Source organism: Agrobacterium sp. CGMCC 11546 (assembly GCF_013365515.1).
In the GTDB taxonomy this organism is placed as follows: Bacteria; Pseudomonadota; Alphaproteobacteria; order Rhizobiales; family Rhizobiaceae; genus Agrobacterium; species Agrobacterium fabrum.
Genome location: NZ_CP047387.1, coordinates 1,300,165 through 1,356,510, shown reverse-complemented (window position 1 = coordinate 1,356,510; position 56,346 = coordinate 1,300,165). Strand labels below are relative to the sequence as shown.

General features: G+C 53.2%; 57 protein-coding genes and 2 pseudogenes (2 of these 59 cut by a window edge). 14 read left to right on the top strand and 45 right to left on the bottom strand.

The window, feature by feature from the left end:
- On the bottom strand, nucleotides 1-1,352 hold the 5' portion of the coding sequence (gene parE, locus GSF67_RS06815; RefSeq protein WP_006315425.1) for a DNA topoisomerase IV subunit B. The gene continues 781 nt to the left of window position 1, outside the view; the window shows 1,352 of its 2,133 coding nt (coding positions 1-1,352); it begins with the start codon at nucleotides 1,350-1,352; its stop codon lies beyond the left edge, outside the window.
- A 226-nt stretch (nucleotides 1,353-1,578) separates the two neighbouring features.
- Between parE and GSF67_RS06810 the strand changes: the two genes are divergently transcribed.
- The 4 genes from GSF67_RS06810 (at nucleotide 1,579) to GSF67_RS06795 (ending at nucleotide 5,820) form a co-directional block, all read left to right on the top strand.
- A complete protein-coding gene (locus GSF67_RS06810) occupies nucleotides 1,579-2,460 on the top strand; it encodes an alpha/beta fold hydrolase (RefSeq protein WP_006315427.1) in 882 nt (293 codons plus the stop codon).
- 212 nt (nucleotides 2,461-2,672) lie between these two features.
- Nucleotides 2,673-3,443, top strand: a complete 771-nt coding sequence (gene tpiA / locus GSF67_RS06805) for a triose-phosphate isomerase (RefSeq protein WP_006315428.1) — start codon at nucleotides 2,673-2,675, stop codon at nucleotides 3,441-3,443.
- A 115-nt stretch (nucleotides 3,444-3,558) separates the two neighbouring features.
- Nucleotides 3,559-4,032: a preprotein translocase subunit SecG gene (secG, locus tag GSF67_RS06800; protein WP_010971746.1), complete on the top strand. Its 474-nt coding sequence runs from the start codon at nucleotides 3,559-3,561 to the stop codon at nucleotides 4,030-4,032.
- Between the two features lie 150 nt (nucleotides 4,033-4,182).
- On the top strand, nucleotides 4,183-5,820 hold the full coding sequence (locus GSF67_RS06795; RefSeq protein ID WP_006315432.1) for a CTP synthase: 1,638 nt from the start codon (nucleotides 4,183-4,185) through the stop codon (nucleotides 5,818-5,820).
- A gap of 109 nt (nucleotides 5,821-5,929) precedes the next feature.
- Here the strand turns inward: GSF67_RS06795 and GSF67_RS06790 are convergent, their stop codons facing one another.
- Together GSF67_RS06790 and fumC are read right to left on the bottom strand one after the other, a co-directional pair.
- Nucleotides 5,930-6,862 (bottom strand): alpha/beta hydrolase, encoded by a 933-nt coding sequence (locus tag GSF67_RS06790; RefSeq protein ID WP_006315434.1) that lies wholly within the window; start codon nucleotides 6,860-6,862, stop codon nucleotides 5,930-5,932.
- Nucleotides 6,863-7,060: 198 nt separating this feature from the next.
- Nucleotides 7,061-8,452: a class II fumarate hydratase gene (gene fumC, locus GSF67_RS06785; protein ID WP_006315436.1), complete on the bottom strand. Its 1,392-nt coding sequence runs from the start codon at nucleotides 8,450-8,452 to the stop codon at nucleotides 7,061-7,063.
- A 498-nt stretch (nucleotides 8,453-8,950) separates the two neighbouring features.
- Here fumC and GSF67_RS06780 point away from each other — a divergent pair, with 498 nt between their 5' ends.
- Complete coding sequence (locus tag GSF67_RS06780; RefSeq protein ID WP_035216378.1) at nucleotides 8,951-10,819, top strand: murein L,D-transpeptidase; 1,869 nt, start codon at nucleotides 8,951-8,953, stop codon at nucleotides 10,817-10,819.
- 56 nt (nucleotides 10,820-10,875) lie between these two features.
- Here the strand turns inward: GSF67_RS06780 and GSF67_RS06775 are convergent, their stop codons facing one another.
- Together GSF67_RS06775 and GSF67_RS06770 are read right to left on the bottom strand one after the other, a co-directional pair.
- The gene (locus GSF67_RS06775) at nucleotides 10,876-11,451 is read right to left on the bottom strand and encodes a hypothetical protein (protein ID WP_006315443.1); all 576 of its coding nucleotides are present in this window, start codon (nucleotides 11,449-11,451) and stop codon (nucleotides 10,876-10,878) included.
- Between the two features lie 26 nt (nucleotides 11,452-11,477).
- Nucleotides 11,478-12,179, bottom strand: a complete 702-nt coding sequence (locus tag GSF67_RS06770) for an HAD family hydrolase (RefSeq protein ID WP_035216405.1) — start codon at nucleotides 12,177-12,179, stop codon at nucleotides 11,478-11,480.
- A 190-nt stretch (nucleotides 12,180-12,369) separates the two neighbouring features.
- On the opposite strand from GSF67_RS06770, the gene rpiA reads away from it, so the two are divergent.
- From rpiA to gor, 3 genes are all read left to right on the top strand, one after another.
- Nucleotides 12,370-13,065, top strand: coding sequence for a ribose-5-phosphate isomerase RpiA (gene rpiA, locus GSF67_RS06765; RefSeq protein ID WP_006315449.1), 696 nt, complete (start codon nucleotides 12,370-12,372; stop codon nucleotides 13,063-13,065).
- Between the two features lie 16 nt (nucleotides 13,066-13,081).
- Complete coding sequence (locus tag GSF67_RS06760) at nucleotides 13,082-13,648, top strand: DUF2059 domain-containing protein (protein WP_006315450.1); 567 nt, start codon at nucleotides 13,082-13,084, stop codon at nucleotides 13,646-13,648.
- Between the two features lie 143 nt (nucleotides 13,649-13,791).
- Nucleotides 13,792-15,180, top strand: coding sequence for a glutathione-disulfide reductase (gor, locus tag GSF67_RS06755; protein WP_006315451.1), 1,389 nt, complete (start codon nucleotides 13,792-13,794; stop codon nucleotides 15,178-15,180).
- On the opposite strand, the gene GSF67_RS06750 is transcribed toward gor, so the two are convergent.
- Nucleotides 15,177-16,082: a LysR family transcriptional regulator gene (locus GSF67_RS06750; protein WP_006315452.1), complete on the bottom strand. Its 906-nt coding sequence runs from the start codon at nucleotides 16,080-16,082 to the stop codon at nucleotides 15,177-15,179. The genes gor and GSF67_RS06750 overlap by 4 nt on opposite strands.
- Before the next feature lie 530 nt (nucleotides 16,083-16,612).
- On the opposite strand from GSF67_RS06750, the gene GSF67_RS06745 reads away from it, so the two are divergent.
- Nucleotides 16,613-17,989, top strand: a complete 1,377-nt coding sequence (locus GSF67_RS06745) for a class II 3-deoxy-7-phosphoheptulonate synthase (protein ID WP_006315454.1) — start codon at nucleotides 16,613-16,615, stop codon at nucleotides 17,987-17,989.
- 69 nt (nucleotides 17,990-18,058) lie between these two features.
- Here GSF67_RS06745 and GSF67_RS06740 read toward each other — a convergent pair whose 3' ends face one another.
- From GSF67_RS06740 to GSF67_RS06730, 3 genes and pseudogenes are all read right to left on the bottom strand, one after another.
- Nucleotides 18,059-19,798: a TadG family pilus assembly protein gene (locus GSF67_RS06740; RefSeq protein WP_006315455.1), complete on the bottom strand. Its 1,740-nt coding sequence runs from the start codon at nucleotides 19,796-19,798 to the stop codon at nucleotides 18,059-18,061.
- A gap of 1 nt (nucleotide 19,799) precedes the next feature.
- A complete protein-coding gene (locus GSF67_RS06735; RefSeq protein WP_006315456.1) occupies nucleotides 19,800-20,222 on the bottom strand; it encodes a TadE/TadG family type IV pilus assembly protein in 423 nt (140 codons plus the stop codon).
- Between the two features lie 137 nt (nucleotides 20,223-20,359).
- Nucleotides 20,360-20,596, bottom strand: a pseudogene (locus tag GSF67_RS06730) (JAB domain-containing protein); the annotation flags it as partial.
- 353 nt (nucleotides 20,597-20,949) lie between these two features.
- Here GSF67_RS06730 and GSF67_RS06725 point away from each other — a divergent pair.
- Both GSF67_RS06725 and GSF67_RS06720 read left to right on the top strand, forming a co-directional pair.
- On the top strand, nucleotides 20,950-21,318 hold the full coding sequence (locus GSF67_RS06725; RefSeq protein WP_006315458.1) for a hypothetical protein: 369 nt from the start codon (nucleotides 20,950-20,952) through the stop codon (nucleotides 21,316-21,318).
- 40 nt (nucleotides 21,319-21,358) lie between these two features.
- Nucleotides 21,359-21,823 (top strand): lysozyme, encoded by a 465-nt coding sequence (locus tag GSF67_RS06720; RefSeq protein WP_006315459.1) that lies wholly within the window; start codon nucleotides 21,359-21,361, stop codon nucleotides 21,821-21,823.
- Nucleotides 21,824-21,842: 19 nt separating this feature from the next.
- On the opposite strand, the gene GSF67_RS06715 is transcribed toward GSF67_RS06720, so the two are convergent.
- The 25 genes from GSF67_RS06715 to GSF67_RS06595 all read right to left on the bottom strand — a co-directional run bounded on the left by GSF67_RS06715 (nucleotide 21,843) and on the right by GSF67_RS06595 (nucleotide 42,893).
- Entirely contained in the window at nucleotides 21,843-22,220 is a 378-nt protein-coding gene (locus GSF67_RS06715) for a hypothetical protein (protein ID WP_035216382.1), read from the bottom strand.
- Between the two features lie 59 nt (nucleotides 22,221-22,279).
- On the bottom strand, nucleotides 22,280-22,729 hold the full coding sequence (locus GSF67_RS06710; RefSeq protein WP_006315461.1) for a hypothetical protein: 450 nt from the start codon (nucleotides 22,727-22,729) through the stop codon (nucleotides 22,280-22,282).
- Nucleotides 22,730-22,808: 79 nt separating this feature from the next.
- Nucleotides 22,809-23,147 (bottom strand): hypothetical protein, encoded by a 339-nt coding sequence (locus GSF67_RS06705; RefSeq protein ID WP_128821999.1) that lies wholly within the window; start codon nucleotides 23,145-23,147, stop codon nucleotides 22,809-22,811.
- Nucleotides 23,148-23,373: 226 nt separating this feature from the next.
- Entirely contained in the window at nucleotides 23,374-23,679 is a 306-nt protein-coding gene (locus GSF67_RS26290) for a hypothetical protein (RefSeq protein ID WP_006314923.1), read from the bottom strand.
- Entirely contained in the window at nucleotides 23,679-25,244 is a 1,566-nt protein-coding gene (locus GSF67_RS06695) for an IS66 family transposase (protein WP_006314922.1), read from the bottom strand. The genes GSF67_RS26290 and GSF67_RS06695 overlap by 1 nt, the downstream gene beginning before the upstream one ends.
- A gap of 72 nt (nucleotides 25,245-25,316) precedes the next feature.
- Nucleotides 25,317-25,664 (bottom strand): IS66 family insertion sequence element accessory protein TnpB, encoded by a 348-nt coding sequence (tnpB, locus tag GSF67_RS06690; RefSeq protein WP_006314921.1) that lies wholly within the window; start codon nucleotides 25,662-25,664, stop codon nucleotides 25,317-25,319.
- Entirely contained in the window at nucleotides 25,661-26,023 is a 363-nt protein-coding gene (locus GSF67_RS06685) for a transposase (RefSeq protein WP_006314920.1), read from the bottom strand. Before GSF67_RS06685 ends, tnpB begins: the two co-directional genes overlap by 4 nt.
- Before the next feature lie 100 nt (nucleotides 26,024-26,123).
- On the bottom strand, nucleotides 26,124-27,260 hold the full coding sequence (locus GSF67_RS06680) for a hypothetical protein (protein ID WP_006313474.1): 1,137 nt from the start codon (nucleotides 27,258-27,260) through the stop codon (nucleotides 26,124-26,126).
- A gap of 39 nt (nucleotides 27,261-27,299) precedes the next feature.
- A complete protein-coding gene (locus GSF67_RS06675; protein WP_006313475.1) occupies nucleotides 27,300-29,423 on the bottom strand; it encodes a hypothetical protein in 2,124 nt (707 codons plus the stop codon).
- Between the two features lie 3 nt (nucleotides 29,424-29,426).
- Nucleotides 29,427-30,284 carry a hypothetical protein gene (locus GSF67_RS06670; protein ID WP_006313477.1) on the bottom strand — a complete coding sequence of 286 codons (858 nt, stop codon included), beginning with the start codon at nucleotides 30,282-30,284 and terminating at the stop codon, nucleotides 29,427-29,429.
- Entirely contained in the window at nucleotides 30,284-31,621 is a 1,338-nt protein-coding gene (locus tag GSF67_RS06665; protein WP_006313479.1) for a hypothetical protein, read from the bottom strand. Before GSF67_RS06665 ends, GSF67_RS06670 begins: the two co-directional genes overlap by 1 nt.
- A gap of 2 nt (nucleotides 31,622-31,623) precedes the next feature.
- Nucleotides 31,624-33,018, bottom strand: coding sequence for a hypothetical protein (locus tag GSF67_RS06660; RefSeq protein ID WP_176072012.1), 1,395 nt, complete (start codon nucleotides 33,016-33,018; stop codon nucleotides 31,624-31,626).
- Between the two features lie 4 nt (nucleotides 33,019-33,022).
- Nucleotides 33,023-33,412 carry a hypothetical protein gene (locus tag GSF67_RS06655; RefSeq protein ID WP_006313481.1) on the bottom strand — a complete coding sequence of 130 codons (390 nt, stop codon included), beginning with the start codon at nucleotides 33,410-33,412 and terminating at the stop codon, nucleotides 33,023-33,025.
- Nucleotides 33,409-33,705, bottom strand: coding sequence for a hypothetical protein (locus tag GSF67_RS06650; RefSeq protein WP_035215588.1), 297 nt, complete (start codon nucleotides 33,703-33,705; stop codon nucleotides 33,409-33,411). The genes GSF67_RS06655 and GSF67_RS06650 overlap by 4 nt, the downstream gene beginning before the upstream one ends.
- A gap of 8 nt (nucleotides 33,706-33,713) precedes the next feature.
- Entirely contained in the window at nucleotides 33,714-35,228 is a 1,515-nt protein-coding gene (locus GSF67_RS06645) for a hypothetical protein (RefSeq protein WP_035215591.1), read from the bottom strand.
- Nucleotides 35,219-35,782 (bottom strand): hypothetical protein, encoded by a 564-nt coding sequence (locus tag GSF67_RS06640; protein WP_006313483.1) that lies wholly within the window; start codon nucleotides 35,780-35,782, stop codon nucleotides 35,219-35,221. The genes GSF67_RS06645 and GSF67_RS06640 overlap by 10 nt, the downstream gene beginning before the upstream one ends.
- A gap of 1 nt (nucleotide 35,783) precedes the next feature.
- Nucleotides 35,784-36,119, bottom strand: a complete 336-nt coding sequence (locus GSF67_RS06635) for a hypothetical protein (RefSeq protein WP_006313484.1) — start codon at nucleotides 36,117-36,119, stop codon at nucleotides 35,784-35,786.
- 135 nt (nucleotides 36,120-36,254) lie between these two features.
- Complete coding sequence (locus GSF67_RS06630) at nucleotides 36,255-37,181, bottom strand: DUF5309 domain-containing protein (protein WP_050813486.1); 927 nt, start codon at nucleotides 37,179-37,181, stop codon at nucleotides 36,255-36,257.
- Nucleotides 37,182-37,199: 18 nt separating this feature from the next.
- Nucleotides 37,200-38,117: a hypothetical protein gene (locus GSF67_RS06625; protein ID WP_006313490.1), complete on the bottom strand. Its 918-nt coding sequence runs from the start codon at nucleotides 38,115-38,117 to the stop codon at nucleotides 37,200-37,202.
- A gap of 38 nt (nucleotides 38,118-38,155) precedes the next feature.
- Nucleotides 38,156-38,401 (bottom strand): hypothetical protein, encoded by a 246-nt coding sequence (locus tag GSF67_RS06620; RefSeq protein ID WP_006313491.1) that lies wholly within the window; start codon nucleotides 38,399-38,401, stop codon nucleotides 38,156-38,158.
- Nucleotides 38,388-40,436, bottom strand: a complete 2,049-nt coding sequence (locus GSF67_RS06615) for a hypothetical protein (RefSeq protein ID WP_006313492.1) — start codon at nucleotides 40,434-40,436, stop codon at nucleotides 38,388-38,390. Before GSF67_RS06615 ends, GSF67_RS06620 begins: the two co-directional genes overlap by 14 nt.
- Before the next feature lie 31 nt (nucleotides 40,437-40,467).
- On the bottom strand, nucleotides 40,468-41,889 hold the full coding sequence (locus tag GSF67_RS06610) for a hypothetical protein (RefSeq protein WP_006313493.1): 1,422 nt from the start codon (nucleotides 41,887-41,889) through the stop codon (nucleotides 40,468-40,470).
- A 24-nt stretch (nucleotides 41,890-41,913) separates the two neighbouring features.
- Complete coding sequence (locus GSF67_RS06605; RefSeq protein ID WP_006313497.1) at nucleotides 41,914-42,297, bottom strand: hypothetical protein; 384 nt, start codon at nucleotides 42,295-42,297, stop codon at nucleotides 41,914-41,916.
- On the bottom strand, nucleotides 42,290-42,667 hold the full coding sequence (locus tag GSF67_RS06600; protein ID WP_006313498.1) for a hypothetical protein: 378 nt from the start codon (nucleotides 42,665-42,667) through the stop codon (nucleotides 42,290-42,292). Before GSF67_RS06600 ends, GSF67_RS06605 begins: the two co-directional genes overlap by 8 nt.
- Nucleotides 42,660-42,893, bottom strand: a complete 234-nt coding sequence (locus tag GSF67_RS06595; protein WP_006313499.1) for a hypothetical protein — start codon at nucleotides 42,891-42,893, stop codon at nucleotides 42,660-42,662. Before GSF67_RS06595 ends, GSF67_RS06600 begins: the two co-directional genes overlap by 8 nt.
- Nucleotides 42,894-42,955: 62 nt before the next feature.
- On the opposite strand from GSF67_RS06595, the gene GSF67_RS06590 reads away from it, so the two are divergent.
- On the top strand, nucleotides 42,956-43,303 hold the full coding sequence (locus tag GSF67_RS06590; protein WP_006313503.1) for a hypothetical protein: 348 nt from the start codon (nucleotides 42,956-42,958) through the stop codon (nucleotides 43,301-43,303).
- Nucleotides 43,304-43,419: 116 nt separating this feature from the next.
- Here GSF67_RS06590 and GSF67_RS06585 read toward each other — a convergent pair whose 3' ends face one another.
- Nucleotides 43,420-43,869, bottom strand: coding sequence for a hypothetical protein (locus tag GSF67_RS06585; RefSeq protein ID WP_035215598.1), 450 nt, complete (start codon nucleotides 43,867-43,869; stop codon nucleotides 43,420-43,422).
- Between the two features lie 309 nt (nucleotides 43,870-44,178).
- Between GSF67_RS06585 and GSF67_RS06580 the strand changes: the two genes are divergently transcribed.
- On the top strand, nucleotides 44,179-44,919 hold the full coding sequence (locus GSF67_RS06580) for a hypothetical protein (protein WP_128821995.1): 741 nt from the start codon (nucleotides 44,179-44,181) through the stop codon (nucleotides 44,917-44,919).
- A 113-nt stretch (nucleotides 44,920-45,032) separates the two neighbouring features.
- Here the strand turns inward: GSF67_RS06580 and GSF67_RS06575 are convergent, their stop codons facing one another.
- Nucleotides 45,033-47,405, bottom strand: a complete 2,373-nt coding sequence (locus GSF67_RS06575) for a hypothetical protein (protein ID WP_035216743.1) — start codon at nucleotides 47,403-47,405, stop codon at nucleotides 45,033-45,035.
- 970 nt (nucleotides 47,406-48,375) lie between these two features.
- Between GSF67_RS06575 and GSF67_RS06570 the strand changes: the two genes are divergently transcribed.
- Nucleotides 48,376-48,927 (top strand): recombinase family protein, encoded by a 552-nt coding sequence (locus GSF67_RS06570; protein ID WP_006316359.1) that lies wholly within the window; start codon nucleotides 48,376-48,378, stop codon nucleotides 48,925-48,927.
- A 98-nt stretch (nucleotides 48,928-49,025) separates the two neighbouring features.
- Here GSF67_RS06570 and GSF67_RS06565 read toward each other — a convergent pair whose 3' ends face one another.
- The 9 genes and pseudogenes from GSF67_RS06565 to GSF67_RS26285 all read right to left on the bottom strand — a co-directional run.
- Nucleotides 49,026-49,727, bottom strand: coding sequence for a DUF2971 domain-containing protein (locus tag GSF67_RS06565; RefSeq protein ID WP_128821994.1), 702 nt, complete (start codon nucleotides 49,725-49,727; stop codon nucleotides 49,026-49,028).
- Nucleotides 49,728-49,762: 35 nt separating this feature from the next.
- Nucleotides 49,763-50,488, bottom strand: coding sequence for a hypothetical protein (locus GSF67_RS06560; RefSeq protein WP_006316357.1), 726 nt, complete (start codon nucleotides 50,486-50,488; stop codon nucleotides 49,763-49,765).
- A 34-nt stretch (nucleotides 50,489-50,522) separates the two neighbouring features.
- Nucleotides 50,523-51,992: a P-loop NTPase fold protein gene (locus GSF67_RS06555; protein ID WP_006316356.1), complete on the bottom strand. Its 1,470-nt coding sequence runs from the start codon at nucleotides 51,990-51,992 to the stop codon at nucleotides 50,523-50,525.
- A gap of 37 nt (nucleotides 51,993-52,029) precedes the next feature.
- A complete protein-coding gene (locus GSF67_RS06550; RefSeq protein ID WP_006316355.1) occupies nucleotides 52,030-52,206 on the bottom strand; it encodes a hypothetical protein in 177 nt (58 codons plus the stop codon).
- Between the two features lie 364 nt (nucleotides 52,207-52,570).
- Entirely contained in the window at nucleotides 52,571-53,251 is a 681-nt protein-coding gene (locus tag GSF67_RS06545) for a hypothetical protein (RefSeq protein ID WP_176072011.1), read from the bottom strand.
- Between the two features lie 209 nt (nucleotides 53,252-53,460).
- Entirely contained in the window at nucleotides 53,461-53,802 is a 342-nt protein-coding gene (locus GSF67_RS06540; RefSeq protein ID WP_006316352.1) for a hypothetical protein, read from the bottom strand.
- A gap of 14 nt (nucleotides 53,803-53,816) precedes the next feature.
- Nucleotides 53,817-53,990, bottom strand: a complete 174-nt coding sequence (locus GSF67_RS06535) for a hypothetical protein (RefSeq protein WP_006316351.1) — start codon at nucleotides 53,988-53,990, stop codon at nucleotides 53,817-53,819.
- Nucleotides 53,991-54,086: 96 nt separating this feature from the next.
- On the bottom strand, nucleotides 54,087-55,457 hold the full coding sequence (locus GSF67_RS06530; protein WP_006316350.1) for a hypothetical protein: 1,371 nt from the start codon (nucleotides 55,455-55,457) through the stop codon (nucleotides 54,087-54,089).
- 306 nt (nucleotides 55,458-55,763) lie between these two features.
- Nucleotides 55,764-56,346: pseudogene (locus GSF67_RS26285) on the bottom strand (RadC family protein); its annotated part runs 71 nt beyond the window's last position; the annotation flags it as partial.

Sequence of the window (56,346 nt, the reverse complement as noted above, 5' to 3'; positions counted from 1 at the left end):
ATCACCCAGTCGAGCAGCTTGGCCGCTTCGCCCGGGTTGCCGGTGAGATAGTGGTCGAAAGGATCGCGCAGCGCGTTTTCAACAATGCGCTGGGCCTCGACGGTCGCAAGCTTGTCCTTGGTCTGGCCGACGAATTCCGGCTCGCGGATGAAGACCGAGAGCATGCCGGCTGCCGAGATCATCACGTCATCGGTCGTGATTTCACGGGCGCGCTTGTTCTGCGTCAACTCGGCATAGTTCTTCAGGCCCTTGGTGAGCGCGATGCGGAAACCGGCCTCATGCGTGCCGCCTTCGGGCGTTGGGATGGTGTTGCAATAGGAATGGATCTGCGTGTCGCCGCCATACCAGGTGACAGCCCATTCCAACGCACCGTGGCCGCCGGTCTTTTCGGTGCGGCCCGAGAAAATCTCGCGGGTGACCGTGAATTCCTTGCCGAGCGTGGCCGCCAGATAGTCCTTGAGACCACCCGGAAAATGGAACACGGCCTTTTCAGGGATTTCGCCATCGGCCGGCACCATGCCGGGGTCGCAACTCCAGCGGATTTCTACGCCGCCGAACAGATAAGCCTTGGAGCGGGCCATGCGGAAGATGCGGGCCGGTTCGAATTTCGCGTGATCGCCGAAAATCTGCGGGTCGGGGTGGAAACGCACGCGGGTGCCGCGGCGATTATGCACGTCGCCCAGTTCCTCAAGCCCGCCAATCGGCGCGCCGCGCGAAAAACGTTGGCGGTAAAGTTTGCGGTTACGGGCGACTTCAACTTCCAGCAGGTCGGAGAGCGCATTGACCACGGAAACGCCGACGCCATGCAGGCCGCCCGATGTCTCATAGGCCTTGCCATCGAATTTGCCGCCGGCATGCAGCTTGGTCATGATGACTTCGAGCGTCGATTTGCCCGGAACCTGCGGATGGTTCTCCACGGGGATACCTCGGCCGTTATCGGTGACGGTCAGAAAACCTTCAGCATCGAGATGAACCTCGATGAAATTGGCGTGGCCGGCGACGGCCTCGTCCATGGAGTTGTCGATGACTTCGGCAAAGAGATGGTGCAGCGCCTTTTCGTCGGTGCCGCCAATATACATGCCCGGACGCATGCGAACGGGCTCCAGCCCTTCAAGCACGCGGATCGACGAGGCGCCGTAGTCGTCACCGGAAGGAGATACGGGGGCGGGCGGAGCGGACGTTGGGATGGCCGCAATGGCTGCGGGTTTCGGCTGCACATTCCGGTTGGCGGGCACGTTGGCAGCTGCGGTCGCCGGGGCCTTCACAGGTTTCACCGTGTCCTCGTTCGTTTCCGTATCGCTGTTTTGTGCTGCCGGAAGACCGGAGAAGAGATCGTTGCTGTCGTCCATCATGTCCAAAGGTTCAAAAGCGTGTGTCAGAATTTCGCCATGCGAATCATTATGTCAGTCGCGTCAATCATAACGCCAAATGCGTTTCCCGTCCGATTGAACCGGGTCCGTTTGGGCGAGCGCGGTGCATCCTATGCCACGATTGTGTCAGGGGTTCGCAACAGGAGGATTGCGCTGCCGGCCTTGCGATGGCAAGTCTCGCAGCCACGAATGAACGGTTAGCCAAGGCATGTCCACAGCTCATTTCACGTTTTGTACTCTTTTCAGCCTCACTGTTGCGGCCATGCCGGTTGCGGCCCCGGCTGCTGACGGGCCGCTGCGGCCTTTCAAGGATGAGCTGTTTTCCGCCCAGACGGTGGTTTCCACCGGCGATGGCGGCGCATCCGAAGTCATCGACTATCAGGAAATGCGCGACATCAACGGCCGCGACGAGGTGCCGGAGCGCCGGGTGAAGCGGCAATACTTGGATATGGCGCCAAAGAAGGCGCAGGCCCTGGAAACCGTGTCCGTCGAGGGCAGGGCGCTTGAGGTGGGCCGTGTCGGGCCGGCAAGCGGACAGGCCTTCACCGTCATCTTCATCCACGGACGCGGCGGCGACCGGCGGCTCGGCATGAACGACTATACGTTCGGCGGCAATTTCAACCGGCTGAAAAATCTCGCCATCGCCAATGGCGGGACCTATTACGCGCCGAGTGTTCGCTCCTTCGACGAAAACGGCGTCGCCGATGTCGCGGCGCTGATTGCCGATGCGGCGCAGAAGTCGGGTGGGAAGCCGGTGGTGCTGACCTGCGCGTCTATGGGAAGTTTCATCTGTTATGGCATCAGCCGCGACAAGGCGGCCGTCGCCAATCTCAAGGGCATGGCGATCCTTGGCGGTGCGGTCGATCCCGATTTTCCGAAAAGCGCCTTTGCCAAAGCGAAGAAGCCGGTCTGGTTCACCCATGGCAGCGCCGACAAGGTCTATTCGGCGGATCAGCAGGCGACGATCTTCCGCTCGTTACTCAAGGCCGGCGAGCCGGCGCGGTTTACGCGTTACGAGACAGGCAGCCATGGTACACCGGTGCGCATGACCGACTGGCGGGTGGTATTGAACTGGATTTTGAGCCGCTGAGGCCTCTGTTTTGGATCAGCAACGGCAAAATTGCGAAATCCGCCGTTGTTTTGAACCTTTAGGCCGCTTTTTTGTACCATTTGCGGCCAGCTGCGGTTAAAGGAATAACCCGGGATTTCCGGCAGGGTTTCTGTCGTGATTAAGGGCCGCGTGCGGCCGAGGGATGGGGGTGCCGCCAAAAGCGGGCCAGAGACAAAGGGAATGGGATACCTATGACGCCGAATGTTCGACCGCTTGTTGCCGGAAACTGGAAGATGAACGGCACCCGTGCCTCGCTCGATCAGATCAAGGCCATGGCAGAGGGCGTTAAGGGCGCGCTGTCCGAGAAGGTGGATGCGCTGATCTGCCCGCCCTCGACATTGCTCTACGTAGCAACGGCGCTCTGCGATGATAGCCCGCTGCTGATCGGCGCGCAGGATTGCCACCAGAATGACACCGGCGCCCATACCGGCGATATTTCCGCCGAGATGATTGCCGATTGCTTCGGCACCCATGTCATCGTTGGCCATTCCGAGCGCCGCACCGACCACGCCGAGACCGATCACCTGGTTCGCGCCAAGGCATCCGCTGCCCATCAGGTCGACCTTATCGCCATCGTCTGCATCGGCGAGACGGCGGATGAGCGCAAGGCGGGCCAGACATTGGATATTCTCAAGCGCCAGTTGGCCGGCTCCCTGCCGGATGAAGCGACTGCTGAAAACACCGTCATCGCCTATGAGCCTGTGTGGGCGATTGGCACTGGCCTTACCCCGACCACGCAGGACGTGCGTGAGGCCCATGCCTTCATGCGCGACGAGCTGGTCAAGCGCTTCGGTGACGCCGGCAAGACCATGCGCATTCTCTATGGTGGCTCTGTAAAGCCCGCCAATGCGCTGGAACTGATGGGCGTCGAGAATGTCGATGGCGCGCTGATCGGCGGCGCCAGCTTGAAAGCCGCAGACTTCCTTTCCATCTATGCGGCATATGAGCAACTGACGGCCTGAGACCAGCTTTCCTGTCACAGCGGCTGGAAAGGGGCTTGGAATAAACCTTCGCCTCATGTAAAGAGCCGCGAAACCTTCTTTGTAGTGCTCCGCGCGGGGCATGGAATGGATTGTCATGCAGACCGTTTTGATTGTTATTCACCTCATGATCGTGCTGGCGCTCGTCGGCGTGGTCCTGATCCAGCGTTCCGAAGGCGGCGGCCTCGGTATCGGCGGCGGTTCGGGCTTCATGTCCGCGCGCGGAACGGCCAATGCGTTGACCCGCACAACGGGTATCCTCGCCGCGCTGTTCTTTCTGACGTCGCTCGGCCTTGGTCTTATGACCCGTTACGAATCGCGTCCAACCGATATTCTGAACCGTATTCCGGCCACGCAAGGCCAGGGCAACGGCATTCTCGACACGCTCGGCCCGGCACAGACGCCGGCAGCGCCGGCTCCGGCTGGAAATGGCGTTCCGACCAATAGTGGTGCAGCCGCACCGGCGCAGACGGCTCCGGCACAGGCCACACCGGCTCCGGCCGCTTCCGGCACGGCCGCTCCGGCCCCGGCGCAGCCCGCCGATCCGAACGCCGTTCCGACCGGTCAATAAGCCCGGTTCTGATTTAACGCTCCGGCAGGCCAAAAGCCTGCCGGTTTTCTTTTGTTCGCATTCCGGCTCGCCCCATCGCAGATTCGTCAACAGCGAATTTTCGAAACAATGAAATTTGGGCTGGCGGAATCAGAGGTAAAAAGGTATCCGGTGAATCCCATGGCGCGATATGTATTCATCACAGGCGGCGTGGTCTCCTCTCTCGGTAAGGGCATCGCAGCTGCGGCACTCGGAGCTTTGCTGCAATCCCGTGGTTATCGGGTGCGGCTTCGCAAACTCGACCCCTATCTGAACGTTGATCCCGGCACCATGAGCCCGACACAGCACGGCGAAGTGTTCGTGACGGATGACGGTGCCGAGACGGACCTCGACCTTGGCCACTATGAACGCTTTACCGGGCGTTCGGCCACCAAGACCGACAACATCACCACCGGTCGCATTTACAAGAACATCATCGACAAGGAACGCCGCGGCGACTATCTCGGCGCGACCGTTCAGGTCATTCCGCATGTTACCAACGAGATCAAGGATTTCGTGACCGAAGGCAATGACGATTACGACTTCGTCATCTGCGAAATCGGCGGCACGGTGGGTGATATCGAGGCGATGCCGTTCATGGAGGCGATCCGCCAGCTCGGCAACGACCTGCCGCGTGGCACTGCAATCTATGTTCACCTGACGCTGATGCCTTACATTCCGGCGGCCGGCGAACTGAAGACAAAGCCGACCCAGCATTCCGTGAAGGAACTGCAGGCGCTTGGCATTCATCCCGATATCCTGCTGGTGCGCGCCGACCGGGAAATCCCGGAAGCGGAACGCCGCAAGCTCTCGCTGTTCTGCAACGTGCGTCCGTCCGCCGTCATTCAGGCGCTGGATGTTGCCAACATCTATGACGTTCCGATCGCCTACCACAATGAAGGTCTCGATTCGGAAGTGCTGGCCGCCTTCGGCATCGAACCGGCGCCGAAGCCGCGTCTGGAACAGTGGGAAGAGGTCTGCAACCGCATCCGCACGCCGGAAGGCGAGGTAACGATTGCGATCGTCGGCAAATATACCGGCCTCAAGGATGCCTACAAGTCGCTGATCGAGGCGCTGCATCACGGTGGCTTTGCCAACCGCGTCAAGGTTAAGCTGGAGTGGATCGAGTCGGAAGTCTTCGAAAAGGAAGATCCGACGCCCTATCTCGAAAAGGTCAACGGCATTCTGGTGCCGGGCGGTTTCGGCGAGCGCGGTTCCGAAGGCAAGATCATGGCGGCTCAGTTCGCCCGTGAGCGCAACGTGCCCTATTTCGGTATCTGCTTCGGCATGCAGATGGCGGTCGTGGAAGCGGCCCGACATCTCGCCGGCATCGAAAATGCCTCGTCCACCGAATTCGGTCCCACGGCGGAACCCGTCGTTGGCCTGATGACCGAATGGGTGAAGGGCAACGAGCTGGAGAAGCGCTCCACCAAGGGCGATCTCGGCGGCACCATGCGTCTCGGCGCCTACAAGGCGGCGCTGAAGAAAGACACCAAGATCGCCGAAATCTATGGCACAACTGATATTTCCGAGCGCCACCGCCACCGCTACGAGGTGAATGTGGACTACAAGGACCGGCTGGAAGAGTGCGGCCTGGTCTTCTCGGGCATGTCTCCCGATGGTGTCCTGCCGGAAACGGTGGAATATCCCGATCATCCGTGGTTCATCGGCGTCCAGTACCACCCCGAACTCAAGAGCCGCCCGCTCGACCCGCATCCGCTTTTCGCCAGCTTCGTCGAAGCGGCGGTGGAGCAGAGCCGGCTGGTTTGACGGTTTGAAAGATACAAAAAGGGCCGCGTTTGCGGTCCTTTTTTGTTTGGCGAACCAGACTTTCCGTCCTGCAATCATGGTTTGCCGGGATCGGGATTGCCGGGCTGCATCAAGCGAGAAATTTGTGTTTTCGCAGCCATGCTTCAAACCATTGCGGCCATTCCTGTGTCGCGGTTCCGGGCTTGCCCATGCCAAAGCCATGGCCACCGGAGGCGATTGGATGAAATTCGACATTCACCCCCGCCTTCTCGCAGGCCTGCTGCATGATGAGGCTATTGGCTGGATTGGAAATCCGGTCGTCATCCGCCTGCGTGATGAAGACGGGCGGGCAATCCTTGCTCACATGGTTTTCCACCGACCATTCTCGCGTCGCCTCGTCTGTGGGGTGAGTGCCGATAAGCGATCTGCGGGTGGACGTATGGTCATAAGGTGCTACAAGCGTGATGACCGGATAGATCAGGGCTGCGACATCCGGCCGGGCTGATTGCCTGTCGATGTCATCGACCGCCGTGTAGGATGCAAACGCCGGGCGGGTCGCTGCCAGTCCCATCAAGTGGCCGCCTGCGGAAAAGCCAAGTGCGCCTATCCGTCGCGGATCGAGCTGCCAATCCGAACTGCGTGCACGTATCAGACGAAATGCGCGCTGTGCGTCCTGAAGTGGTGCCAGCGGCCCGGCAGTCCATCCCTCGGTCGGAAGGCGATAGGTGAGGACAAAAGCGCAAATGCCTCTGGCGGCAAGCCAGCGTGCGGCGGGATAGGACTCCTTGCCTTCCTCGACGCGTTTATACCCGCCGCCGCCTGCAATGAGCATTGCAGACCCGTTTGGCCTGGTGGGTGCAAACACCTCAAGGCCCGGTATGGCGATGTTGGTGACAGCGCCTTTTTTGCTGATGTTCCGGGAACCGCTTGGACCGTGGCCGCCGGGAGGCAGGCCGGGCCAGAGGGAAATTCGGGGTCGATCGCCGTCGGCAAGCAGATGCGGGGCTTTCATCACAGTGGCGAGGAGCGCGCCACCCAGAAGCAGGCTGCGGCGGCAGATCATGATATCACCCTCGTGCTTGGTCGTGGCATTTCCTGCGGAAGAACAGTGTATGAGGAAGATGTAAAAACACCAAATGAGGTCAATGCCGGTGCATCTCGATGTTCCGGCCCTACTCCGGTCTCATTACCTAGCTGTCAATCGGGCAAACAAAAACGGGCCCGAAGGCCCGTTCCCAATTCCCAGAAACTCCAAACCGGCTTACTTCGGGCCGATCATGTTTTCGGGGCGCACAAACTGGTCGAATTCCTCGTTGGTGAGGTATCCGCCGCCGACGGTTTCTTCGCGCAGGGTCGTGCCGTTCTTGTGTGCGGTCTTGGCGATCTTGGCGCAGATGTCATAGCCGAGCTTGCCGTTCAGTGCCGTCACCAGCATCAGCGAGTTTTCGACGCCCTTCCTGATATTGTCTTCGCGGGCCTCGATGCCGACGACGCAATTGTCGGTGAAGGAGACGGCCGCATCGCCCAGAAGCTGGACCGACTGCAGGAAGTTGTAGGCCATCATCGGGTTATAGACGTTGAGTTCGAAGTGGCCCTGCGAACCGGCAAACGAGAGCGCTGCATTGTTGCCGAAAATGTGGGCGCAGACCTGCGTCAGTGCTTCCGACTGGGTGGGGTTGACCTTGCCCGGCATGATCGACGAGCCGGGTTCATTTTCCGGCAGCGACAATTCGCCGAGACCGGCGCGCGGGCCGGAGCCGAGGAAGCGGATGTCATTGGCGATCTTGAACAGTGCTGCTGCGGCAGCATTGATCGCGCCATGGGAGAAGACCATGGAATCATGCGAGGCAAGCGCTTCGAACTTGTTCGGCGCGGTAACGAAAGAAAGGCCGGTAATCTTGGAGATTTCCTCGGCGACCTTTTCGGCGAAACCAACAGGGGCATTGAGGCCCGTGCCGACGGCCGTGCCGCCCTGGGCGAGCTTCGACAGTGCGGGCAGGGTGAGTTCGATATTGGCGATAGCCGAAGCAACCTGAGCGGCATAACCGGAAAATTCCTGGCCGAGCGTCAGCGGTGTCGCATCCTGGGTGTGGGTGCGGCCGATCTTGATGATCTTTTCGAACTGCTTGACCTTGGCTTCCAGCGCCGTGTGCAGGTGCTTGAGGGCCGGCAACAGGTGGTGAACGATCTCTTCCACGCAGGCGATGTGCATCGCCGTCGGGTAGGTGTCGTTCGAGGACTGGCTCATATTGACGTGGTCATTCGGGTGAACAGGCTTCTTGGTGCCCATTTCGCCGCCGAGCATTTCGATCGCGCGGTTGGAAATCACCTCGTTGGCATTCATGTTGGACTGGGTGCCGGAGCCGGTCTGCCAGACGACGAGCGGGAAATGCTCGGTCAGCTTGCCGTCGATGACTTCCTGCGCGGCGGCGATGATGGCATCTCCCACCTTGGGGTCGAGACCTGCCAGCGCCATGTTGGCGCGGGCAGCGGCCTGCTTGACGATGCCGAGGGCACGAACGACAGAGGCGGGCTGCTTTTCCCAGCCGATCTTGAAGTTGCCGAGCGAGCGCTGCGCCTGCGCGCCCCAGTAGCGATCGGCCTGAACTTCAATAGGGCCAAATGTATCGGTTTCTGTCCGTGTGGCTGTCATCAATCTTGCCTTTTTACTCGTTTTCCTCCGCCAAAACGGCACTTCGCCCGCCTTGCGCGGCCGATATATAGAATCATCGCGCCGGCAATGAAAGCGCTGCAATGCGGCAGAGGCAGATATTTCCCACGACCTTAAGCGATTTCGACCTCGTCAGGGTGATGGCGTGAAAAACGGCGCGGCGTGTCATTTTTACTACGGCTTGAAATGCCTTGAAGACCGGGCTTTCCGTGATGCGAAAAGGCAGTGGCGGGCCACGGCAAAGTGAATGAAATAAATGGAAATTTAACCATTCTCGCCAATTCTGGAAATTACGTTTTTATGGCTTTGGCTGTATCATGAGGTTCATTTCGGCACGGTTGTGGGCTTTAGGCGTTTTCTTTTCAACGGGCCGTCTATCGGCTAGACAGGCATGAAACTGATGCCCGCCGTTTTCGGGCGGTGCTGGGTGCTACGAGGATCAAATTGCAAGTCACATCTGGAAAATCATCGGCAGCACTGGTGCTGGCTCTCGGTCTTTCCGTTTCCACCGCTCTTCCCGGCAGCGCCGGCGCGGTGACGCTGATGGACCTCCTGCGCGGCGGCCCGGGCAAGATCGCGCGTGATCGCGGTGAACTGCCGCCGGCCGGCATCGTTACCTCGCCATCCGGTTCCGGATCAAGCGCCGGACAAAGTGCGGATGCCTCCGATCCCGAGCCTCTGCCGCGCGTTTCCGGCCCGCGTTATTACGATTACAAGGCGGATGCGGCTCGTGTGGTAAACACGGCGAATTTCGGCGAAGGCCTTGCCAACCTGAAGTTCAGCGCCACGCCTGAGATCGGCAAGGCACTGGAGGCCTATTACGGCGCGGGCGGCAAGACGCTGTGGGTTTCCGGCGGTGAACTGACCGAGCGCGCCAACGCCGTCCTCGCTTTCTTCGAGACTGTTGGCGAGAGCGGCCTCGATCCGGCCGATTACAGCATTTCCGCACCGGCAAGGGATGTGACCGCCAGCATCAGCAACAATGCTGCCGGAACGACTGCGACCGGCACGCCGGTCGAAACGGCCTCCGTATCGACCTCGGATTCTTATCAGCGGGCCCAGATGCAGTTCGAACTGGCGCTGTCGGCCAAGGTTCTGGCCTATGTGCAGGATACGACGCGTGGCCGCGTCGATCCGAACCGGTTGTCTGGCTACCATGATTTCAAGCGCAAGACGGTCAACCTTGCGCCGGTGCTGAAGCTTGCAGGTCTGAGCCCCGACGTCGCCGCCTATCTGCGCAGCCGTGAACCATCGAGCGCCGAATATCTGGCGTTGAAGGCGGAACTTGCCCGCCTGCGCGGCGAGGGCGATGCGGCTCACACCGTTCGCGTTCCCGCTGATCTGGTGCTGAAGCCCGGCAATAGCAGCGCCGATATGGCCAGTGTCGTCAAGGCGATCGAGCATCGCGCGTCGCCGGCCTTCAAGGCCGAACACGCGGCGATCATGTCTGCTTACCAGCAGACGCCGGATTATACGCCTGATCTCGTCGATCTGGTGAAGGCGTTCCAGAGCGAAAACGGCCTGAAGCCGGATGGCGTGATCGGCCGTGCGACCGTGCGCGCCATGGTCGGCGAAAGCAACGATGCCAAGATTGCCAAGGTGCAGGTGGCCATGGAGCAGGTCCGCTGGCTGCCGGCAGATCTCGGCCAGCGTTACGTCTTCATCAACCAGCCCGCTTTCATGGCCTATTATCACAATGACGGCGTGGAACAGTTCGGCATGAAGGTGGTTGTCGGTTCCAAGGCGAACCAGACCTATTTCTTCCAGGACGAAATCCAGACCGTCGAGTTCAATCCCTATTGGGGCGTGCCGCAGTCGATCATCGTCAACGAGATGCTGCCGAAGCTGCGCCGCGACCCGTCCTATCTCGACCGGTTGGGTTACGAAGTACAGGTTGGCGGCCGTGCGGTCTCATCCAGCAGCGTCAATTGGTACGGCTCCACCAACGCCGTTTCCGTGCGCCAGCCGCCGAGCAGCGACAATGCGCTGGGCGACCTGAAGATACTGTTCCCGAACGCGCATGCGATCTACATGCATGACACGCCGGCCAAGAGCTTCTTCAACCGCGACATGCGGGCGTTGAGCCACGGCTGTATCCGTCTGGTCGATCCGCGCCGCATGGCTGCTGCCGTTCTTGGCTCCAGCGTCGACAAGGTCAATGAGCAGATTGCAGCGGGCAAGAACCGCGCAGTGCAGGTGCCGGAGAAGGTTCCGGTCTATGTCGCCTATTTCACGGCCTGGCCGGACAAGGACGGTAAGGTGCAGTTCTTCGACGACGTCTATGACCGCGACAGCTATGTGCAGAAGGCATTCGCCGTGACGACAAAGGCGCGGGCCGCGTCGATTTGATGGAAATTAGACTTAGAGAAAAAAGCGCCGGAAACGGCGCTTTTTTGTTCGACCGATTACGGTTCCGGGGTTTGTGGCTTGGAGAGTTCGAACGCTAGTTCGTCATCGCTATCGAGCAGGTTGGCGAGCCTCAGCGCTTCTTCCAGCGGCGATTTGCGGACGAGCAGTTCATAAAAGAATAGATGCACGAAGAGCGGTGTCGCCGCACCGTCTGGATAACCGGCTGATGCCACATAGGCTTTTACGCCGCCCTCGATGAAGGCTTTGGTGAAAGCCTCGGAACCGGTGCAGCAGGCCGTGCTGAAAACCACGGTGTCCCGCAGATCGACGTTTCCGAGAAATGCTTCGGCGGGCATGCTGCCGTGTCGCAATTCCATCCGGGTCACTTCAGGGTCGAATTCGCCGACCACCAGCCCCTTCTCATCGCCGTGACCGCTGATGATGAGATAGGGCGGTGGGTTTTCGGGTTGTTTCAGACACACCAGAATATCTTCGGGCGTGCCGGGAAGGTGCAACCGGACCGATGCGCCAAGGCTTTCCAATACGGCTCTCAGAAGCAGGGCTTCGCCAGTATCGCCAACGGCGATAATACTGACAGCGGTGCGGGGGAAGAAGAAATTATGATCGACCATGGCGAAGCTGTGAATATCACCGCGGTCTAGGCTGCCGCGTCGCGCGCCCTTAGCAGTCGGGCCACCAGATCGGGCGTCAGAGCGGCGAAATCATCAATCACGACATCCGGCTCAAGTTCTACCATCGGCACATCCGTATAACCGAAGGTCACGCCGATTGATGGTACTGCTGCATTCCTGGCGGCGAGAATATCGTTGATGCTGTCGCCCACCATGATGGAGCGCTGCACGTCGCCGCCGGCCTTTTCGATGGTGCCGAGAATATGGCGGGCATCGGGCTTGCGGAAGGCGAAGGTGTCGCCGCAGGTAATCGCCGCGAAATAACGCGTCAGGCCGAGTTTTTCGAGCAGCGGCACAGCGAGGATTTCGGTCTTGTTGGTGCAGACGGCAAGCGTGATGCCGGCTTGCGAGAGCGCGTCCAGCGTCTCGATGATGCCCGGATAGGGGCGGCTTTCGCCGGGCATTTCAGCGCGGTAATGGGTGATGAAGCGTTCGTAAAGGGGATCGATATCGGCTTCCGGCAATTCCGTCTCGCGCAATGCGAAGGCGCGCTTGATCATCACCCGCGCGCCCTGGCCGACGAGGTGGGTCAGATCGTCATAGGTGACGGGGGCAAGCCCGGCTGCGGCGATGGTGTGGTTGAGGCTGGAGACCAGATCGGCGGCGGTATCGACGAGCGTGCCGTCAAGATCGAAAATAGCGAGCGGGGAGAGCGGGCGGGATGTCACGGAAACGGGCCTCTTGGGGAATGCGGGTGCTGAACGATCGGCGCTTTCATTGACGCCAAGCCTAGGCAAACGGGCCTGTCTTTGCAACCGCGTCATAACGTTCTGTTCGTTGCCTTGAAAAAGGCTTTCGTTTGGCTTTCGACCCGTGTAAACAGCACGGCGACGACAAAGCTACCGGAGTTTCAGGCACATGGATGCCCGCCAGATGAAGATCAAGGCCGCCGAGGCCGCATTGTCCCATGTGCAGGACGGCATGCGGCTGGGTATCGGCACCGGTTCGACGGCCGAGGAATTCGTCCGTCTTCTGGCGGAGAAGGTTGCGGCCGGCCTGAAGGTCGAGGGCGTTCCCACATCCGAGCGTACCGCACGTCTGTGCGTCGAGCTTGGCGTGCCGCTGAAATCCCTCGATGAATTGCCGGAACTGGATCTGACCATTGACGGCGCCGACGAAGTTGATCATGCACTACGTCTCGTCAAGGGCGGCGGCGGCGCGTTGCTGCGCGAAAAGATCGTGGCGGCAGCATCCGGCCGCATGATCGTGATCGCCGACCAGAGCAAGGTCGTCGAGACGCTTGGCGCCTTTCCGCTTCCCATCGAGATCAATCCCTTCGGTCAGGTGGCGACACGCATCGCCATTGAAAAACTGGCGGCTCGGTCGGGTCTTTCGGGCGAACTGACGATGCGTTCTTCCGGCGACGGCGCCTTCATGACGGATGGCGGACACCTGATCCTCGACGCATCTTTTGGCCGTATTCCTGATGCAGAAGCACTGGCACGCGAGCTGAACACTATCCCCGGTGTTGTTGAGCACGGACTTTTCATAAATTTGGCATCGCTTGCCATCATCGCGGGCCCTGAAGGCGCCCGCGTGATGCAGGCAGTATAACAGGAGCGAGATTTTCATGATCAAACTAGCGGGACTGGGCAAAGCTGCCGCTGCTTCGATCCTCATTTCCGGCATCGTGTTCGGTACTGCCGCACGCGCGCAGGAAATTTCCGAAGCGCACATCGCTGCCGCACGCAAGGCAATCGCCTCTCTTGGCGTTACCGACCGTTTCGACGACATTCTGCCGGGTCTGGCCGAGCGCCTGAAGGGCGAACTCATTCAGGCCTCGCCGAATGTGCAGGACGCCATCACCACGACGGTTGATGCCAAGGCGCTCGAGCTTGCACCGCGCCGCGCCGATCTGGAACGCGAAGCGGCACTCACCTATGCGCGCGCCTTCAGCGTTGACGAGCTGAATGCCATTTCCGCCTTCTACAGCAGCGAAGCTGGCAAGAAGCTCCTCAAGGATGGCCCGATCGCCACGCGCGAACTGATGAAGGCTGCCGACATCTGGGCCGCCGGCATCAACCGCGATCTCAACACCGCCAGCATGACTGAACTGCAGAAGGTTGCCGGCGCCGATCTGAAGCCGCTTCCGGCTGATCATAACGCTACCGGCGGCGCGCCCGCGCCCAAGCCGTAAGGCGACCTTCAAAGGTTCAGAAATATTCAAAGCCCGGTCGCAAGACCGGGCTTTTCATTTGTGCGTCGCAGCACCTATATGTGGCGTGAACAGACCGCTGGCCCATATCGGGGTCATGGCGGTTTTGAGCAGGGGTTTTGACTATGACAGCTTATGACTACGATCTCTTCGTTATCGGTGGTGGTTCCGGCGGCGTGCGCAGCGGCCGCGTGGCGGCCTCGCTGGGCAAGCGCGTGGGAATAGCTGAAGAATACCGTTATGGCGGTACCTGCGTCATTCGCGGCTGCGTGCCGAAGAAGCTGTTCGTTTATGCCTCGCAATTCCCTGAATATTTCGAGGATGCCGAAGGTTTCGGCTGGAGCGTCGGCGAACGTAGCTTCGACTGGAAAAAGCTGATCGCGGCGAAGGACAAGGAAATCACCCGGCTCGAAGGCCTCTATCGCAAGGGGCTGGAGAACGCCAAGGCCGACATCTTCGACAGCCGTGCGGAACTGGTCGATGCCCATACCGTGAAGCTCACGAAAACCGGTGAGACATACACGGCAGAGCGTATCGTGATTGCCGTTGGCGGTACGCCGAACGAGCACAAGGCGCTGCCCGGTCATGAACTGACGATCTCCTCCAACGAAGCCTTCGATCTGAAAGAACTGCCGAAATCGATCCTGATTGCCGGCGGCGGTTATATCGCTGTCGAATTCGCCAATATCTTCCACGGGCTCGGCGTGGAAACGACGCTGATCTATCGCGGCAAGGAAATCCTGTCGCGTTTCGATCACGACATGCGCAAGGGCCTGCATGAGGCGATGGAGGCCAAGGGCATCCGCATCATTCTCGAAGATATCATCGAGGAAGTCAGCAAGGATGGCGCCGGCGGCTTCGTGGCACGCACCAAACAGGGCAGCTCGCTACATGTCGGCCTGGTGATGCTGGCGCTCGGTCGCGACCCGAACACCAAGGGACTTGGTCTCGAAAATGCCGGTGTGAAGGTGGATGCGCGCGGCGCGATCATCGTCGACGACTATTCGCGCACGAACGTGCCCAGCATCTTCGCGCTGGGTGACGTCACCGACCGGGTACAGCTGACGCCGGTAGCGATCCACGAGGCTATGTGCTTCATCGAGACCGAATACAAGAACAATCCGACCAAGCCGGATCACGAGCTGATTGCGACGGCGGTGTTCTCGCAGCCGGAAATCGGAACCGTTGGTCTTTCGGAAGAGGAAGCCGGCAAGAAATATCCGGAACTGGAAGTCTATCGCGCCCAGTTCCGGCCGATGAAGGCGACGCTTTCCGGCCGTCAGGAAAAGACGATCATGAAGCTGATTGTCAATGCTAGCGACCGCAGGGTTGTCGGCGTGCATATTCTTGGCCACGAGGCAGGTGAAATGGCGCAGATTCTCGGCATCACACTGAAGGCGGGCTGCACCAAGGATGATTTCGACCGCACCATGGCGGTTCATCCCACAGCCGCCGAAGAACTGGTGACGATGTATTCGCCGAGCTACCGCGTGGTGAATGGCGAAAGGGTTTAGTTTGCCTGCCTTTCCAGCACCTCGACGATTGTTACCCCATCATCACGACGCCCGTTGAACAAGGTCTCGTTGCCCTTCAAAAGAGCAACGAGACGATCGATTGCGAGCCGCATTTCCTTTGCATGCCGGTCGTCGTCATTGACGATGATCCGCAGTGGATGAGATAATTCGTCGATCAGTTCACCGTCGCGGACCAGGCCGGGCAGGGTGTCACCAACAAAACATGGCAGGACGCCTTTTCCCGCGCCGCTCTGGATGAGGCCCGGCAAAATTGATGGTGCGTTTGTCCAGGTGTGGATAAGTGGCTCGCGATGACGAAAAACCCATTTTTCCGCGTCGGATTCCGCGACCTCGGTTCCAATCGAGACCCATTGCGTGAAATCTGTGTCTGAACTTCCTTTCGGTCGGTAGACGCTATAGGCGACGTCGATCGATTTACGAACGGCAAAATTTCCGGTGGTTGGCTTTTCGCGCCTTATGGCGACCACGCCGCGCGTGTAGGTCAATTCGTCTTCATTCTTAAATTGCTTGCAGCACAGCCGAAAAGCGTCAGTCGGGCCTCGGATGGCTGCTGTATTCGTCGCTATAAAGCCCGCAATCCAGATGTCGCTTGCTATCGAAACAATCGGCAACGAGAAGGCCTCGCCATGCCACTGCGCGATCTCTGCCGCGCTATGTCGCATGGCCCGAACCTTTTCAAGCAGTACTTCACCATCGGGCGCGAGCCTGTATCCGTTCTGACTTCGAATGAAGAGCGTTCGTCCAATCGTTCGTTCCAGAAGCAGCATCTTTCGGCCAATCGTCGGCGCACTGATTCCGGCCCTAACGGCCGCGCCAGCTAAACCTCCCTCTGTCGCAACAATTTCGAAAAGCCTCAGATCGTTCCAGTCTACTTCCGCCACGGCATCATCTCCACATCCGATCGCATCTTACGCGCTTCAGGGGTCCAGTTTCTCCGTCCCTCTCTGAAACGGGTCTTTCGAACGTGCGCCTATGCTCCCCCCAACAACCCTCCTAACTCGTCTCCAAGCGAAGGAGACATAAATGTTACCGGAAACCATGTTCCTGATGGAAAAGTTGATACGCGCAAAAATTCCCCACCGACAGGGTGGGGGAGGCGATGATGGATGGGACACGTGGCCATCCTCCGCCATGGATCGGCTGGCTGTCTTTGTTTTTCATCTGCCCCGTTCCTTGCACCGCTGCATCCGGGAGAGATTGGGAACTCTGTGATAGCACGGAGGCGAAAGCGACAGCGCATTGAAATTTTAATCGTTTGAAACCATTTTTCTGCGCCTGACGGTATCAAATGGCTCCGAAAGAGAGGAGTGGGCGTACGGGTGTCTATGCAAACTCGGCGCTTGGAGCTATAAGCCGCTCAATTTTCGAGGCGGTCGCGCGGCAGTCGCGCGGGCGAAAAAAGGGTAAGAACATGGCACAGAATTGGACCCCCGGCAGCTGGCGGCAGAAACCGATCCAGCAGGTTCCCGAATATCCTGATGCGGCCGCACTTGCGGCGACCGAAGCCACGCTTGCGACCTATCCGCCGCTGGTTTTTGCCGGTGAAGCCCGTCGCCTGAAAAAACAGCTCGCCAATGTGGCTGAAGGCAACGCCTTCCTGCTGCAGGGTGGCGACTGCGCCGAAAGCTTCCTCGAGCATGGCGCCGACAATATCCGCGACTTCTTCCGCGCCTTCCTGCAGATGGCCGTTGTGCTCACCTATGGCGCGCAGCTGCCTGTCGTGAAGGTCGGACGTATTGCCGGCCAGTTCGCCAAGCCGCGCTCTTCCAACGTGGAAGTGCTCGATGGCGTGACGCTGCCGTCCTACCGCGGTGACATCATCAACGGTATCGACTTCAACGAGGCCTCGCGCATTCCGAGCCCGGAGCGCCAGCTTGACGCCTATCGCCAGTCGGCGGCGACGCTGAACCTGCTGCGCGCTTTCGCGATGGGCGGTTACGCCAACCTTGAAAACGTCCACCAGTGGATGCTCGGTTTCATCAAGGACAGCCCGCAGGCGGACCGCTACCGCAAGCTGGCCGACCGCATTTCCGAAACCATGAACTTCATGCAGGCGATCGGCATCAGCGCGGAAAACAATCCGAGCCTGCGTGAGACCGACTTCTTCACCAGCCATGAAGCGTTGCTGCTTGGTTACGAAGAAGCGCTGACCCGTATCGATTCCACCTCGGGCGACTGGTACGCGACGTCGGGTCACATGATCTGGATCGGTGACCGCACGCGTCAGCTCGACCATGCTCATGTGGAATATTTCCGCGGCATCAAGAATCCGATCGGCCTGAAGTGCGGTCCGTCGCTGACGCCTGACAATCTGATCGAGCTGATCGATGCGCTGAACCCGGCGAACGAGGCTGGCCGTCTGACGCTGATCTGCCGTTTCGGCCATGACAAGGTGGCGGACAGCCTGCCGAAGCTCATCCGTGCGGTAGAGAAAGAAGGCCGCAAGGTTGTCTGGTCCTGCGATCCCATGCATGGCAATACGATCACACTCAACCACTACAAGACGCGTCCGTTCGAGCGCATCCTGTCGGAAGTCGAAAGCTTCTTCCAGATCCATCGCGCCGAAGGCACGCATCCGGGCGGCATCCACATCGAGATGACCGGCAAGGACGTGACGGAATGCACGGGTGGCGCGCGCGCCGTGACGGCGGATTCGCTGTCCGACCGTTACCACACCCATTGCGATCCGCGCCTCAACGCCGATCAGGCGCTGGAACTGGCGTTCCTGCTGTCCGAGCGTATGAAGAGCGGTCGCGACGAAAAGCGTCTGGCAATCGCCAACGCCTGATATCAGGACCGATCAAATGAAAAGCCGCCGGGATCTCTCCCGGCGGCTTTTTTGTGGGTGGCGACGGGATTATTGCACCAGTGCCGGCTGCTGGCAGCGAACGTCGGTGACCCGCACATCGGCTTCGCCGATCTTGACGCCGAGAACCAGAAGCACGTTGTAGAGCAGCTGATCGACGGGCGCGGTCACCACCGCAAGCGTGTTGGCAAGCGCTGCCTGGATGCCCGCCAAACCTCCCAGATCGATGTTGAGGAAGAGGAGCCGGATATCCAGATTAAGGTTCTTCAGCAGTGAGCTGACGAGGGTGGTGACGGTGTCTTTGGTCGAGACGCTCTTGATCTTGGCTTGCGTAATATCCGACTGGGTGAAGGTCAGTTTGGTCTTCGTCATGTTGGTGGCGTTGATGAGGGCGCTGCCATTGATGGCAAGCAGCGCCGAGTCCACGATGGCTGCCTTGGTCACGCGCGGATCCTTGCCGAAATTGGCAAAGGCCGAGGTGTCGACGTTGCCGAGTGCGATTTCGGCAACGCCGGGAACGACTTCCACATCCACCGTGCCCTGTCCGCCGCCCGTGCAGCGAATATCGGCAAGCCGCGCTTCGGCATGGGCGACTTCCACATAAAGCGGAAGATTGACCTTGAGGCCGGCAATGGCCTGCAGTCCGTCGACCACGACATTGACCGCCAGCCGGGTCTGCGCGGTGCGCACGATGGTGCCCTGGCCGCCGACGGCGAGCGACGGTGTTTCGACGGGCGGTTCACCGATGGCAAGCGTTGCCTTGACCGAGGCGAGGCCGAGGAGATTGGCGTTGAGATTAAGCGCCAGCTGGTTGCCGCCATTGCCCGCCACGGCAGCGGCATTGATGAGATCGAAGACGCCGGCTGTCACCTTGAGGTTTTCACCCGTACCGATCAGCTTGTCGGAGAAGGGACCGAGATTGAGGATTTCCTCGAGCTTGATCTTGACGTTGCTTTTGTTGGCTGTTTTTTGCAGTGTATTCAAAATGTTGACCACGGCCGGCTGCAAGCCGGTGGTTTTGGTCAGCACGTCGAGGAATTTGCCGTAGCTGATTTCCGTCTGCAACACATCCTTGTAGGTGCCGGCGGTGAGGTTGAGATCGATGGCCAGCGCCTCCACGATCTTCAGCGCATTGACGTCGGCGGCGAGAAGCGCCTGATAATCCATGAGTTTCAACGACACCGTGGTGCCGAGAAGGCCGCCGAGCAGGCTGTTGAGAATTCCCTCATCGAGGCTCGCCAGCCGCGATCCCACCGAAAATGCGGCGATCTTCTGGGATGAGGCCGTTCCGACCGCCGAGACCTTGGGCGGCTTGGTGAAGGCGGAGGCAAAGAATATCTGCCCCTGTTCGACGATGTTCACCTTGATGGCATTGGTGGGCAGGGCATTGTCGACGAAACGCTGGCCGACGGGAACGGTCGCATCCGGCTCATAGTGACCCTTGATGACTTCGGCATAACCCTTGCTGCTGGCGAATTCATTCAAGGGATCGAAGGGTTGCAGCCCCTTGGCGGTCAAAAGACCCTGGTCCGTCTTGACGCCGAGATCCATGCCGTTGAGGGCGAAATATTGCTGGACTGCCTTTTCGGCGTCCGTTGCATTGGCTGCCGCCGAGATGGCCGCGAGATCTGCGGTCTGCTGCAATTGCCGTTTCTGCAATGTCAGGTAACCGTAGTCGACGCCCAGAGCCAATATGCCGATGAAAAGCGGCGCGGTGAGCCCGGCCGAAATGGCGATGTTGCCCGTTTTATCCTTGAGGAAGCGGGGAAGCAGGGAAGGAATGGTCCGCATGTCATGCTCCTCCGATCCGGATGGTGGAAAAACGCCGGATGACCGGCTCAGGCAGGGTGTAGCTATAGAGGCTCCAGATCGGCAGGTTGCGGGCGTCGTATTCGACTTTGACCGTGAACTGGTTGGCATTGGCGGGATCGGTGGCGACATTGACGGTGAAGCGCGTCTTGTCCATGAAGGCGTAGCTGAGGTCGCTTTTGGTGACGAAATCCCGGGCAAGCTGCTGACGTTCGGTCGTGTTCAGCCCGGCAACCGCCGTTCTTGCCGCGTCGGCGGCGATCTGCTGCACCGAATAGGCCGCCATCAGATAGATACCGTAGGCGATCATGGTCAGCAGGACGAGAAAGAAAATCGGTGCGATGATGGCGAACTCGACAGCTGACGAGCCGGACCGATCGCGAAAGAAACGCACTCCATTAAACATAAAGCACCCCCGTTCCTTCAGGCATCAAGGTTCGATGCCTTGATTTATTATTTTCGGAAATGCTAATTTATAGGTGTTAATTTTTTGTTGATGCCGCTCTTATGGGTTGCAGCCGTTCTTAAACATTCGCGTCTGCTTCAGATCAGCCGAAGGCCCTTGAAGCTGGCGTGGCCGTCCTTGCCGATGATGATATGATCGTGGACGGTGATGCCGAGCGGCTTTGCCGTATCGATGATGGTTTTGGTCATCTCGATATCTGCACGCGAAGGGGTCGGGTCCCCACTCGGATGATTATGGATTAAAATCAAGGCTGTAGACGATAATTCAAGCGCCCGGCGCACGATTTCGCGGGGGTAGACCGGGGTATGGTCAACAACGACAAGAAAGCTCTACGCAAAATCTGTGAGCCTTTCCATGTAAGTAGCTGATTTTAAACCAGCTTTTACATCAGTGTACCGGTTTTGTCACCCGCTCGTTAAGTGAACTTTATTAGCAGTTTTATTAGCAAAACGCGACCCTGAGTGGAATCTATGAAACATTATTGCGCGGAAATTTGCAATAGGTGAGGGGATCGAAAATCTGCGTTGGACTGCATCAAGTCACCAGTAAGTGACGTTTCACCTGAGCGGCTGTCCTTGAATGTCGCTAACCGGTGATATTTTCAGCGCAAATCCAGAAATCCGTAATTTTCTAAATACTCCTGAATTCAAAAACAGGAGATTTACTAATGGATTTAAACAATTACTTTGATGGACTTAACAGCAAGAAGCACGGTTTCAGCAAGTCTGAAGATTTCGAGAAATATTCCCTCTATCGTTGCTATATCAATATCCTTGCTCGTTGCCGCAATGAAAACCACCCGCGCTATGCCGATTATGGCGGTAGAGGCATTCTTTGCCATTTCGAGAGCTTTGAAGCCTTCGCCCGTGAAGTTGGTCTTCGCCCATCTGCCGATTTTTCTATTGATCGTATCGACAACAATAAGGGCTACGAACCCGGCAATGTTCGTTGGGCAACGGATGCTGAACAGTCTCGCAATCGCCGTCCCTACAAGAAGCGGACAAAGCCAACGCTAAGAAAGCCTACCCTTCACTAAGCGGAAAAAGCCGGGGGTGTCGTGTTCGTCTACATAATGGATGAACAACAAAACATCCCCAAAAGCTCTTCAGATCATCAAGGCGGCTGAAGGCTGTAAACTCAAAGCCTATCTCTGCCCCGCAAATATTCCGACCATCGGATACGGACATACCAAGACAGTCACTTTGGCTGATGTGAAGCGCGGCAAGACAATCACCCAAACCGAAGCTGACAGGCTGCTTGCCCTTGATCTGGCTGAATTCGAGAAAGGCGTGGCAAAGCTGGTCAAAGTGCCATTGAGCGACAACCAGTTCGGCGCGCTTGTATCATTCGCTTTCAATCTGGGGTTTGGAGCATTTTCAGGCTCAACCCTTCTTCAGAAGATCAACGGAAAAGCGCCGATTGCAGAAATCGGGAAGTCTTGGATTCAATGGGATAAGGCAAGGGTGAAAGGTGTTCTCACACCCTTGCGTGGGTTGACCATCCGAAGGCAGGCAGAATTCGACTTGTTCAAATCAGGCTGACTCTAACCGTCATTCGCTATCAGAACTTCATGCTCAGCAACTCAGGAAAATTATAGTAGCGCAAGCGCTTGTCACGGCAGCGGTAGTCATTCTTTGAGGAATCCACGCCCAAATTCTTGTACACGGCTACGCCAATATACGACCAATCGGGGTTGGAACGTTCCGCTGTGCGCGTGCAAAAAGCGTAAATCTGCTTTGCAGGATCGAGCAGCACTACGCTCGAAATCTCGGCTTTCGTGAAATCCCCGGCTTTGATGGTTCCGCGCATGGCTTCCAAATAGTCACGTTTAATCGGTCTGGACGGTGGACGTTGCGAGTCCAAAACAGATTGTGGTGCCGGAGTCTGGCAGCCAGCCAGTGTCATCGCGACTGCACAGAGCAATAAAATCGTCTTCATTTAATTCATTCCCCATAAGGCATTCGAAGGCAGGCTGAGTTCGATCTTTTCCGAAGCGGCTAAATCTTACCGTTCTTTTTGATCACTTCGGCAGCGTTGAAAGCGCCCTTTGCTCCAGCTTCGTTTGCATGGAACATGATGACCGTGACGCCGATCTGCGCTGTTGGGGCGTACATAGGCGTACTGAAGGAGTTTGCACTGTACGTGCCGTAAGCGGTGTTGCCGTAGACGTTCGCAGAAGCGTTGCCATAGGTGTTCGTATTCATTCCAACGAAACGAGAACCCTGCGCTGTAGCGACTTGATCAAGCCTGAAATGCGTATATCCGCGCTTCACCGTGGCTTCAGCCGCCTTTTTCATGGTGATGGCACCGGCAGCACTGGTGAAAATCAAGCCGCTTGCATTGGTGTCCAAGCGCACCGCATTTGGCGCAAGTGGCATTTCGCTCGTGGTGGCACAGCTTGAGAGCATCGCGCAAAGCACGACGCCTGCAATAAACATCTTCTTCATAGTTCCCCCGAGAAATAAACGCGACCACAGTATTTGTTTCGTGGGCGAAAGCAATTGAATCGAAGGATCGATCACAACTTTAATTGGTGGGCGCACTAACCGTAGCTGGCTCGATAAAAGAGCCGTCACTGAAAATCCAACCCGGTTTAGGTACTGGTTCCCCATTTTCCAATTCGTAGAGAATATATTCAAAGGGCAACGAAAGGTATGTAGCATCTGTCTCGACTGCTATTACGCGCTCATCAGAAACGACGACTTTGGTTGTTCCTGAATTATCAACACCCTGAACAATATTCCATCTGGCGCGAGACCATATATACCAGTCGTCCGCACCGCTCTGCCAGTATACAGCATTTGGAGGTGCGTATTGAGGTAGGGTGGTAGGGATGTATTTTATCCATTTTCCGTGATTAATCATTTAAAATATCCTCTTAAATTATCCGATAACATACCAGTTGCCCCAGATATCGTCTGTTGAATGGTGCGATAAAAAAGAGCAACCAATGTTCTATTATCACCGGGACCAGTATTGGTCGTAACGCCACATACGATGTTTGGAGCAAGGTTCGTATCAAATATCCCGCCAGTGCTGCGAACATCGTGAGCGTCCGGCGGACGCATTTTCGGCTGTGGAGAGATGGATGCTATAGGCCGCGTTTCATCTCATCGACCATGATGCGGTCGATTATCTCAGGATCGCATTGTGTCTCGATGAGGAACTCGCGGATACCGCCGTCCCACGTCCTGATGTCGGCGAGCAGGCTTTGAAGCTCTTCGATGCCGTTCGGGGTCAGACCCTTCGTGCCATCCTCACTGCCATCACTGACGTAAACCAGTTCGCCTTCGGAGATGTTGTCGAAGTTTGCGGTGATTTCCTCGATCAGTTCGAGGTTCTCGCTGATCATGCCGGCGACTTGGCTGAGTGTGTAGATAAACCTTGAGCGAGCCATCAGACAGCCTCGTGTCGAGCTTTTGCCGACGCCCAGTTCCAGGGCAGCAGGTCTTCAAGTCGATCCTTGGGGTGATCCCGGATCCGGGTCAGGACGTCTGTCAGGTAGACCTCCGGATTATGGCCGTGCAGTTTGCCCGTCTCGATGATGGTCAGAATGTTGGCGATGCGCTCACCGCCCTTATCCGAGCCGGCAAACATCCAGTTCTTCCGGCCAATTCCAAGCGGTCTCATGGCTCTTTCGGCGATGTTGTTGTCGATTTCGACCCGGCCATCGTCGATGTAGACGCTCAAGGCTGCCCATCGCGACAGGGCGTATCGCATCGCCTCGGCAAGCTTCTGCTTCTGCGGCAAAGTTGAGAGTGTCGCCTCGATCCAGGCCTTGAGTTCGTCCAGAACGGGTCTCGCGTGGTGTTGGCGCAGGGTACGACGCTCATCAGCCGACATGCCGCGGATCCGGTTCTCGATATCGTAGAGCGCTCCAATGCGCGACAGCGCTTCCTCCGCGATCGGTGACGACTTCAGCTTGATCACATCATGGAACTTGCGGCGCACATGCGCCATGCAGGCGGCCTCAACGATCTGGTTGCCGTAGAGTTTTTTGTAGCCCCCATAGCCGTCGGCATGCATGACGCCGCTGAAGCTTGCCAGGTGGTCAGCCGGATGCGCCCCCTTGCGGTCAGGGCTATAGTAATAGGCGATGGCTGCGGGAGTGGCGGATTGATAGCCACTGCCGTCGAAGACGTAGACCCAGACCCTGCCGGTTTTTGTCTTGCCCCGTCCGGGGTCGAGAACATCGACCGGGGTATCGTCCGTATGTATTCGGTCGAGTGCTGCGATATGGGCCCTGATCAACAAGATGATGGGTGTCAGCAAAGCGGATACGCGGCCGACCCAGTCGGCCATCACGGAGCGCGATATGTCTATTCCCAGCCGATCATACATCTCTGAGAGACGGTAAAGCGGAATGTGATCATCGAACTTGGAGACCATGATATGGGCGAGCAGTCCCGGCCCGGGCTTGCCGCGCTCGATCGGCAAGGTCGGCATCTCGCCAGCCACCGTCGTATCGCATTCCCGGCAGATCATGCGCTTTTCCACATGCCGGACAATCTTGACCGACGCCGGCACGTGTTCCAGCACCTGAACCACCCTGTCGGGCGCCTTCAGGAACGAGGTGCCACCGCAGGTCGGGCAATTACAGGGAGCCTCATAGATCAGCTCTTCGGTGGCGAGACCATCGGGCAATGGTTTGCGCTTCGGCTTGTCCGGCGCGTCGTCCAAATCCGGCAAGGGTGTTTTCCCGGCGCGCAGTTCAGCCTCGGCACGGGAAGCCTCAATCTCCTCCAGCATCAGTTCGAACTGCTCTATCTTCCGGTCGATCTTTTCCGAAGAGGCGCCATGCTGCCGATGTCGGAGAAGCTCCAGTTGCGCGCGAAGAAGCCCTATGATGGAGTCTCGCTTGATGACCTCGGCTTCCTGGCTCTCAAGCTTTGCCGCCTGTTCGGCGACCAGTGCGCGCAAAGCAGTGAGTTCGTCCTGACTGTCCAGCGGCGCTGTTTCCATATCCGCGAATCTAGCCGATTTGCCTCTGACGCGCCAGCGTTAAGCCTCGGATGCCCTTGCAAAATATAGCTTTTATCCCGTTCGGCCAGGAGCGGACGTCCATGCCGGGCGGCGCCAATCAATCCCCTCGATGAGCATGGAAAGCTGCGCCTGCGTCAGGTGCGCGACACCTTCTTTCGCTGTCGGCCAGGGAAAGTATCCACGCTCCAAAATCTTGTAGAACAGGCAGAACCCCTGGCCGTCCCACCAGAGAAGCTTGATCCGGTCAGCGCGCTTTCCGCGGAAGCCGAAGATCGCGCCCGAGCCCGGCGCCTCCTTCACCACCGTCTCGACCAGCGCGGACAGACCATCAATGCCACGCCGCATATCGGTCACTCCGCAGGCCAGATAGACCCTTACATTGCCCGATGGCCCGATCATGCCGCCTCCACGCAAGCGACCAGCGGACCGAGCAGCTTCAACTCAACGTCAGCAGGAACCTTCAGGCACCGACCGTTCCGCAGCAATATCTCAACGATCGCCGGCCTCGCTACCGTGGTAGACGCCTGACTTACGCCAGCCTCCTCCATGATTTCCACTGGAAGGAACACCGTCGGTCGATCAACATAGTTGAACGACTTCCGCCACAAGCGAATCTGGCCTGGATGAATGTCGTGCCGACGCGCCACATCGCCAATGCGAGCACCGGGTTCATCAGCTTGCGCCAGTATCCTCAGCTTCGCCTCGTCCGACCAGCGCCGCCTGCGCTCGGTACCGGACATGATCTCCATGCGAGCCATGAAACCTCTTTGTTCTGGTATTAATGTCAGCACTAATGCTGGTTCGAATGCCAGAACATCGCCTGATTTGCCCGATCAGCAAAAACAGCTCACCGGACGCTTACCGAACATCTGCCCACTGAACGCCGCCGTATCGAAGGCGGTTTGATCGAGCCAATATGTTTGAAATCCATTCGTTGAAATAGGGTAAAAACACGTTCCCGTCAGAACCTAAACGCCCTCCGCCGGGAAGCCATAACGTTCCGTCTGGTGCGAAATCCCAACCATTCGTATTCGCACCGATGAAAGTGTTGCCGTTTACACGTTGACCGATTGTTGCGAGAGCCGTTGTGCGACCGGCGGCACCGAATGACATCACTGCATTGCCGTTGTTTGTATTTCGCAAGCCTAATAAAGGTGCGCCGCTTCCACCGTCTGCAACAATAGTCATACCGCCTGCCAGTACGCCACCTGACGTGTTCAGTTTTCCCGCAAGACCAGTATCGACATAAGCAGTTGTCGCCAGCCGCGTTGAATTGTTTCCTTGCGCTGGAGTTGGCGCAGTTGGTGTTCCAGTGAAAACCGGGGAAGCCAAGGGTGATTTCAGGCTCAACGCGGCTTCGACCGTGTCGAATGCTGTTTGAACAGGCGTCGAAACAGGAAGAGTGGATGGCGTGTAGCCTGCAAGCGTGGTCGCATTCCCGTTGATATTGATAGGGAAAGTGTCAGAATAGTCCGTGCTATCCGCCTGCATCAAAAGCCGATTACCAGAACTCATGCCCAGAGAAATCTTGGCTGTTCCCTGATTTGTGCCACCGCCTTGCTGAACAGGTGTAAAGGCGAGACTGATCAATTCGAAAGCCGTGCCATTATAGACAACTTCGACTGCGCGTCCTGATACGATTTGACCAGCAATCAAGGGGGAGCCATCGAACCCTGAAACGATTGCTTTCGTTCCAAGCTGGTTGATATTCAAAGTCGCTGCACCCGTATTCGTCGCATGTGCCCAAAAGCGATAGATGATGCCCTTTGAATATCCGGCTGGTGCAGCCTCGAACGTCAGAACGTAGGCGTTACCCGTTCCCGTCGAAGTGTAAACAGGATTGGCTTGGTTATAGAAGCGCTTCAGCGAACCGCGAATTGAGCGGATAATTGGCGCAACGGAAGATGGTGAATAGCCACCGGCAACACCATTCGGAGACGGTTGGGTGTTGTCCGCATCAAGCTCTTTCCAATCGGAAGAAATTAGGTCTGTCATGAGCTTTTCGCCCTCTTATTATTATTGATTTTATTTAGGTTATTGGTCGTTTTCGTAGCCGAGATCACGGAAGTAGTCGGCAATGGCAGTTGCCACCGCCTGATCAGAAGTGCGCTTACGGATTTCCACGAGCTTCTTCATATGCCCCTGAATCCCGCCTTTCTGCATCTCTGCTTTGGGAACGCCCGCCAACCATGCGACTGTCTCAGGGTCTTTAAAAAGCGCCATGCGACTGTTGGTGAGAAATTTGTTTGTACCAACTTTTGCGGCACCCTTCGCCGCACCAATGGCAAGCGCTGACATCGGTTCAAGACCACCCGCCATACCGAGTGCGGAAGTCAGCACATTGTTCTTGTCCAGCGGATTGAGATTGTCGAGCATCTGCTTGTGCGTCTGACTATTCGAATGGTTTGCACCACGAGCATATTGCTTCATGTTGTTGGAGATACGTGCAAGCCTGTCCAAATCCTGTCGGTATTGCTGGTTCTTCGTGCCCTTGAAAATGGCGTCTTTGGCTTCGGGAGACATCTTCGACCACTTGTTCAGGAACATGGTGGAATTGAATTGCTCAACGCCTTCAACGTCTGTGGACTTGCCAAGCTGCTCGATGCTGCTGGAAACAACGTCAGCCCATGCGTCTTTGCCGCCTTCAGATTTTTCAACGGTTCTACGAATTTGCGCGATTCGGTTTCCACCCTTATTGGTGGTCTCGGTCGCGAATTGCCAAATCTTGTCTGTATCGGGAGCTTGGATAATTTTATCGGCAACACTGCCTTTCCCGAACCCTTTCACCGGGTCCATTTGCCGCCTGTACTGATTGTTGGCTTTGCGCCATGCTTGCGCGGCATCTTCACCAGACGCCAGAGCCGTCTTTTCCATGTCGGCACTCAACGCGCCATACAAGCCGTTGAGATGGTTTGAGAGAACTCTGTCGTCTGTTTCTTTCGCCCGTTGCCCAATGATCGTTCGAGCTTTCTGAAGCTGATCGAAGGTCATTCCGTTCTGAGCATCTTCCAGAATAGCGGTCGCATCATCAATCACGCTGTCAGTCTGAGAACCGATTGCACGCTTGTCAAAACTACCCATGGCTTCACGATCCGCCTTCAGCTTCTGCAAAAAGGAAGACGTATTGTCGATCACGGCTGGAGAGGTCACTTTCTCGCCAACACGGTCATAGAGTTGATTGGAACGTTGGTAGCCAGCCTGTTTTGCAGCCTTTGCCTGTTCCTTGAGAAGTTCCCCAAGTTCAGCCTGCGTTCTGGTAGTTCCTGTTCCCGAAACAATCCGGTCGAATTCGCCGTCCATCGCCTGATGAGCATCATCAATGCGTTTCTGAATTTCGTCACCGTTTCGAAGCGAGGACAGAGCATGTTCAAATTTTGATGTGCGTGGATTGCCGTTGACCATGCCGGGAAGCGGATTATCAGCGCCAATGGCGTTCAGGTCTGCCAATCTCGCCTGCGCCTTGGCAACATCGTCAACTTCACCGACCAGCATCTTTTTGTAGGCGTTTTTACCTGCTTTCCAGCCAGCGCCAACCGCACGACCGGCACCTTCGCCAGCCGCACCCATCGCAAACGTTTTGCCCATATCAACAGCCCGTTCAGAGCCGGTTCGCGTGTCTTCATTACCGAACAGCCAGTTCAAGCCATTCTGGACACCTTCACGACCGGCAACAGAACCGCCACCAGCACCAGTTACCGCGCCACCAAAGGCACCAACGCCTGTTCCAATGACAGGAACGGCAGAACCAACGGCACCGCCACCGAGACCGCCAAGAACGCCACCAACAGCGCCACCAACCGTTTCACCGATTTCAGGTGCGATAGATGCGAAGTCGCCAAGAGACGGAAACCAGCTTTCCTTATTGTAAAGTCGTGTCCTGCCGTTCTCGTCCGTAAAAATGAAATTGTCGTCGCTATAAGGTTTTGCGTCGGGATATGTCTTCTGGATTGCTGCAAGTCGGTCTTCGGGCTTATCGAGCGCGCCGACTGCCATGCGGACGTTCCAAGGTGCATCACCTGCATCGCCCGAAATATCGCGAGGATCGGGACCGGCATTTTCGAAAACGTTGGTGCCGCTGTCTTTCTCGATAATCTTGCGCTTCCAATCGGGAATAGCACCGCCATCGCGCTCAATAATTTTCTTCTTCCAATCGTCCATAGGTTAAAGCGTGAAGCCTCCAAGCCCGGAGAGACCGCCCCGGCGTTTGCGCTGTTGTTCTGGCAACGAAGAAAGAACGGCGATTTCCACGGGATTGCCGCCACCGATACGACCGCCTTGCGCCCTTGCTGTTGCCTGTATTTGGCTATTTAGCGCTTGGTCCTGTTCTCCAAGGGTCTTGGCGAAATCACCGATCTGACCGAAACCTTTGGTCATCTTGTCGGTTTCCATGCCTAGAATTTTGTCCCCGATCTCAACATTCGATCCTGTCAGCTTATTATAGGCGTCGATCAGAACCCCATTGCGGCTTTTCGGCTCTTCCGTCTTTTGAGCAAGGGCAACTGTTTCCGTGCCGGGAATCTGCCTTGGCGCTGATGCAGGATCGGCAGCAGCGATGACTTCCGAGACAACATCAGGTTTGGCTTGGGAAGGAGCGCCATTGTAGGCAGATTGCAGCCACGAAGGGGCATTGTCGCCTTTACCGTCAGCACCCCAAACACCGGGCTTACCCATACCAACATGCATGGAACCTGCCTGCATATAGCCGGGACCAGCACCAAAGCCGGTAATGCCGTTTGCCTTGCCCTGACTGACAATCTGTTCGAAAATCGGGCGATCCTGATCGTTTGCCCAATCGAGTTTGCGACCGTCTTTATAGAAAAACATGTCGCCAGCGCCGCCATGATCATGCCGAACAGAACCAACACGAGCGCCGCCTTCCTCAATACCTGGCTGTCCACCTGAAAACACTTCGGCTGTGACACCCATGTTTTCGAGATAGCCAAGCCGTTTCAGAAGCTCTTCAGAAAGCTCACGATTGCGCGTGGCTCCCTGATTGGCATAACGGATGTAATTGACCATCAACGCTTCCTCCGAACCATTTCGGGAGGATCGTCACTGAAGCGATAGGACGCACCAGCGGGAACAGCATCATAGCCTTCTTGGCTATCAACGACGACTGCACCTTTCTTGTACGGATTTTCGGGAGCGTTGATGCCGCCAAAGTACGTGCGATTGGTTTTGTTTTCTTCAGTGTCTGGATAGATGCGCTCAATCTTGCTGTTGTATCGATCAATGATGCCACCAAGCGATTTTTCGCGGATATCAAGCAGCCTTTCCAACGTCGCCTTATCAAGAGTGATGTCGCCACCGGAAACTTGCTGCACGAAGCGCATGTCGCTGTCAGAAATCTGAGCATTGCCGACAAGATCACCCTTCATTCTCGCTGCCATTTCCATAGCCTGCGTGCGGAAGGTTTCGGTGTCGGCAACCTTACTGGAATCGCCACCCATGGCGGCAATTACCTTCTGTCCCCAAAGAAGCTGGTTTGCACCGAAACCGGTCGTAGCGTTGCCAAGGGCATGCTTCATTTCATAGACTTGGTTGAGGGCACCTTGAGCACCCGAAGCATTTTCACGCTCCTTGTCCATGGCTTTCCACATGTCACCGTCTTTGGGACCAGTGCTGACGTTGATATTGGTGTCTTTCTTCTTCGCCGTTTCATATTTGCGGAATTCGGGATTATCCAAACCGAACTTGAAGTCTTTCTGATCGGCGGTGATTTCAGCATTCTGCCCAACAGCCGAACCAAGGCTTTCCGCCTTCTTCGTATCGAACAGGCTTTTGCCGTAACCGTCTGCCAGTCGATAGGAGCCATCGTCGCCAAGCACCATGCCATTTTCGGCACCATGCTGTTGCAGCGCCTGTATCTGCTTTTGCGTGGCGCGAGCGCCTTCGTCGTCGCCATTGGCAAGCTGCATTTTGTGAAGTTCGAAGAGGGCTTCAATCGAATAGCCGTTCTCGGAAGGCGAGCCATATTTTTCAACGAAGGTCGCAGCCCGATTCTGTGCATCCTGCACGCTCTGGAGCTTCACCTGATTGGCTCGATTGGTGATGCCTTTCGTCTGGCGATCAGCAATACCATCCATGTTCGCGTTGTATGCGCCCACGCCATTGCCGAGACCCTGCCCGATGACGGACAGAAGGTTTGTAGGTTTCTCAGAAGGACCGCCAGCCGCCATCATGGAAGCGCCGCCAAGCAAAAGGCTTTGGGCAAGCGACTGGCGCTTCTCGGGGTCTTCCGGCAGGAACTGAGACAGGAAGTTGTCTTTCTTCGCCTGTTCAGGAGTGAGAACGGCTTTCAGATCGTCCTCACCATTGGGTTTCTTTTTGAAAAGGAAATCAAATACGCCAGCCATGATTACGCTACCTCCATAAGTTTCGTCACATCGATATGGAGCTTTCCGTCAATTTCGATTGCAGCATCTGTCTTGCGATCAACTTCTTCCGCGATTGGACCATACCAGCGCCGTTGATCAGGGTCGTTTTTGTAGGTGAATTCGTAAATTGCGATGCGATCACCATTTGTCAGCGGCATGAACCCAACATGCTTGTGCAGGATTTTTTCCGAAGCCTGACAGAGGGCAAACAAACCAGCGAGTGACGACAAGCCGCCGAGAATCTGACCACCCGTGTTCGAATAAACCGGCGTCTGTGATGTCTGGCTATTGTAACCGCCGCCATTAAGCAGGTTGATGAAGTTCGCGCTGTTCATAATTGGCTGCTGTTGCTGCTGATCCCATGCACCGATCTCAGCAGCCTTGAGAGCATCCAGACGAGAATCCTGAGAAGCGCCGACATTTGCCAGTTGTTGCGAGGGCAGGTACTGGTTCTGGTAAGTCTGACCAGCCATGTTCGCCGCATTGAGCTTTTGCGAAGCCAGATTGGAATCTGCCGCAACAGAAGCGTTCGCCGCATTCAGCTTCTGATCGTTCAAGCCGAGCATGTTCGAGATTGAATTCTGATAGTTGTTGCTTAGCGTGTTCATGCCCTGAAGCTGATAGGAACGATCATTAGCTTGCTGGTTCTGATTGTTTGCGAAGTCGGAATTGTAAAGCGAGCCATATGCGTTGGCAGCATTCATCTGATTTCCAACGTCCTGATTGTACTGATTGCCGTACATATCGGTTGCGACCTTCGCCATCTCATTGGCAGCAGTCGTTTCGGCATTGTTGCGCTGAGTAGCGTAAGCGCCCGAACCCATTCGACCGATTGAAGCCGCCTGACTATCAATGCCGGGATTAGTAATATTTTTCAGCTTGTTTGCGATCTGATCTTGCTGGTTCGAAACCATCTGATCAAGATAAGGATTACGACCGATATTCGCTCCAGAAGCGGTATTCTGAAGATAAGCCATCGCCGGGTTGTTCGAAGACTGACCACTCGCAAATCGTCCATTGGCAATCTTGCTTGCCATGTCGTTCGTCGGATTCGGTGCAAAGCCGCTCGCACTTTGAAGGTTCTGAAACGTGTTCTGTGCTTGCTGATTTCCAGAACTGTTCATCACCGAATTGACGGCATTTGTCGCATTTGTAAGCATTGAGGTATTGCCGTTTCTGGCGATGTTTTCCGCGCTGGAAAGAGCATCTTTAGTTGCCTGCGACTGGTCAGCAATCAGCGAGCCTTGATACGGCTTTGGAGCGCCATTTTTATAGAGATTATCGAGCGTTGCATACTGATCAAGCAGGTATTGCTTACTGCCGCTCCACGGCTCCGTACTCGTAGTTGTGGTTGTTTGTTTTGGAGTTGATGCCATCAGTTTAAAGCCTCTTTATGAATTCTTCTTCTTGCTTTTCGAAGCCATTTTTCAGGATAAGTTTATGCCATTCGCGGCGGGGTGTTCCGACCAGTTTTGTGAAGCCTTGATCTTTCAGAAAGGCACAAAAGATGGTTTGGCAGCGCATAATTTCTTTTAATGATTTGTTCTTTTCGCCGCCCAAAAGTAGAACGTTTGCGATCCATTCTCCTTCAAATTTGCAAAGTTCTAGAACTGCTGCAAAGTGATCACCGGTTACGAGATGCCATTCGCTGTTCCGCAATTTTTCGAGCATTTCCGCTTCATCGAAAACGGGTGGTGTCCGCTCGAATGCTGATAAAAGCCACGCTCGAACCCGCGCATATTCTTGTTCTGAAAAGTCCATCTGCATCATACGTTGAACACCACGTAATCAAATGTTCTGACGGTCGTTGCAGCGGCATGCGTGATCACAAATGAGCCGTTATTAATTGTTGAAATAAACGTCGAATTGAGAGCATTCGCAGCAGCAATCGTTCTTGCCTGAAGGAAGATTTTACTCTGGCTATTGATTTTTGGATTTGTGACCGTTGTCGCCGTGAGTGAATTCGCCAAAGTCACAGAACCGGTATTATCAAATTGACCGGCAATTTGATTCAAAACGCTTGTGATCTGTCGTGTATTCGTATGATCGTAGACTCTTTCCATTACGCTATTTAGCGTTTTCCCGCTGTCTGCCCGTCAATCTGAACAGCGAAGGCAGTCTTCCAGTCGCCAGAAATATTGATACGGAAGCGTTGAAAACGTGACTTTTCCCGGAAGTAAGCGAAACCGGTTTCGGCATTTGTATCTTGGGGATTTGACCATTGAATTGGATCGGAAAGAAGCTTTCGAGTGCCTACTTGAACCCGAGTAGTTCCATTGCCTTCAAACAATGGTCTTGCTCTCGAAATAGAGGCAATGTCAGCACCAGTCTGATTGGGTAGAATTTTCGAAAGCTGATATTCGGGGGTCTCAATGGACAGTTCGAGGGTTTGACCTGAGAACGAATAAACCGCCCCTGTGTCGCTCATCGCCCAAAGCATGGACTTACCGCCCGACCAAATAGGGTCATCAAAAGAAGCTGGAACATTATCCAGCGTTCCATAGGCGTCCAACTGATCAATCGTCCACGGCAGGGAAATGGCATTGAAGATCATGTCCGCTGTCGCATCAGCGGTAGTCCACTCGCCAGTGACGTAATTGAATATCAGCATCATGTCTGGATGACCGTTCGGGGAATTAACCGAGCAGAATGACCAGTAAATCAGGGTTTCTCGGGGATCGGCTGCAACGGACATCAGATTGAGTTTGTCGGGATCGGCATTTTGCAAGAACCACTTATCAATCCGACCAGCACCAACAGGTGTGAGGCTACCGCCATTGAGCATGTAGAACCCGTCATCAGACAGGAAGAAGTGCCGTCCTTCGACGGAAATCACGGATTCGGAAACAGAACAGCCTTTTCCAACCACTCGGTCTGTGAAGCTGAAAACGTAAGGGGCACCAATGTACTGCATCTGAACAATGCCGCGCTGGAGCAATATCCAGCACTGATCATCGGTGACGATACCCATGATCGAGCCAGAGCCGTGTATATCTTGGAAATCCGCCTGAGTTTGCGGGGAATAAATCCAATCGGAAGGTGACTCGATTCCGCTCCAACGAACACGGTAAGGAACAGCACCGTCAAGAGCGTCATAGGTATTCCCGAGAATGGTGAAACCCTTGGTCGTCGCAATATGTCTGCCTTTCACAAGGGTCGTCAGATTTGCGAACTGGATGTCCTGATTCATGTCGATGAATTGGGGTTCATCACTGAAATTGGTGAAAATTTGCACGCTTCCGAATTCCACAGACTTCCAACGTTCTTTGCCCGTAGTCGTGTAGCCGCCTGATCTGGAAATGTTCGTCCATTGACGGGTAGATGGCGAGAGCTTGTACAGCGCCGTGGCACAACCACCATAAACTTTGGCATCGCCTGATGCGTTTTGACCGATGGCTGTGCCGAGCGGGCGAGATGCCATCGCTGTGGACGAATATAAGCTGACGGCTTTCATCGGGAAGAAGGTGACACCACCGGCAAATGAGCCGCGCCCCGGCGTTCCATTATGCGCCTTCACCAGCCCCGCGTTTCCAAGTGCTGGAAGATCGGGCGTCCATGAGGAAAAAGGTTGGTCGATTACTGCCATGTGGGACCACCAAGCGTGATGGAGCCAATCATGCGACCGCGCCTGTCATCTTCCGCAAGAACGCTAAGAGCTTCGTTCAAAGCCGCCTGTTCAGAAGCGATACCTTCTGCATCTTTTTCCCAACGGTAAAATTCCCTGAGAACGGCGGAGATATAGACGTTCTGGAAGTGCTCGAAGAGCCAATTGGAATTCGTCTCGGTCAAGGCTGTGAAGGCTGAATAATAGGTAAGCTTGACCGTATCTTCGACTTGACCGGCAAAGATCAATTTTCCGGCAATACGATAATAGCCGACCTCATCAGAAGTCAGCGTGGCGCTGTTGATGGAGACCGGTTTGTATCGTTTCTCAATACCGGTAATCGCGCGAATTTCAATGAAGTCGGCAGGTAGCTCGGCAATGTCGTCGCTGATCGAAAGAACGATGGTTTTTTCAGAACGGTAATGGCGAACAATCGGGCGAAGATGACTTTCAGCACGAAGGATGAAGCTGGTAATAGGAGCGTCGTCGCGAATGGTGTAGCTTTTGATGAGCGTCAGAAACTCTTGATAGGTCATATCAGAGCCTCCAATTGTTCACGCGGAACTTTGCATAATCAGCGTCATTGAGACGACGCTTCATCGCTTCGGGATCGTCGGTGATGCCTTCGCGTTTCCAATTAAAGTAAAGTCCAATTGGAATGCCAGCGACTTTCACAACATCGGAATGCGAACCAGCGTGATTGAAATCAGCAGCCTCTTGCGCATTTGCATCGAACATTGCCTGAAGATTTTTGTAATCGGTTTTGATAATGATCTTGTCACCGTCGCGGATCAAAGTGACCGTATAATCAGGTGTATCTTCCCATACGACCGAGCCGGATTGGAGAAGATCACCAGCTTGAAAATTGTCCATCAATATGCCTCTAAAAATGTCTATCGACGTATTTAGCGGCGAGCCGAATTTGGGAGATTTCGCATAAAAAAGAGCCTCCGAAGAGGCTCTAAGTCGATTCTTGAATTTATGATTATTTTGGCTGAACTTCAGCCTTTAGCCGTTCAAGTCAGCGATCTTGGCGTTGCCCCTTTTATTGAGGCATTCAAGCGACGTTTCAGTGACGAGCATATAGCGTTCACTATCACCAGTCTTGCCGAGTTCCTTCTTTTCAACACCTCGAAGGACAGCCGAATTCCAAAGAGCGGGATCGTAGGCGATGACGGTCGAAGTGGACATGAAACGATGCGGAAGGATCGTAACAGTACCGAAATCCGAAACGTAAAGGTCTACAGCCTGATTGACGGTCTTCTTGTCCGCGTTCTGCTGTTTGGTCGAACCACCGTTGAAGGTCGAAATCTTCGACTTCAGGATTCCCGGCGCAATAACCGTGTTCGGATCACCGCCAGCTTCCCAAATCTTCTGGAGAGCGGAAATGAACAGTGCTTCAGTGAGCGGGCGAGCCGTACCAGCCGTAGGAGCATTGACCACACCACCGGAAAAACCGGTCGATACACCGTTCGCACCATGCAGAGCGTTGGTAGAGATGAAGGCTTCAGCACCACCGAGCTTGCGGACGCCTACTGCAACAGAGCCGTTGCCCGAGACATACGCAGCTTCTTGATCTCGCTTCAGTTCCTTGCCTTTCTTGGCGATCTGGCGAGCAAGTTCATCCTTCGCGCCAGCCGTGTTGACGGCGTTCAGAGTGGAACTCAGGCGAATGTCCTTCTGGAAAATCTGCGTGACGTTCGAAATGCGAACAGGACCATTGAGGGTCGTATCGGTTGCATCGGCGCCTTCAGCAATAGCGTTGTCCTTATTGGCAGCAGCAAGTTCGTCCTGAAGCCATTCGTGCTTGACAGCGGTTGCCTTGGTCTTACCGATAGAGGAAATGAACGGAGTCTCTTCCGGCGAAATCATCGAAATGACGTTGCTCAAATCTTCGCGTACATGGGAAACATTAGTCGTGGTTAAAGTGGGCATTTTCTTACCTTCTTGTTCTTAGAGTAGATTTTTGATGAGGGCTGCGGCATCCGCAACACTGCGAGATTGGTTGAATTTTTCATAAGTCTGACGATCATAATCAGCAGCCGTCTTTCGCGAATTTTCCTTCGCAGAAATAACCGGCTTCTTCTCGATCTTTTCGACTACCTGCGGAATTGCCTTCTGTGCTTTTTCAGCTTGAACAACTCGGTACAGTAGGTCGATGATGCGGAAGTCAACGATGCTTTTGATTTCTTGCTCGTTGAAGCCAGTGTCCAAAAGCATTCCAGTGATGTCACTGAAAACTTCATCAGCCTTATTTTTGTCCTTCAGATCGGGATATTTTTCGAAGAAGCGATTGCTCGATTCCTGAATTGCGATCTGGCGCTGCTCTTCCTCATATGCGGCTGCTTTCTGCTTCAGTGCAGTTTCAGCTTCATAGATTTGGCGAACGGCGTATTCACGCTTTTCCCATTGGGCTTTCTGTCGGACATATTCCGCCGGATCATTTTCTGCGAGCCAATCGAAATCGGGATATTCCATCTGACGGAACTCGATTGAAACTTGCTGTTTCAGGGCTTCAATCCCTGCCAGTGCTTCAGATCGAAGGGAATTCACATCCCTTTGGTTTTCCTGATAGAACTTCCGCTGTTCGGCAATTTCCTGCGTCTTTTTCGTGTAGTCGGCTTGTCTCATATAAGAGGACCGAATTTCGCTAAGACTTACCTGATTGCCATCGATATCGAAAAATTGCTCTTCCGGCGTCTCTTCAGTTTCAGGAGCTTCGACAGCTTCATCCACTTCCGGTAATTCAACGTTCTCGTCTGGTTGCTCATCAAAAGAGTCCTCAGATACGTCGAGAGTTTGACTGATAAGATCAGCCGCTTCATTAATGTTTAATGCAGTTCCTTCCGGATTGTTGCTTTCAAATTCCATCTATTTAGTAATTCCTAAAATTATTTTGGTTCGAATATTTAGTATTCTTCATCTTTCTGCGATTGCGCTTCGTATTTGGCGACTTCGACGTATTTATCGAGCCTTTGATTGATCAGCTTAAAACCATGACTGAGTTGGTGAACGCTATCGAGTTCTTCCGCTTGCCCTAACTTCGTGTTCATGAAAGCTTCGAAAATTTCGGCTTCAATGCACTTCATCAGGGCGCGAAAATCTTCGTTCTCCTTCAAGCGAAGTGCCTTCTGTGCTTTCTCAATATTGTTCATTCGGAACCTCAATCATTATCTGCGGAATGTCGCTTATCGGAGTGTCAGTCTGTGAATATTTCTTGTCCAATTCCATCAGCTTCACGAGGTAATTTTGCTCCTGCTGTTTGCTCTTCAATTCCATCTCTTCGCGGAACTCAGATTGCTGCTGCTGAAGTTGAGCAACCAGTTTCTGCATTTCGAAATTGCGGTCTGCTTCATCGGATTGCGCCTTCAACTGCGCCTTGACCTTTTCCATCTCAATCAGACCGGCATTCGGATCGACGGGAGGCTCTGGTGGTGGGGGAGGCGGCAATGTGCTTGGATCGACAAAGAACAGGCTGCTGTTCTTGAAGCCTGCCGTCTCGGAAAGCTTGGCAAGGGTGTTGTAGATCGTCTGAGCGTTGACGATGGGAAGACCAGCCTGCATGGCGGACATTTGCTGTGCCAAGAGATTGGTCAATGAAGCGGTAGACTGGTCACGGCTCATCACGCCGAACGCGACGGAGGTCGTCACATCCAGTTCAGGCGTGAATTCGTCAATCGGCACGAAGTTGTTCGTCAATCGTGCGATGAACGCTTGAGCCTCTTCCGGTTTCTGAAGAAGCTGGTCGATGACGATGCGAATAAGGTAGGCATAACCAGTGTCCGCAAAATAGCGACTGATCATCTCAACCAGCAACTGGCTTGAGTTATTGCGCTGATTTACGGCGGTCGCGGTAGCATTTTGAAGATCGCTTGCATTCAGCGATACCATCTGCGGACCAACACCAGTCGTGAAATCGAGACTGTTCGACAGATTGGCAATGACCGGCATTGCATCACCGCCAGCGAAAGGCGGAATAGAATAGCTGATGCCGCCCGTTGGATCGTTTGAGCGAACGATGGAGCCGGGGTGAACGTTCAGAAGGTCGTCCAGATTGACGGCATCCGGGTTTACGATCTTTGTCGGATTTACGTGGCTGTGCAGATCGTCAATGATGGCGCGGTTCAACCGGGTGATCAGGATATGATCATCACCAATCTTGTCAGCGATACCCATGGAAAACAGGGTGTCTGCCTGCGGGAATGGAACGAACGGCGCATACGGATAGAAACGGGTGGTTTCTTCGTAATCGAGCAGGACAGGCTTTTCGATACCACCGGCAAGCGTGAAGCGATAGTGCCGAGCCTTCTTGTCGATCTTCATTTTGCAGTAGACGACAAAGACTTCCACGTCATCGCCTGAAATTCCCTGATCGCCGTCAAGGTCTTTCGAGCGTTCCAAGGCAATGCCATCATTCTTGCTCGATGCCAGAGCGATCTTGGACATCTTCTCGGCGTCATAGCCCATTTCAAGCAGGGCAGCTTTAGAAACGATCTTTCGATGCCCTTGAAGCTTGGCAGCAATGCCGCCGGTTTCAGGATCAATCTTCGCGTCTCGGGAAATAATGAAATCTTCGGGGGCGACAGACAGTACGTTGAAAACGGGATTACGGCGAACACTTCTGATCTTCAGGTCGCGAACCGACATACCAGCTTGGTTCAGATACGGCTTGGATGCTTCCTCAATGACGATTTGACCGGCTTCTTCCTGCTGATCGAATGCGAGAAGCTGCGCGTCTGGAATGCCCTTGATTGTGCGGGGAAGACCTTCAACGGTCTCGGTCGTGAATTCCGCTGTGATAATGCCTAGACCGCAAATGAAGCCGTTCTGAAGCCATGGCTGAAGGAAGGACAGATGACTGTTCTTCGTCTTCAGAATCCAGTTCACCACAGATGTCTGCTGACGCGCAATCGCTTCGTCTTCTGGTCCAAATGGAAGGAACTCACAAACGTTTTCCGGGCTATCGAAGATGCGGATCATGCTGGCAACGGACCAGTCAACGCGCTGCTGAACTTCAGGCGAAACCCATTTCGAGCGACCTTTGATTTTGTCGTCGCCGGGCAAATATGCGCGCTTATAATATTTCAGCGCCGTTTCGTGCTTGGTCGCAATATTTGAATTGCTGAAATTTACAGCGTCTTTCAGTTTCACCGCGATGCTGTTTTGAATAGCCTTAGCCTGTTCGTCCATTAATCCTTTCTCTTTTTGAGGCTATTTAGCTTCACTGGTAACTCTGGAGGTTCGTGTACTCGATTGGCTTCGACCACGAGTATTTGCTTTGAAAACGAGAAGGATTGACGCTGAAAGTGATAGCCAAGGCGTCGGCATAATCGGGCGAACGACCGAGACGCTTTTTCAGCGCCTTCTTCTCTTCAAGTTTGATCTTGCCAGAACCGTCATCATAAGTCGGTGTGACAAGCTCTTCGATAAGCCGCTGATGATTGGGAATGGAGATGTTTTCTGTCTGAAACCATTCGCGCATCTCAAACCAAATCTGGTCACGGACACGATGATAGCGGTCGGGGTTGCGTGTTGGCGTTCCGGCGAAAATGCAGGAATGAACGGGAAGACCGAAGTCTTTCAGATTGCTCCAAACACCGTGACCAAGACCGGTCGCATCAACGGCGATCATGGATGGTCGAATGTTCTTCGGCGTGGACTGATAAAGGTCTCTGACCTTGTACGCCAACTGTGTCGGATCAAGTCCGCGCCATTCCTCAAAGCCCAACAGCAAATTGTCATGGCGCATTGCCAGCACGGAACTGTCCTTACCAGCGCCAGCCGGATCAAGACCCCATATGACAGGGGCATTCGAGGCAGGAACGACTTCTGTGTTGAGAATGGCGGTTTCGATCCATTCCCGACTGATCAAGCCGTCAATATCGGAAAGCGGGAACTCGCCAAGGACCATGACGCGATATTCGCGGCTGAGCGGCCCCCCGTAATTCTTTGCAAGCTGTTCGAAGGTTTTCGGATCGAAATGCGGGCTGTCCTTCATCTGCCCATGGACTTGGGTCCATTCATCGCGAATGTCTGGATCGCAGTGAGTGCGCCAGAAGAAGCCGCTTGCCTTGGAAGGGTTCGAGACGAGACAGAGCTTTGCGTTCGGATCGGTAAGGATGTTCAGCAGCGCGCCAGTGAAAACGGCGTCGTCAATACCGGAGGCTTCATCCACAATGACGAAGTTGTTGTGGGCATGAATACCACGGGCATTGTCGGGCTTGTCGCCGCTTGCCAGACGATATTCGGCAAAACAGGAACTTGGATTGACCGTGCGACTGATACGCGTTGCCTGAACGTCAAAGCTCTCTTTGAAGATCGGAGACATCTTTCCGTGGAGTACCTGGAGTTCTTTCCAGATACCGCCGCGTAACTGCGGCTCTGACGGTCCAAAGATAGAAACTTGAATCTGATCGTGGGTGATCAGCGCCCACCAAGTCACAATGGCTTCCGCATGCGTCTTGCCAAATCCGACACCACCGCGAAAGGTAATGGTGCGTTTGGTACGGAAAGCTTCACAGAATTCGATCTGTTTCGGGGTAAGGGTAGAGCCAAAAACCTGAAGCGCGAAAACGGCAATGTCTTCGCGATAAATGTCTATAAGTGCTGCTAATTCGTGTAAATTTTCGTCTTTATTCGCCATCCGATATTTAGCGGAATGGCAAACTCAGTCAGATTTTCGGTTGAGGAAACGGAGCAGGAACTCCCTCAAATCCTCCTTCATCTTGGCGGGATTTTTCGCGTAGTCCTTGGCAATGAGCAGCAAGGCTTCCGCGAAATACATGCCGAGTAGACCAACGGCGAACGCCACTGAATTCACTGTGGAGGGATCTGCAATGGAAAACAGATAGGCAATCAACGGAGTGACATAGGCGGCAATGATGCTGCCGATGAATCCACCGAACAGGTTCTGCCAAAGCGTTCCGGTCTTAGCCACGAAGCTTCGAACGACCGATCCGAAGAACCCTGCAATGATGTGGCTTGTCTGAAACCCGTTGCTGGCAAGGAACAGAGAGAAGGCGGCAATTGCCGCTACGATCCAATCAATCATCGTCGTCGGTGTCTTCTTCCGGCGTGATGTCGATAATATTTTCCTTGGCACCCGGCAGCTTCAGCGAATTGATTTCCGCGAGCATGCCGGCAATCGAATGGGAGTGGTTCACATTGACGTTCGTATCTGCCTTTGCTTTCGGAATGACAGCGCTCAACAGCCATTCGGCAGCTTTGAAGCGAACGCCGTCGCTGGCGTTCTTATCGTTCATAAGCGCAATCATGTTTTCCAGCGCTTCAGGCGTCGCATCCATAATGCTGTTCCGAAGTTCTTCAGGAAATTTCTTGCGCCCACCAGAGCGATTGCCCTTCTGGAAACCGATCTTCTTTAATCGAGCTATGTTCTCTTCTGACTTGCTCCATTCACTCATTAACCGCTCTGCCTCCAAATGTTTTGAGAAAGGCAAGCGCGTCATCTTCGTAAGTGAAATCGACCGTGAAAAATCCTTCATCGACTGCTAAATTAAAGTCTTCTGAAATGAGTTCTCGAACCTTTGCACCAAACTTGGAATCGATCCATTCGGCGTAAATGTTGTCCGCTTTTGCCTGTGTGATTTCGGCTTCATATCCGCGAGGAAGATGAAAAATGACTTGCATGCTTTGCTGTTCTCTGAGATTCGTTTTTCAGATATTTAGCAAAACATTGATCGGAGACCGAAATGACAACTTTCTTGGAATATTCGAAAAGCTATGAGGTTAAAGAGAACGAAGCCGTAAACGCTTTTTTGGCGGCACTTATTCGCCAAAAGAAGGCTTTCGAAACGGGCGAAACAAGCCGTCGCAGTTGGGTAAAAGAGGAAAATGGCGGCTTCCATATCAAGCTTGGAAAACTCGCAAAAACTTATCGAGTGGAAAACAAAAATGATGTCAGCGACTTCCTTCACCGGGCGGCAGTAGGCGCGCAGACAGAAGCGGACTTCAGAGCTTTGATTGAAGAAGCCTACGGCTCGTCGGACGCAGCCGCAGAAAACAAGCCAAGGCGCGGTCGTAAGCCGAAGAACGCCTGATCAATTCGGCTGTTACGCGGTTGCTGTCTTCAGATAGACAGGGCTAAGACTTGCTCAAATGACTTGATGTCAAGGTTGGAGAAGCCAGTCTCTATAGCTTCTCCAACACCAGTTGGTCAGTTCAAGAAGGTCTTCATCGCGCGGTAATCACCATCGGAGATGTAGTAGACATTTTCTTCACGTTGCTGACGACGCGCACTTGCTGGTCTGACCAAAGCTAATTCGGTTACAACGCAAAACTGGGCAACAGATCGCCTGTCCTCCAGCTCTTCGTCTGCACCAAATTGCTCATGGCTTGCCCCGAATAGATAGTATGTTCCCCGGAATGAGCCTTCCGGGTCGGAGGTTGGAATCGCGATTCCCAACTGGAAGTACTTTCCTTCGATCCAGCATTCGGCAGGCACTACGTACATTGGCATGCACGCGCCTGTCTCAATTAGCGCCTTGTGCGTCCTTTCACCAAGGCGCTTGGTGAAGCTGAGGACGGTTTTCTCCGCTATATTTACGCGGAACCGACTTGATACGTTTTTATAACCACTGCCCAGATCGTTGACATCGATCAACATTTTTTCTTCCTTATAAAAAATCATTTTCTTTAAGTGGGCACTTGGCACTACGCCAAATCCCTAAATTAGGATGCCTTGAAATGAATTCTTGTCAACAAAAAAGCCCCCGCAAGAAGGCTTTTACAGGGGCGTGGAATATCAGCTTTCAGTCAAGAACAGGGTGATTGCGCCAATGATGGCGACTGATTTCAGTTGAGCGAACATGTCGGTATTTAGTGGATACTTCGATAATTCAAACGCTCTTTGAACAGACCCGTGATACGAGTAGATCACTAATGCGCAACTTTTTGTCGAATTTTGGGAGTGGATATGAACTACAGTTTCACGCCGGGAACGCCGGGGGTCTACGATATTGGAGCGCTACAAAGCTTCGTTGATAGTTTGGAGACCGATGAAGAACAGCACCATTCGATGGTTGTTCTTCTTAACCTCAAGAATCTCAACGGCTACGTGAATGATTATGCTTCGGCGGTTGGTCTACGTCGCTATGTCCAAGGTCTACGGGAAGAGGTTCTACATAATGTGGCATCAGGCACTTTGGATTTCACAAATCAAATGCACATGTTGAAGAATTGGGACGAGATGGCTGGAAGGGAGGCGAGCATGACGGTCTATCATGTCGGGAAAACCCTAGAGCAAATCAAAGACAACTTACGATTCACAAAAACGATAGCGTCGGACTCGGACAGCGATGCGTTAAGAAGAGCCTCAAGCGAATTGGAGCGGGCGTTCCCAAATTTCGAGATTGCTAGGAATGCAGCTGGACACAGGGCTGAGGCATTCGCATCGCTGGAACGTATGAAATCGAACGCAATCGATGTCGAAGAAGGGAAGAAATTGCTAATAGGCAGCATGGACGGCGATGAGTACGTGACGACTTTCAAGAAAAAGCTACTTAAAGTGCCGCTCACAGAAGAAGCGCGGCGGCGGCTAAATGGTGTTGTGGCGTTGATTTATTCGGCATTTCCAAAACTCCAGTCGATGTTGCCGCCACTTAATTTTGGGGTTCAGGCATCAGCCGGCAATGAAGCGCCATCCGGAAAGCTGTGAGCATAAAAAAATTTCTGGATGACCTGATAAAAATAAGCAGGAATCGAGCAGGGGGTGGTGGGGGTGCGAGTCACCCCCTGATGATTTTCGATGTTTCCGTGGATTGTCAGCGATCAAGCCGACTTGACGTTCAGACTGTTGTCATTCGCGCTACCAATCGTCTTGCTGTTCTTGAAGATATGATCAGCAACCCTAACAGCATCTCTGTCTTGACCGTGCCCAAACATGTGGCGATTTGCGGTTAGGATTTGGATTACTTCGCCATAGGAACAACCCGACTTCTTCAGATCAACGCCAGCCTGATAGAAGTGCTTTCCGCCTTTACCCAAGCCGGGAGCAATCGACCATTTTTGCAGGATGTCTTCGACAGTTTCTTTGTCTGCTGTCTTCCCTGAAGAGACAGCATCTTCTTTGGAATTGCCGAACTCAATCTGAACACGGTTGAGATATCTTTCCGTGTCGAGGAACGACACCTTGTACGTCATCATGTCGGTCCACACAGTCCCGTCGATGAACAGATCACCTTTGAAATTCGACACGCACGGCATGCTAATTCGCTTGTTGATGCTCTTGAAACTTGAATCGATTTCGAATGCGTCAACAAACTTTTGCAAGATATCGGCATGGATGAGTTTGAAAATCTTCTGATAGTCATCACCATTCACAGCCCGATCAAGCGGAATGAACAGATGGAAGCGCTGATCCAGCGGCTGACTGCTGAAGCTGTTGGCGATGACATGCGAGAGCTTATTCTTCTTGAGGAATGCGCTTAGTTCGCTCGGGTCGCATTTGGCTTTGTCCACATCCATTTGAATGAGCTTCGTCGTCTGGATGTTGCTTACAAGCTTGTGATTGCTTGGATCGATGAAATAGCCTTCTCGCAATTGAGCGCATGCTGATTTCGACTTCAGCACGATGTTTTTGGAATAGTGCTGCATGGTCATGACCAGTTCCTGCCATGACGCAGAAACGATAATCGGCTCTTCGCAATTGGCGCGGCTCCATTGGCGAATGAGGAAGTTTTCGTACTGGTATTGATTTTTCGCTTCGTTGCTTTCCATTTTGTTTCTCTTGTTCCTTTTTTGACTTCTTTCGTTGGCGGTCATGGCTTTTGGCTTTTCGCTCCGAAGTTCTTCTAAACCGATGTCGAAGAACTCTGGTTCACCTGCACATGCCTCCCCAAACATGTCATGCAGCGCCATAGCAGACCGCTGATCAAGCACGATGATGGTGACGTGGCTGGAACTGGAATAATCGCGGTAGCTGGTTCTGGAGGCGAACTGGTATTGCGCGGCATAAGAAACCGCCATCTTCACGTCTTCGGATTGCATCTCGAAAAACTCACGCTTGAAGTTGTAGACGTAAGTTGGCGGATTGATCGGAGTGAGATGAATGGCGACATTGATGTGCTGGAAGCCGTTAATGCCCTTTGCAGAAGGGTCCAAGCGTTGCGACAAGCCGGTTTGATCGTGGAGCCATGTATAAGGCGTGATTGCATTGCCATCCTCATCCTTGGCTTTCTTTACACAGTAGATGTGCGGCGTATTCGGGAAGGCTGCATCGAAAGCCATGGCAACACGGTTTAGAAAATCCTGATAGCCAAGCCTTTTATAGTCCGCCCATGTGTCCAGTTCGTCGGATAGGTAAAGGATATGAACCAAACCTTTTTGACCCTCTGGCAGAGAGCGGAGGAAAGGCTTCATTTCATCATTTTCAACGAAATCGACTTTCTTGTGCCATGCAAAATAGGTCTCAGATTGTTCGAAACCAGCGCTCATAATGGTGACGGATTTGTAGCCCGACAGAACGGAAGGTTGCATCACCACTTGAAAGCGGAGCTTCATATCCTTGACCGTCTCAGGATCGTCCTTCAGCGCATCCTTGTAAGCTTTCAATGACGATCCACGAATAACTACCTCGTAGTCAGCGGATTTCATGGTTTGAGACAGTTCGAGAAGCTTTTGAGATGGAACGAAGGCTTCATCATCGTCAAATGTCGAAAGCAGGTCGGCAATCTCTTTCGTATAGGTCATTTTATAATAGAGATGGCTATCGGAAATGATGTCATCGGGAAACAATGAAAGCAGGATGCTTTGAACGATCTGAAGGGAAGATTTCAGCTTGATCGTCTTTTCAATCTTCGGCTCTTCATCGATATAAAGATCGTAATTTTCAGTGCCGTTAATCTTCTTCATTGCGACGGAATGATCCACGATTATGATTTCATGGTCGTCAGCTTTAATGGCATCTCGGAAGGCTTTCGTACAATTGGAATAGGAATTTTCGTCGTCATCCTTTCCATCTTTGCCAGTGATGAGCTTCACTGAAAAACCGGCGTTCTTGAGCATTGCTGCGATTTCGCGGCTTACGGCTTTTCGGGGAGTGGCAATCACGTTGCGGGAACCGGGCTTGATGACCTTCAGCAAGGAATATGTCTTGCCGGAACCGGTTCTGGATGAGAGATATTTGAAAAGAAGTTTGGTCATAAAAATGGTCTCGTAAAATAGGCAATAAAAAGGGGTTTCCCGAAGGCGGTCCGTCAAGACCTTCAAGGAAACCCCGATATTTTTACGAGATTTTGAGTGCAGAGAAGATCAGCGGTCCTATTCGAATTGAAGACGATTAGGACTTGACGGACCTTCTCTTAACTTCAGACATATTTAGGGATTTTCGTTTCTGGAAAAGCCAGAACACAGGGTCTTAATCGAATTATTTTTGATTATTTTCCGAAAAGGGAATGTCTCGATTAAGTCTGGTCATATTAGCTTAAATTGATAGAAAAATCAATGAGAAAGATTGGTTTAAATGGATACTTCCACACTCTCGCTACGCGAGAATGAGCGAAGCTCATACGAACTGGATTTGGATAGGTGATTATATCCGCCAGTCGGCTATCCCGTTCTTTGACAGGCTGAAAGAAGATATTGGTTGTTTTAGATTCTTAAAAAAAAGATGTCACGATTAGTATATAATAAAAAAATGCTATTATACAAAACGTGATATGTTTTTTTCAACCTGTACATAAACGAAATAGCCGACTGATCAAATCATAGGACCATGAGCGAAGCGAATTCGAGCCGTAGGCGAGAGTTGTTAAGGTCAACTAATCAACCCTGTTCAAGTAGCTATTCAAACCCTTTCCGAAAACCAGTAGCTTCTCAAATTTCCTTAAATCTAATATTTCAAAACCCCTGTAAAATAAGGCTTTCCGGCTGCTTAAAAAACGTCTTTTTTAGCGAAAGGTACAATCTTACCCCCGCCGAAAAATAAAAACGCTCTCAGTTTAGGGAAATGAACCAAAACCCCTTATTTTGCAGGGCTTGTAGCGTCTCATATGGGTAAACCGTAGCAAGACAATTCCATGAGACACTTTTCGCGTCTTATTAGGGTTGATTTCAGTATTCCGAGACAGTATGACTCAAACATCTGGAACCAAATGAGACAAAAGGGCGTCAGATGTCAGTCATATACGGATATGCCAGAGTGTCGGCATCGGATCAGGATTTGACCTTGCAAGAAGAGGCCCTCCGATCAGCCGGGGCAACGCTTATTCTGAAAGAGAAAAGAAGCGGCACCACAACACAAGGCAGAGAAGAGCTTTCCAGACTGCTAGATTTCGTTCGGGAAGGTGACACCATCATCATTACCCGTATCGACCGTCTAGCGCGCTCTATAGCCGATCTATCCGCTATCGTGGACCGCCTGAAAGCCAAGGGTGTTTCACTGAAGGCAACTGAACAACACATCGACACCAGCACTCCAGCCGGAAACGCTTTTCTTCAGATGCTTGGTGTATTCGCTGAATTCGAAACAGCCCTCCGGAGCGAACGCCAACTGGAAGGAATTGCCAAGGCGAAGAAGAATGGCGTCTATAAAGGCAGGAAAGCCACTGTGGATGGCACCAAGATCAATGAGCTAATGGCGGCTGGTAAAGGTCCGACCGAGATAGCCAAAACCCTTGGGATCGGTAGAGCAACTGTCTACCGATATCTTGAAGCGAAAGCATGACTGTTCAATATTGTTGAACAATATGGATAGTTTGTTCAACAATAGTGGAATGTGCGGAAAAGTGTGGGCGTTGGCGGCGCGGGCTGGATTCGTGGTCATTACTCTTCAGGTGGCAGACAGTGCTTGTAAGAAATATCGTTAATGACCCTGAATGAGAAATTGGCGGGACTTGATTTTATCAACTTCACCTTCTCTCCAACATGACGACACAACCGATGAATAGTTTCAACTTGTACGTCACATCTAGAGCCAAGGATTACCTTTTTTAGCATCATTCGCGACGAGAAATTATGAAAATAAAATCCCGTCACTAAGTCTGGGTTCTCGAGAGGTACAAATTTCCGATATTCTTTTTCATATTGCCATTGATCGAACTTCATTTTGCTCAGTCGTCTTAGGTCTTCGCTGGACAGCTTAGATAGTGAATCCTTTTCAAAAGTACTGAGCGTTGGACGTTCTTTCCGATAATCAATCCGCTCCCAATCATCTGCGGCGCATCGAAACTGCAAACATATTCCTTTGTGTTTATCCGCATAATGTCCCCAAAGAAGCGGCTCTTGCCAACTGGTACTCATACAAATTATTCCAGTTGATTCGTCCAAATCCTCTTTCAAGGATTGTAGCTCTGTAGAACGCCCAGCATTTTTCATCGAAATTCCCAGAAAATCAAATGGATCATTGAGTTCCGTAAATCTCGCGATTTTAATGCGCTTGTCTCTCAAACTCTGTAGCGCATAGTCTTTGCTCGTGTAGTAGTATAATGTTTTGGAAGCAGACGGCAATATAGCGATTTTCTTCAAATTTTCGCACTCCTCCAAATATTCCTTACGCCTGTTCAATAGTCACTTATTTTCATCGATTTTTCAAATTTTCCAGATCTATAAACCGCATCAAAAAACTGTTCGCGGAGCCAACTGGATAATCTCTTAATTTCGTCCTCAACATCACTACTAATATATACCTCTACAAACCCGCTGTTCACATCAAACTTACGAGTTATTCCAGCTTTCCTCAATTCTTGATTTTGAAGAATTGCTTCGGAAATTTCATGAAACCAGTGTTCGATATCTTTGCCAAATACAAACGTAGATTTTTGCAAGAGGTCAAGAAAATCGGCATAAGCAGGTTCATTATAATTTTGACCGTGGTAGCGCTTTCCGAATGCGATAAACTCTTCGTAGATTTTGTATCGCTCTTCGAACAGGCTTAGGCGATAGGTCTTCTGAGCCGTCTTTTCCGCCAACTCGTGTTGTTGCTGAAGTAAGTCGGATTGCTCGTTTATCGTTCTCAACTGTTTATCAATAACCTCTTGATTTTCCGCAAATTGATCTCGCGTTTCAGTCAATTCCTGTCTCTGCGTAAGGACAGCCGCTACGAGCCAAATGAATGCAAGAGGTGAAAAGACGCCAGCGATGAAATCACCGACTTCGTTCAGGTTTGGCGACGATAAAAAATCCCATATTTTCCAGAAATCAACCTTCCAGACGATGAACGTAATGTATGCAATCGTGACAACGAAAGCGATGATAAGCCAATTTATCCGGTTCCAGAGCTTCTTCATGACTATCAATTCATACCGTGTTCAGCGACTGTTTTTATTTTTGGTCGAGATCGAGGTCGGATTGGATAAATCGACCCGCCATTTTGATCCGGTTCGCATAGGAAGCGAAGGCTGGTCTTCTGTGCCTCCGTTGACCATTTCGAAATTCTTGATCAAGAATTTCGTATCCGATCTGAGAAATATGGCTAAGGGCGTTCCACTGAGCGTTGTTATGTAAATTGACCTTATCTCTAGAAGCTGCTGACAGAGGTTTTTCAAAATATCCGCTTACTATTCCATAGAGTTCTCTAATATTGTGCCCTTCAATTGCGAGAGCTAAAAGTGAACCCTTACCTCGGAAAGAGCCGTCAATCGACTCTTTGCTGTCCAATGGGTTCCCCTTCAAAAATGCGACAATCATAGGAAATATTAACACCGTCTCGACTGGAAACGGTTCATCCCACGTCGAGCAAATCACAGAAAGTAAATCAATAGCCTTCTCGATTTGACGGATTTCCATGCCGGACTGCGTACAGACTTTCGAAATATATGTGGCTTCGTCAACTTCAATGGACATTGTCCGTTTGTCATCCGCCATGCTTGACGTGTTCAGAAGGAATTTTACCATTTCTAGGCGGTCTGGTGCCGCAAGCATGTAAGAGCGATCAAAAAACCTTGCCAGATAATGGCGGCTATCGAACTCATTTCCGTAAACGGCTTTGATTGAATTCGCCAATTGCGTTGTGTCAGTGGCTAGAACGAACACAACATTCTCAACCTCGAACAAGTGCTTGATCCGCTCTAGCATTTCGATTGCGTAGGTCGGGCGGCAGCGGTCCAGTTCGTCAATAAGAATGAAAAACGGTGACTTAAAATCTACCCCTGACAGGGTCTTCACAGCATTTGCCAAGCTCGCTTGGAAATTATCGAGGCTGACTTTCGCTTCGTTGAACTGTGCTAACTTTCGTTCGGCAAACTTGTCGATTTGTGCTTGGGTGAATTTAATCACTTCACCTGTTGCGTCATCCACCACTGCTTCGACTGCGACTTTTCCGGAGACGATCTCCTTTGCTGTTTCAGCAAGCTCTCCGGCAGCTTCACCCACGACATAGGTCGTCGCCCGTTTTGCGATGCCTTTGCCGATGAGAAGGGACATCTTTCCCACGTTACGACGGAAGTTTTTTGTAGCGGTTTTGATCCTTCTTTTTGCTGAACGATCCTTTGAGTGAAAATTTGTCAGAAACCGATCGAATTCAGCGACAACGGCTGTCAACGGATCATCCGAAAAGTCGTCTCGCCATGCATCGATCATAATCACTGGATGTCCAGCTTCTTTCAGGTCAGCAAATAGCCCTTTCATAAAAAAGGTTTTGCCTTCACCCCACGTCGCATCAATATTGAGGACATATGATCCGGTTTTGCCGCGTCCAATTCTCTCAGCAACCCGCTGCTGAAGAAACCTGATTATATATTCCGACTCTTCAGCCCGCCCAAGTTTATCGTGGTTCTCGATCCAATATGACAAGTTCAGCCCGCCTGATATGTAATCTACCCAACATGAACTAAATCATGCGTTGAGTTTGGCTTGCAATACTATTTTTGCGGGGGATAGCTCCCTTTTCCAGATATGCCCAGATTACTGCTAATGCAGTGAGCGCGATGACCGAAGCAAGCACTACCGAGAGCACACCCTGCGCAGTGACTTCGAGTCCCAGGAATTTTATGGTGATCTTGGGCATTGGGCGCACCTTTCCATTAAAAAACAAATGAAGGTGCTGCTTGCTGCTTCGCAGTTTGGCGACAAATGGTTGTTGGGTCAACCAGTAGATTGAAACCGAATTTTAACCAAAATAAATTGTGCGTAGTGGCTTCGGTAGGCAGTTTAACCGCTTTACTTTCCTGATGCCTTTTCACACGCTCTACCTCCAAATGTTGATGGACGCCTTATTGTCTCTAGGGCGCTTCAGAAGTAAAGCCTACTATATATAGTATTAACTCATTCTTGCCGCTAGTCCCCGCCAAGGCGCTTCCCCATCTCAGCCAGCTTCTCCAAATCGCGTTTAGTCAGCTTCAGCATTTCTTGCGTGAGGCTCTTAGCGTCCTTCAGCATAGCTTCGAATTCAGCAAATCGTTGATGGTCCATGGTCGTGGTTCTCCTGTCTGTCGATTGATGGCAGGAGTATTTAGATTTTTGACGTGTTTGCGCGACACCCTGCACATAATCCAGTCGTTGAAATAGGCAGGGTCCAAAAGGACATCGTGATCGAATTGGGCTTTCGCTTCGAAGTAGCCACATTCTGAAGATGACCGGCACAGATGCAGGATTTCGCGCTTGAAGCCATCTGGACCGTTTGCGGCAACCAGTTCTTTCAGGGTCGTGTTGCTGCCGTAGTAGGTTTGCCAGTCGCTCTCTGTGATCTTCGAGCGCTTGCGGGATTTACCTTTCAGCGGGGGAAGGGTGCGTTTTGACCGGAAGGCTTTGCGACCGATGTATTTGCGACCGGTGGCAGTCTCGGTGATGAGATAGACGAAGCCGTAGAAGTTTGAGATGTCAGCGGAAGTGAATTCCTTTCCTTGATAGAGCCACATGAAAAATACCCTGATAAAGGGGTATTTATGCGGGCAACAAAAAAGGCTTCGGGAAGGAGAGAACCCGAAGCCTTTTAAGCGGAGAATAATCCATGCTGACTGAATTGCAGGATCGTCTCTATTTAGCTGTTTCTTGCGCTTGAGATTTGAGCGCCCGAATATAGGCGTCACCTTCATCGAGATAGTTTTGGACAACTGTGGCTTCTCTTTCTGGTGCACGAACAACGTCCCAAAAGTTCATGAACCTTGCGCACTTAATGCCGACTATGAACAGAACAAGAATTGCAGCGATGAAAAGAGGAACTGAGACTGTGGACATCAAGAATTCCTTGCCATTGCGTAGCCAACATAGAAGACGACCAAACCGAGTATCGCCGCCTCATACCAAACCATTGTGATTGAGGTCATGGAAGCTGGTCCTTCTTTGGATAGATCGGATCGATTAAAGCCGCCCTAGCTTTTGCTAAAAGCTCTTCTGCCTTGACCCTGTGCGGGTATGCTCGACTGAAACAGCCTGTTGCAATTTTCTGATCATCAGGGTTTTCAAGCGCTCTGTCGTAGTGCTCTAGTGCAGCGTCAACTTCTTGAATTGCGCTCTGTGCCAGACTTGCTGCCGGATTGTCGTTCGGGGTAGCTTCCTCGAAAATTTGAGTTGCTTCATCTTTGATAATGGTCAGTTTTTTACGATCATTTTCGATTGCCCTTTCAATGAAAGAGGGCACTTTGGGGTTATTGGTTTTATTCATTGGTATTTCCTATTTTAGTCGAGAAGGGCGACTTCAGCCCAAATTCGTTGGCGGTTTCGTTTGTGGTCTAAGGCTGCTTCGAAGTAGCCGAATTCCTTGCACCAGCCGATTAGCCGGTCGTATTCATAGAAAAAATTCTCTCGTGCCTTTCTGTCGTACACGAGCGTTTCGAGGGTGATGTTTTCCATCAGTTGCTATCCGTGGTGACGGAAACAATGACGTGTTCATGATGTAGTTGCCCTTCAGGGCTTCGCGGCGGTCATGGTCCTGTTGCTGTTTTGGGGTTAGTTTTCGTTCTCTTGTTCTTCTTTCAATGGTGCGGATGCGAGAGCCTGTAGAATTGCCTCCTTCTTCTGTTTGAGGGTGTAGCCGTTGCCAGATTTTCCATAATAATGGAGATGACCGCCTAGCGAGTGACCGCTGATGGCGGCTTTGATGCCAAGATCGACGCCACCAATTTTCAAGAGGTCATCGAGCCGGTGTCGAGCGCAATACAGGGACTTTCCGGGCGTGACCGATGCGAAAAACGGTCCTATCTGAGCGTTGAGTTTATGTGGTCCTTTCCCTGTCTGGAATGACGGGAAACCGCTTGGGAACCGTTTGAGAATTTCGACGCCTTCAGCCGTACAAATCGGCAAATCCCGGTGCCTGTCTTCGCCTTTCTTGACGAAAGCGCGCAAAGAATTTGGACCGATTTTTATGTGTGGCGTTTTGGCTGAAGCGTGAAGGTCGTCGGCTGTAAGCCAGCACAGTTCCTTCGGACCACATCCGGTGATCAGCGCGAGCCGAATGATGGCTTTCGCTTCGTCACTCATAGAAGACGAGGGGAGTGCTTCTTCAATCTTCCTGACTTCGCTTTCCAAAAATGCGCTACGCTTACCCGAATCCTTGATTTTGATCTGCAATCCGTCCATCGCAGTGAACGTTTGCTGATAGTTCTTTTTCAGCACGGCTTTCAGGATTTTCCGCACTGTGGAAATCAGACGTTCGCCGTGTTCCGATTGGAATTTTCTTTGAGTCACATCGGTTTTGACTGAGAGATGGTAATCGGAAGCTATTGCTTCGTTGATCTCCAGAATATCAAGGTCGCCCATACGCGTGATAAAGTCTGAAACAGCCCGCCCGTAGCGTTTGATCTTCTGATCGGCGTCCCATTCGTTCAGATCAATCGTGAACTCTGGCGTGATTTCCAAGTAGCGTTCATAGGCTTCCTGAAGCTTCATACCGGGCGGCTTTTCTGCTCCAGCATTGGCAGCGATATCCAATGGGGTAGGGTGGCTTAGGAATTGGGTTGCCGCCAGTCGAGATGCCATTTCGCGAACGCTTGAGGCGATTTCCTGAAGGTACAGTTCACCGGAGCTTTTGTAGGCGTACTTATGCTTCTCCGCGTACTCGATCACGTCAGCGAAGGTGTGACCTGCTTTGACTGGCAATTCACCCTTCATCACCGCGTTGTCACTAGCGGTGACAAGCTCCAACCGCATAACGGCGTCGGCGTAGTTTTTTGTATCGAGTGAGCGCCAAATCTGGCTTCCCTTCATCTCGGGAAACCGATGGCGGTGACGCGGGGCAATATTCCGCACGTAGTAATATGTGTCGCCCCTGAGAAACAGATATTTGGGTCTCTTTACCTTTGCTGTTTGGGTTCTGGTCATGAAATTAACTCGCAATAAAATAGTCGCGGGTCTCCCCGACCCGTTCAAACACTCTCAAATTTTTTGATGATGCTAAGTTTCTAGCACTTTCGAGCCAAGATGTCAATAACGCTTTGATATCGCTAAATAATTCGTTTTCAAAACAAGTTTTTGCGTCGAAATTACGCTGGAAGTGGGTGGGGAAAATTATTGACGATTTTATTAGCAGGATAAGGGTGTCAGAAGACCTAAATCGCGTCTGAATCAGTGTCCGTATTTCTATTAAGTCACTGTAAAATAATGATTTAATTTCCATTCGCATGGAGCGAGACCTCTTCCAAAGACCACCCGGTTCGTAACCGGGGTATGGTCGACGGTTCCCTGACCCTGCACCTCGTCGGCGATCAGGACGTTGCGTTTGTCGAGGAAGAGGATGCGGAACTGCTCGCGCGTCTCATGGGCCATGGCGGCATGGCAATAGTCGATCACCGACGACCAAGAGCCGAGAACCTGCTTATTGCGAATTTCGCTTTTCAGCATGCGCTGGGAAACGGAGGCGACGAGCTTTAGATCAAGCGCCACGGCTTCGCCGACCCCCTTCACTTCCTGCAACAGCGGCAACGGGGCGCCGAGTACGCTGCCGAGCGTTCCGAAACGGGCGATGAGCGCCTTGGCAATCGGTTTGGTGTCGCGTCGCGGGATCAGCCGAAACAGCAGAAGTTCCAGCAATTCATAATCGGCAAGTGCTGCATCACCACCATCGCGATAACGTGTCCGCAGCCGGTCGCGGTGGCCGTGATAGTGAGCGGCATCCGCTTCCTGTTCTGTGGCAGTCACGGCCCGCGCGGCCTTCTTTGGCGCGCTTCGCGGTTCGGCGAAAAAGCCGCGCTCATCCGCCCCGTTGAACAGA

Excerpts from the sequence above, each read along its gene's own strand:
- GSF67_RS06810 (WP_006315427.1), top strand. The coding sequence starts at position 1,579 with ATGTCCACAGCTCATTTCACGTTTTGTACTCTTTTCAGCCTCACTGTT.
- tpiA (WP_006315428.1), top strand. The coding sequence starts at position 2,673 with ATGACGCCGAATGTTCGACCGCTTGTTGCCGGAAACTGGAAGATGAAC.
- secG (WP_010971746.1), top strand. The coding sequence starts at position 3,559 with ATGCAGACCGTTTTGATTGTTATTCACCTCATGATCGTGCTGGCGCTC.
- GSF67_RS06790 (WP_006315434.1), bottom strand. The coding sequence starts at position 6,862 with ATGATCTGCCGCCGCAGCCTGCTTCTGGGTGGCGCGCTCCTCGCCACT.
- fumC (WP_006315436.1), bottom strand. The coding sequence starts at position 8,452 with ATGACAGCCACACGGACAGAAACCGATACATTTGGCCCTATTGAAGTT.
- GSF67_RS06775 (WP_006315443.1), bottom strand. The coding sequence starts at position 11,451 with ATGGTCGATCATAATTTCTTCTTCCCCCGCACCGCTGTCAGTATTATC.
- rpiA (WP_006315449.1), top strand. The coding sequence starts at position 12,370 with ATGGATGCCCGCCAGATGAAGATCAAGGCCGCCGAGGCCGCATTGTCC.
- GSF67_RS06760 (WP_006315450.1), top strand. The coding sequence starts at position 13,082 with ATGATCAAACTAGCGGGACTGGGCAAAGCTGCCGCTGCTTCGATCCTC.
- gor (WP_006315451.1), top strand. The coding sequence starts at position 13,792 with ATGACAGCTTATGACTACGATCTCTTCGTTATCGGTGGTGGTTCCGGC.
- GSF67_RS06745 (WP_006315454.1), top strand. The coding sequence starts at position 16,613 with ATGGCACAGAATTGGACCCCCGGCAGCTGGCGGCAGAAACCGATCCAG.
- GSF67_RS06740 (WP_006315455.1), bottom strand. The coding sequence starts at position 19,798 with ATGCGGACCATTCCTTCCCTGCTTCCCCGCTTCCTCAAGGATAAAACG.
- GSF67_RS06735 (WP_006315456.1), bottom strand. The coding sequence starts at position 20,222 with ATGTTTAATGGAGTGCGTTTCTTTCGCGATCGGTCCGGCTCGTCAGCT.
- GSF67_RS06725 (WP_006315458.1), top strand. The coding sequence starts at position 20,950 with ATGGATTTAAACAATTACTTTGATGGACTTAACAGCAAGAAGCACGGT.
- GSF67_RS06720 (WP_006315459.1), top strand. The coding sequence starts at position 21,359 with ATGAACAACAAAACATCCCCAAAAGCTCTTCAGATCATCAAGGCGGCT.
- GSF67_RS06715 (WP_035216382.1), bottom strand. The coding sequence starts at position 22,220 with ATGAAGACGATTTTATTGCTCTGTGCAGTCGCGATGACACTGGCTGGC.
- GSF67_RS06710 (WP_006315461.1), bottom strand. The coding sequence starts at position 22,729 with ATGAAGAAGATGTTTATTGCAGGCGTCGTGCTTTGCGCGATGCTCTCA.
- GSF67_RS06705 (WP_128821999.1), bottom strand. The coding sequence starts at position 23,147 with ATGATTAATCACGGAAAATGGATAAAATACATCCCTACCACCCTACCT.
- GSF67_RS26290 (WP_006314923.1), bottom strand. The coding sequence starts at position 23,679 with ATGGCTCGCTCAAGGTTTATCTACACACTCAGCCAAGTCGCCGGCATG.
- GSF67_RS06695 (WP_006314922.1), bottom strand. The coding sequence starts at position 25,244 with ATGGAAACAGCGCCGCTGGACAGTCAGGACGAACTCACTGCTTTGCGC.
- tnpB (WP_006314921.1), bottom strand. The coding sequence starts at position 25,664 with ATGATCGGGCCATCGGGCAATGTAAGGGTCTATCTGGCCTGCGGAGTG.
- GSF67_RS06685 (WP_006314920.1), bottom strand. The coding sequence starts at position 26,023 with ATGGCTCGCATGGAGATCATGTCCGGTACCGAGCGCAGGCGGCGCTGG.
- GSF67_RS06680 (WP_006313474.1), bottom strand. The coding sequence starts at position 27,260 with ATGACAGACCTAATTTCTTCCGATTGGAAAGAGCTTGATGCGGACAAC.
- GSF67_RS06675 (WP_006313475.1), bottom strand. The coding sequence starts at position 29,423 with ATGGACGATTGGAAGAAGAAAATTATTGAGCGCGATGGCGGTGCTATT.
- GSF67_RS06670 (WP_006313477.1), bottom strand. The coding sequence starts at position 30,284 with ATGGTCAATTACATCCGTTATGCCAATCAGGGAGCCACGCGCAATCGT.
- GSF67_RS06665 (WP_006313479.1), bottom strand. The coding sequence starts at position 31,621 with ATGGCTGGCGTATTTGATTTCCTTTTCAAAAAGAAACCCAATGGTGAG.
- GSF67_RS06660 (WP_176072012.1), bottom strand. The coding sequence starts at position 33,018 with ATGGCATCAACTCCAAAACAAACAACCACAACTACGAGTACGGAGCCG.
- GSF67_RS06655 (WP_006313481.1), bottom strand. The coding sequence starts at position 33,412 with ATGATGCAGATGGACTTTTCAGAACAAGAATATGCGCGGGTTCGAGCG.
- GSF67_RS06650 (WP_035215588.1), bottom strand. The coding sequence starts at position 33,705 with ATGGAAAGAGTCTACGATCATACGAATACACGACAGATCACAAGCGTT.
- GSF67_RS06645 (WP_035215591.1), bottom strand. The coding sequence starts at position 35,228 with ATGGCAGTAATCGACCAACCTTTTTCCTCATGGACGCCCGATCTTCCA.
- GSF67_RS06640 (WP_006313483.1), bottom strand. The coding sequence starts at position 35,782 with ATGACCTATCAAGAGTTTCTGACGCTCATCAAAAGCTACACCATTCGC.
- GSF67_RS06635 (WP_006313484.1), bottom strand. The coding sequence starts at position 36,119 with ATGGACAATTTTCAAGCTGGTGATCTTCTCCAATCCGGCTCGGTCGTA.
- GSF67_RS06630 (WP_050813486.1), bottom strand. The coding sequence starts at position 37,181 with ATGCCCACTTTAACCACGACTAATGTTTCCCATGTACGCGAAGATTTG.
- GSF67_RS06625 (WP_006313490.1), bottom strand. The coding sequence starts at position 38,117 with ATGGAATTTGAAAGCAACAATCCGGAAGGAACTGCATTAAACATTAAT.
- GSF67_RS06620 (WP_006313491.1), bottom strand. The coding sequence starts at position 38,401 with ATGAACAATATTGAGAAAGCACAGAAGGCACTTCGCTTGAAGGAGAAC.
- GSF67_RS06615 (WP_006313492.1), bottom strand. The coding sequence starts at position 40,436 with ATGGACGAACAGGCTAAGGCTATTCAAAACAGCATCGCGGTGAAACTG.
- GSF67_RS06610 (WP_006313493.1), bottom strand. The coding sequence starts at position 41,889 with ATGGCGAATAAAGACGAAAATTTACACGAATTAGCAGCACTTATAGAC.
- GSF67_RS06605 (WP_006313497.1), bottom strand. The coding sequence starts at position 42,297 with ATGATTGATTGGATCGTAGCGGCAATTGCCGCCTTCTCTCTGTTCCTT.
- GSF67_RS06600 (WP_006313498.1), bottom strand. The coding sequence starts at position 42,667 with ATGAGTGAATGGAGCAAGTCAGAAGAGAACATAGCTCGATTAAAGAAG.
- GSF67_RS06595 (WP_006313499.1), bottom strand. The coding sequence starts at position 42,893 with ATGCAAGTCATTTTTCATCTTCCTCGCGGATATGAAGCCGAAATCACA.
- GSF67_RS06590 (WP_006313503.1), top strand. The coding sequence starts at position 42,956 with ATGACAACTTTCTTGGAATATTCGAAAAGCTATGAGGTTAAAGAGAAC.
- GSF67_RS06585 (WP_035215598.1), bottom strand. The coding sequence starts at position 43,869 with ATGTTGATCGATGTCAACGATCTGGGCAGTGGTTATAAAAACGTATCA.
- GSF67_RS06580 (WP_128821995.1), top strand. The coding sequence starts at position 44,179 with ATGAACTACAGTTTCACGCCGGGAACGCCGGGGGTCTACGATATTGGA.
- GSF67_RS06575 (WP_035216743.1), bottom strand. The coding sequence starts at position 47,405 with ATGACCAAACTTCTTTTCAAATATCTCTCATCCAGAACCGGTTCCGGC.
- GSF67_RS06570 (WP_006316359.1), top strand. The coding sequence starts at position 48,376 with ATGTCAGTCATATACGGATATGCCAGAGTGTCGGCATCGGATCAGGAT.
- GSF67_RS06560 (WP_006316357.1), bottom strand. The coding sequence starts at position 50,488 with ATGAAGAAGCTCTGGAACCGGATAAATTGGCTTATCATCGCTTTCGTT.
- GSF67_RS06550 (WP_006316355.1), bottom strand. The coding sequence starts at position 52,206 with ATGCCCAAGATCACCATAAAATTCCTGGGACTCGAAGTCACTGCGCAG.
- GSF67_RS06540 (WP_006316352.1), bottom strand. The coding sequence starts at position 53,802 with ATGAATAAAACCAATAACCCCAAAGTGCCCTCTTTCATTGAAAGGGCA.
- GSF67_RS06535 (WP_006316351.1), bottom strand. The coding sequence starts at position 53,990 with ATGGAAAACATCACCCTCGAAACGCTCGTGTACGACAGAAAGGCACGA.
- GSF67_RS06530 (WP_006316350.1), bottom strand. The coding sequence starts at position 55,457 with ATGACCAGAACCCAAACAGCAAAGGTAAAGAGACCCAAATATCTGTTT.